The sequence below is a fragment of the Schaedlerella arabinosiphila genome (assembly GCF_003885045.1).
GTDB classification, from domain to species: domain Bacteria; phylum Bacillota; class Clostridia; order Lachnospirales; family Lachnospiraceae; genus Schaedlerella; species Schaedlerella arabinosiphila.
Map to the genome: position 1 here is coordinate 6,283,214 of NZ_RHJS01000002.1, position 57,671 is coordinate 6,340,884.

The following is a 57,671-nucleotide window of genomic DNA, read 5'->3' on the forward strand; positions in this document are numbered from 1 at the left end:
CCGGCAAATGAGTCCGATATCGCTGACCAGGTTCAGATGCTGGATAGTGCAATCCAGAAGAAACCAGACGGAATCGCTTTGGCAGCATGTGATACAAAGTCCGTAGTTGACTCACTTGCAAAAGCTCTGGAAGCAGGCATCCCGGTTGTATGTTTCGACACTGGTGTTGATGAGGCTCCGGAAGGTTCCGTATATGCAACAGTAGCAACAGATAACGCAGCAGCAGGCGCAGTAGCAGCAGAGAACATTTTCCCGGTTATCGAAGATAAGATCAAGGCTGCAACAACTGACGCTCAGGTTCGTATCGGCGAAGTAAACCAGGATGCGACAGCACTGAACATCCAGCAGCGTGGACAGGGCTTCATCGACAAGATGATCGAGCTTTGCAACGGCGCTGACAAGAAGGTTGCTGTAGTTGGAAACGAATTTTATGTAAATGGAACTGAAGGCAAAGTTGATGAAAAAGAAGCAGAAGTTATCATCGAAGTTGGCGTTCCGGCACAGACAACTGTAGACCTGGCTTCCACAGAGGCTCAGAAGATCATGTCCAAGGACGACACAATTGCAATCTTCGGCTCCAACCAGACAACAGCAGAAGGCGTTATCACAGCAAACCAGACACTGAACAAGCTGTCAACAGATCCTGAAAAGGGTATCATCGGCGCTGGATTTGACGCTGGAACACCGCAGAAGGAAGCAATCCTGAACGACCAGCTCATCGGTTCCGTAACACAGTCTCCTCTGATGATGGGTTATGAAGCTGTTATTACACTGGCTAAGATCTGTGATGGCGAAGAAGTATCCGATATCCCGATGGATGGTTACTGGTATGGAAAAGACAACATGGAAGACGACAATATCGCTCCTAACCTTTACGACTAATCAGAATGACCGAAGTGCAGCAGGCTTGATGGTTATGTAAATGGCGGCTGCATCGGGAGAATGGAATTTCAGTAAGTAAGCATGGAAAAAGGAATCGGATTTATCCGGTTCCTTTTTTTCACTATGGGGAGCGCAAATGCTTGACAGGAGCCGGCTTTTTGTGTATTTTTGATGTAATATACTTAAGCAGAGCAGCGGGAGGGTTTGTATGTTAGAAAATGCAGAGACAATGTTTGATAATTTGGATTTGATGCTGAAAAAATTAAAGAAAAAATCATATGAGGAAAATATGCGTCAGTTTCTATGGAAAAACCAACACTATTTTCAGGAGATGACGGATCATATGGACGCCGCCCAGGAGAAGGACAAGGCGGCCGGTGAGATTGCGGCGGCTCTCGGAGACTGTGTGGAGAATCAATTTGGAAAAGGGGAAAAGAAGAAAATCTCCTCCAGGATGCAGGCAGATATTAACTTTTTTATGATTTACTACATCTTTCCCTCTATTCTCAAGACAGAGCACGAGGACTGCAGACTGATCGCAGATACGATCTGTGCCGAATGGAACAGACGCTTTAAAGACAGTGCGATTGGGTATACCGATTATGATTCGCTGTATGAATCCTTCAGGGAAAAAATATTCGGGATTTTTTAGAAGAAAATCTTGAAATCGCGTTTGGAACGAGTTATAATAATTTTTGTAAAAAGAATGAATTCTTCGGGGTCGGGTGCAATTCCCAACCGGCGGTATAGTCCGCGACCCGCTTCGGCGGCTGAACTGGTGACTCTCATATACAGAGGGGATTCCAGTACCGACAGTAAAGTCTGGATGAGAGAAGAAATTTATGCCATCAGAACATGGATAGACTCAGGCCCTCGGATTCATTTCCGAGGGCTTTTTTAACTTACAGGGTTCTTTATCCAGTGCAGAATATGACAGGATTTCCGTGAAGATGTTCTTTCTTTTTAAAATTCAAATTATTTTAAAGGAGAGAAGTAACCATGAGTACACAATCAAATGTAGCAGTAAGAAAAGAATCCAGGATAGATATCCGCACCCTTGTGCAGATCGGCATGCTGTCTGCAATCGCAATTATTTTGATGCTGTTTGAGATTCCCCTTCCATTCGCACCGTCCTTTTACGAGATCGACTTCAGTGAGGTTCCGGTCATGATCGGATGCTTTGTGATGGGGCCGCTGGCGGGGGCGGCAATTGAGTTTGTGAAGATCCTGCTGAATTTTGTGATCAACGGAACCGCAACCGCGGGAGTCGGCGAAGCGGCGAATTTTGTCATCGGATGTGCGCTGTGTGTTCCGGCGGGGATCATCTATAAGAAGAACCATACAAGAAATGGCGCCCTGATCGGTATGCTCACAGGAACGGTCATCATGACGGCAGCCGGCTGCTTTATCAACGCATATATCCTGCTTCCGGCATATGGAGCGGCATTCGGAATGCCCATCGAGGCGCTGGTAGGCATGGGAACCGCCGTGAATGCCCACATCACCAGCCTGACGACCTTTGTTATATTTGCGGTAGTGCCGTTCAATCTGCTGAAGGGCTTGCTGGTATCCCTGATCGTATTCATCATTTATAAAAAAATCCGTCCCATCTTCAAGATGAGATAAAAAGGCGATTGACTGTAAACATTGTACCATGTATTTCATTAACCGGCCAGAGACCTCTTTTTACGATACAGATAATAAAGTATAAATAGTATGGACGTGGTCAGCCAGGTGATGGGATAGCTGAGTATGATCGCATCCACTGTGGGACGTATCCGGAGCACCCCGACCAGCCAGAGGATTCGGAAAAGGCATACTCCGCCCAGCGTGATCAGAGTGGGGAGCAGCACATCGCCGATCCCGCGCAGCGCGCCGGAAAGTACTTCGATAAATATGAAGAACATGTAGCACGGCGTGATCAGCGCCATCATTTCACAGCCGATGCGGATGACGTCCGCGTCATTGGTAAAGATTTTAAACAGCGGTGCCCGCAGTACCAGGAAGAAAATCACCAGCACGCCGGAGATCAGGGTATCGATCCCCAGACAGACCCGGACGCTTTTCTTCACCCGGTCATATTTGCGGGCACCGTAATTTTGTCCCACAAAGGTGGTGATGGAGATTCCGATGGCACCGCTGATCATCCAGAACACGGCGTCCAGCTTTCCGTATACGGACCATGCCGCAACCGTATCCGTCCCGAAATTATTCAGGGCGGACTGGATGATGACATTGGAAAGGCTGTACATGATGGACTGAAAGCCTGCGGGCATTCCGATCCGGAGCTGGGATCTCAGCACATTTGCATGGAATCGGAGCTTACGCAGGGAGAGTTTTAAGATGCCGCCGGATACCATCAGCTTTCTCGTCACCAGCACCGCGCTGACCGCCTGTGAGAAAAAGGTAGCCACAGCGGCCCCGGCAACCCCCATATCAAGCTGTACCACGCACAGAATATCCAGTATGATGTTTAACACACAGCAGATGATCAGGTAGTACAGGGGATGCTTGGAATCCCCGATGGCACGCAGGATGCTGGAGCCCACGTTGAAGATAAAGACAAACAGGATTCCGGCAAAATAGATCCGAAGATACAGGGCGGAATCCGGAATCAGTTCAGCCGGCGTATTCATCCATTTCAACAGATATGGCGAGAGGAGGATGCCGGGAATGGAGATGGCAGCGCTTCCCAATACAGAAAAAGCGTAGGCCGTATGCAGGCTTTCCTGCACCGACCGTTCGTCCCTGGCCCCATAAAACTGCGCGATGATGACGGAGGCGCCGGAGGAAAGCCCGGTGAAAAATCCGACCACCAGGTTGACGATCTGGGTGGAGGACCCTCCTACGCTGGCAAGGGCACTTTTTCCGATAAAGTGCCCTACAATGATCGTATCAATCGTATTATATAACTGCTGAAAGAAAGTACCAAATACAATCGGAAAGAAAAAGATTAATAGCTGTTTCCAAATAACTCCTTCCGTAATCTGATTCGCAATCTGCGCTTCTTTTTTCATAGGTGATCTCCTCTCAGCAGAAAAGGTACTGCCGACGCAGAGCTATTCGATGGGCTCGAAATCCGCTGCCCCGTGCTTGCAGAGCGGGCATACGTAATCTTCGGGCAGCTCGTCGCCTTCGTAGATATAACCGCAGACAACGCATACGAAGCCCTTCTTGCCTTCGGTCTGTGGTTTCGGCTTTACCTGATTCTGATAATAAGTATATGTCATTGTGTCTATATTAGAAATTACACGTGCTTCCGTAATAGTACAGATAAACATACCGTGTGTATCCAGGTCAACATACTGCTCTACCTTCAGGGACATGAAGGAATTGATGTATCTCGGCAGGAATGCAAGTCCGTTGTCTGAGCGAAGGGGCTTCATCTCTGCAAATTTATCCGCGGTTCGTCCGCTCTGGAATCCAAAGGTTTCAAATACTTTAAAGGGCGCGTCCGTAGACAGGCAGTTCAGGTTCATGATGCCGGTCTGCTTGATCACATGGTGGGAATAGTTGTCCTTATTGATGGTGACAGCAACCCGGTTCGGCGTATTTGTGACCTGGGAAACCGTGTTGACGATCAGGCCGTTATCCTTCTTGCCGTCGTTGGAAGTCACGACATACAGGCCGTAACCGATCTTGAACAGAGCGGTCAGGTCGTTCTTGTCGGCAGTCTCATCCTGCTGTGCCAGATAATCGCGGCAGAGCTCCTCTGCAAGGGCCTCCAACTGTGCGTTGCTGTCATCATTCAGGGCAGACTTGATCTGTACGGTGGTCTTGGTAAAGGTCAGCTTCTTACAGCCTTCCAGCATTTTCTTCATGGTTCTTGCGGCCATCGGCGCCCAGGAGCCATTTTCGATCAGGCCCACAATCCGGTTCTGGTAGCTGCGCTCGGTCAGATGGTTGATAAATTCACGCATAAACGGGAAAATGTCCGCATTGTAGGTTGTGGTGGCAAGCACCAGCTTTCCGTAACGGAATGCATCTTCTACGGCCTCCGCCATATCTTCCCGCGCAAGGTCGGTTACGACTACCTTCGGGCAGCCCTTTGCGGTCAGCTTTGCAGCCAGCGCCTCTACGGCTTTCTTTGTATTTCCGTAAACAGAGGTATAGGCGATCATGATCCCTTCGGTCTCTACGGAATAGGAGGACCAGGTCTGATACAGCCCCAGGTAATAGCCCAGATTCTCCGTCAGAACGGGGCCGTGCAGCGGGCAGATGATCCGAATATCCAGACCTGCCGCCTTTTTCAGAAGATTCTGAACCTGGCTGCCGTATTTTCCGACAATTCCAATGTAATAACGGCGCGCTTCGCATGCCCAGTCCTCTTCCACATCAAGAGCGCCGAACTTTCCGAAACCGTCCGCGGAGAACAGAACCTTGTCATAGCTGTCATAGGTCACCATAACCTCCGGCCAGTGCACCATGGGCGCAGCCACAAACGCAAGCTCATGCTTTCCGAGAGAGAGGGAATCGCCTTCCTTGATCACGATCTGCCTGTCCTCAAAATCCGTGCCGAAAAACTGCTTCATCATGACAAATGCTTTTTCGGAGGAGACAATCGCAGTGTCCTTGTATACCTGCATAAAATTGGCGATATTGGCAGAATGGTCGGGCTCCATATGCTGGATAATCAGGTAATCCGGCTTGCGGGACCCCAAAGCTGCCTGTACGTTGTCCAGCCATTCATGGGTAAAGCGGGCATCCACGGTGTCCATGACAGCCGTCTTTTCATCCAGGATGACATAGGAATTATAAGCCATGCCGTTTTCTACGACATACTGGCCTTCAAAGAGATCGACTTCATGGTCATTGACACCCACGTATTTAATATCGTTTGTAATTTCCATTTGTTATACACTCCTTTACTATTCAATTTCATCGTTTTTTCCCTTCGCGGACATTATATCATATGTTTCCGGTTTTTGCAGGAAAATTGATAATATTTTGAAATATATTTTTCTGGCTGCAGTCCATTCTAAGGGATATCTTTTCCTTGTGGAAAGTTTGGGCGCATGCTATAGTAAATCTCAGAAAGCAGCAAAGGATATTTTTAAAAGATCATGTTGCAGGAAGGACAGGGAGGAAGAGCCGATGACAAAGATTTTGCTGGTAGAGGATGACGACACGATTACGTTTGGGGTTCGTGTCTCGCTGGAAAAGAAAGGGTACGAGGTTACGGCGTGTACCTGTCTTGCGGATGCGAAGCGTTCCTTTTCGGAAACATATTCGCTGGTGCTGCTGGATCTGAACCTGCCTGACGGAAATGGATACGAGTTCTGTACATGGGTGAAAGCCCGGTGCAATACGCCGATTATATTCCTGACGGTTCGGGATGAAGTAAAGGACATCACGAAGGGGCTGGATATGGGGGCGGACGACTATGTGACCAAGCCGTTTCACATTGCGGTTCTGGAATCCAGGATCGCGGCAGTGCTCCGGAGGGCGCCGGAAGAGGCCGATGCGCTCATCTCCTGCGGCAGGATCAGCCTGGACAGGGAACGGATGCGTGTTCAGGCCGAGGGGAAGGAGGTGGTGCTGACCGCCCTGGAGTACCGCCTTCTCCTGGTATTGATGGAAAATAAGGGGCGCACTCTGCCCCGCAGCCTGATTCTGGAAAAGCTGTGGGATTCGGAAGGGAACTATGTGAACGACAATACATTGACCGTGACGGTAAAGCGGCTTCGGGAAAAGCTGAAAAATACCCGGTGCATCGCGACCGTCCGCGGAATCGGCTACCGAATGGAGGAAGCGGAGGATGAGACTAGAAGATAGGGACAACCCGTTCCGCATATTTACAGGCTGGCTGCTGCTGGGGACTGCCGCCGGTTTTCTGCTTGCCCTGGTCGTGACATTTCAGGAATACCGGCGTTTTTCAGAGTGGGTCGGCGCGGCTCTGAGACAGGAAAGCAGCGTAGAGAATGCAGACATACAGGAAAGCGGTATGGAGGAAACAAAGATACGGGAAATGCGCAGCATGGAGCAGACATTTGCAGCCGCCTTTAAAAACTGCGGCCCTTCAGACAGGGCGGCAGGGCAGGAATGGCTTTTGGAATACGGCTATCGGCCCTGGGGGCGGCTGGGGGAGCACACGGCAGTTCTGTCGGCGCTCTGCGTTCTGATGGCGGAGGGGATCGGCTGGAGCCTGTTTCTGATACAGAAGAAGCGGCAGAAAAAGCAGGAGCAGCGTATCGAAGGGCTGACCCAATACCTTCTGGCGGCGGAACGGGGAGAGGCCGCGGCGCTGTGCCGCAGAGAGGATGCATTTTCCCATCTGGAGGACGCGGTTTACAAGGCGGTGATGGAGCTGAGGAGCACGAAGGAAGAGGCGGTACACAGCCATGAGGTACTTTCTCAGCGGATTGCGGACATCGCCCACCAACTGAAAACCCCCATTACATCCATGTCGCTGATGACAGAGCTGCTGGAGGAAGGGCAGACCGAAGAAGGGAAGGAGTGCCTTCTGCGCCTCTCCGCCCAGATCCGCCGCCTGCAGAATCTGGTTCAGGCCCTGCTTTCCCTGGCAAAGCTGGAATCCCACACAATCCGGTTTGAGAGAGAAGTGGTAGATGCGGAAGGCTTGATAGAAGGAGCTTTGGAGCCATTACTGGAGCTGTTTCAGAATAAGCAGATCCGTCTGGATGCATCCGGGGAAACCGTGTACATCCAGGCTGACAGACAGTGGACGGAGGAGGCGGTTCTCAATCTGCTCAAAAACTGTGCGGAGCATACGCCTGCAGGCGGGCAGATCCGGGTACGGTGGCAGGAAAACCCGCTGTATACGGAAATCCGTTTTACGGACGGGGGAAAAGGGTTTCATAAAAAAGACCTGCCCCATCTTTTTGAACGCTTCTACCGCGGGGAAGGCGCCCAAAAAGACAGTGCAGGCATCGGCCTGGCTCTTGCAAAGCTTATAGCAGAGCAGCAGAACGGACAGCTCTATGCAGAAAATACCCTTGACGACCATGCCGGATTTATCCTGCGGTTCTACCGCTGAAAGCAGTTACAGCGTATCATCCTTGATGGCGGTCATGATATTTTCATGTTTGAGCCTGCGCCCGCCTGCCAGATAGGCTCCAAGAACCACCAAAAGGATCAGCGCCGTATACCCCAGGATCGTGCCCAGCGGCGCGAACGGCAGATACTCGGCCAATGTCACCTCGCCAAGCCGCAGGAAAACGGCCATGAATACGATTTGGAAGGGCAGGCTCCACAGCAGCGGTTTCAGCCCCAGAGTGACGCCTTCTAAGAACAGCAGGCTTTGCAGCTGTGCCGGGGACAGCCCGACAGACTTGAGCATGGCAAATTCCCGGCTGCGCTGCCGCAGGTTTCCGGTTATGGCCGCCCACACGCTGGACAGCCCGATCACCGCCAGAAACGCGGTCAGAAAGGCGACGATCAGATTCCAGGATTCCTTCATATCTTCAATCATTTTTCTCTGGTCGATCACATCCGTAAATATATAATCCCCGCTTCCATAATAGTAAGAAACAATGTCTTCAAGCTGCCCGGAGATTTTTTCGATCTGTGGGTCGGACAGGCCGCCTTCACTGCCGACCAGAAACCGTCCATTGATATTCAGCGCGCTGTTATGCCTTCGTTCGCTGCAGAAAGCGCTGATATCCAGGACATGTCTCATAGGCATAACCGCAGTCAGCGTAAAATGCTGTGCGTTGTAAAGGTCTGCACAAGGGAGGGCATCCACCAGCTCACCGGCCTTCAGTGAAAAGGTATAGTCCCCTTCATCTTCATCATAAGCATGCTCCGTAAATTCCAGCGTCTGCCCCTGGTTCAGGTTCAAAAGCCCGCAGCGCACCGGATGCCTTCTGGTGCTTGCGTCCGGATCCCTGGTATAGTTATAGATCAATGCAAGGGAGGGATCGGAAAAATAAGGCTCCGGGTCAATTCCAAGCCTGCCGCAGTAGGCTCTGAAGCAGTCCTCCTCCAGACCGATCAGCGCGGTTCGCATTCGGTAGCGTCCGTCCCGCTTGATGAGGGAATATTTATTCCGGCTGATGATTCCGTCAAAGCCTCCGAAACGCTCCTGGATATCCGGGGACGCGTCTTTTGCCGATACCCAGGCGGCGCAGGTCAGATTGTTATAAACAGCCGCCTGAGAGATCCCCGGAACCTGGTTCAGTTCTTCGAAAAACTCCGGATCCGCCTCCCGCCCGTCACTGATCGACACAGAGATATGCTCATCCTCCATGGCCTGCGTCCGTATCAGTTCGTTGGAAGCCTCCTGTATCGAAAAACTATAAAGGAAGGCTGTCAGCAGCAGGAAGGAGAGACACAGGGAGATGACGGCCGTCCGGTAGGAGTGTTTCCTCTGAGCCAGGGAATTTGCCGAGAGCTCCCCGATGATTCCACTGAACCGCACAGGATGGGATCTGCCGGCATGTGCAAAAGGAACATGCTTTAGACGGCGGGAACGCATGTTGAACCAGTGGGTTTCTGATGCGCCCGTTTCCTTACGGCGTTTTTTATGCCGCTTTCGTTCCGGCTTTTGGCCTCCTTCCTCCTGCCGGATGATTTCGATGGGCAGCGACCTTGCAAGCCTTTTCGCGGGAATCCGGGCCGAGAGGCAGGCTGTCAGCAGGGAAAGCAAAAGGGCGGGAAGGACGGCAGGAAGCCCGAATACGGGAACGATATCCGGCGCAGCCCTTCCGATGTCGTTGTGGGCATTGATATTTGCAAACAACTGGATATTGACAAACCATCCGGCGGCAAGGCCGAAGGGCAGAACCGGGATCACCAGGATCAAAGCCTCCGAGACCGCCGCAGCGAGAATCTGCCTCGGAGAAGCCCCTACGCAGGCCAGAGTGCCGAACTGGGCGGTTTTCTCGTTCAGCGACAGGGCAAAGGCATTGTGGATGATCAGGACAAATACCGCCACAATTAAAAGGGCCAATACCAGAAACATCAGCGGGACTACCAGCATTTCCAGGGAAAAGCTCTGCTTCGGCGGCATAATAAAATAATCCGCCAGCAGTCTGGCATTGTACCGCAGAAGGTACTCCCCGTATTCATCCTTTTCGTATCCGATGGATTCGGCCAGCGCGGGAAGCTCCCGGTAAGTGTCACGCATGGGGTCAAACCGGAGATAGACCGTGATGGAATCCTCCGGCGCAATGGATTCCCTGCTCATATAACTCATGCCGGTATAAGCCGGAACCGCAGAGGATGTAGTGACATCCATGATTCCCACCAGCGTATAGGTTTTGGTGCCGGTCTGGCGGAAGGTCTCCCCGTCCCGCCAGATATCCGTTTCCAGACAGACCTTCCCCTGATACATACGGTCTCCGACAGGAAGGGTCAAGGTGTCCCCCAGCTTTGCGTCGGGATGGTCTTCAAAATACTGCTTTGACAGCACCAGCTCCGAATCCGTTTTGGGCAGACGCCCCTCCAGGATGGAATGCTTTTCCGGCATGGAGTTCCAGTATTCTTTTGTGGCGGGACGCTGGATGATATACAGACGCCTTCCGCTGTCGCTGATCTTAGCGACCTCCCAGGAGCCTTTGATCATGACGGCCGAAACCGAAGCATAATTTTCAATCTTTTCCAGATCCCTCCCGTAGCTGTTGTCAAAGAGTTCCCCGTGCCAGTCCCCGTCGTACCATTTGTTCAGAAATACATCGTCCGCCCACATGGTATAGACCATGCCGCAGAAACAGGACAGCAGGGTGGTCATCAGAAATAAGGCCACCAGGATGGCAGAGCTGGTATATTTGTTTCTCCGAAGGCTGCTGAACGCATATTCACGTATCACCTGCATCAGGACATCACCTCATCTCTGACAATTTTTCCGTCCTCCAGTGTCAAGATCCGCTCCGCCATGAGCGCCGTCTTTTCATCATGGGTGATCAGGAGCACGGTCTGTCCGTATTTTCGGTTGGAGAGCTTTAAGAGTTCAATGGTCTCCTCGGAGTTGCGGCGGTCCAGATTGCCTGTGGGCTCGTCTGCCAGAAGGATGGCGGGCTGGTAGATGAGACTGCGGGCGATGGCAGCTCTCTGCTGCTGGCCGCCGGAAAGCTCCCTGGGGAGATGGGTGAGACGGTCTGAAAGCCCCAGGGTGTCTACGATCTGTTCAAACCGTGCCTCGTCCGGTTTCCGTCCGTCCAGAAGCACGGGGAGCAGAATATTTTTCCGGACATTCAGGGTGGGGATCAGGTTGTAAAACTGGTACACCAGACCCACCTTGCGTCTGCGGAAGATGGCCAGCTCTTCCATATTTAATGTAGAGATATCCGTATCCTCGATAAAAATATTTCCGCTGGTGGGCCGGTCCACGCCGCCCAGCAGATGGAGGAGCGTGGATTTTCCGGAACCTGACGCGCCGACAATGGCGGTAAAGCTTCCACTTTCCAGCGTCAGGTTCACATCGTCCAGTGCAGTCACCTGGCTGGCCCCGCTTTTGTAAGTTTTAGTCAAATGGCTGCAGCGCAGTATTTCCATATGAAAAATCTCCTTTCTGTGAGAAATGCTTCTCGAATATTGGCAATACTCTTATGCAGGTATCTTAACAAATGAAAGTGACAGGAAGGTGACAAAGCGGCAGATTCTTGGTAAAATAATTCCAGCAGGGCAGCAGGAATGATTTTAATACCATCGTATACAGAAAAGCTTTTCTGTATACGGCCGGCCGGCTTCGGGGAATTTGATCTGAAATTGAGAAGGGAAACGATACTATGAGAATACACTACAGGCTCCGGGGGGATTCTGCGGAGATCGTCCGCTGCCGGGGGACGGTTTCGAAGGTGGCGCTGCCGGAACAGATTCACGGATATCCGGTAAAAAAAGTGGCCCCGTACGCATTTTCCGCAAAAAAAGGAGAGGAAGACAGAGACACGCTTGTCTATGAAAGCCCGGAGGATGCTTTGTTCCGGGAACATGAAAGGCTTCTGGCGGGAAACGAGGTTGAGGAGGTGATCTTGCCGGATACGGTGGAGGAGATCGGAAATTATATCTTCTATAATTGTAAACGGCTCAAAAGGCTGGAATTTACGGACGCCCTGGTACGGCTGGGAAGCGGCGCTTTTACCGGCTGCGGAAATCTGGAGCTTGTGAGGGTACATCTAAAGAGAGGAAAAAAATCTTGTGTGAAGGAAATTCTGGGCGACCTGTGGCAGAGGATAGACGTGCAGTTTTTTCACGAAGGAGTGAATGCCGGGGAGGACGTGCAGACGGTGAAGCTGGTATTTCCCGAGCACTATGAGGAGGCCGTGGAAAATACGCCTGCCCGGATTTTATTTACCCAGCATCACGGCATCGGGAACAATTACAGGCAGTGTTTTTACAGCCGGGAAATGGACTACCGAAAATACGACGGATTATTTCCTCTGGCCGTGGCGCAGGATCGGCCGGAGGTGGCGGCGGATCTGGCATTTTCAAGGCTTCTGTACCCCTGCGGCCTGACGTCCGAATATCGGAAAATGTATGAGATCTATGTGGGGGAGCATCCAAAGGAGACGGCCCGGCATCTGGTGAGCCGGGATCAGCCCGAACTGCTTCAATGTATGTCCGGGAGCGGCCTGTGGAGCCGGGACATTCTGGAGGAGGCCATCTTGATGGCGGCAGAGGAGGGAAAAGCGGAAATGCTCAGTTACCTGATGAATGAGAAGCATCTCCTGTTTCCGGAAAAAAAGCGCAGGCGGTTTGAACTGTAGGCGAGGGCAGAGCAGTCAGGATATATCCGTCATAGAGACAGGGCGAAGGGAATGTGCGGAGGGATTTGAAAAAAAGCGGAAGGAGTATTTTGGACAGATGGATATAAAAAGAGCAAAGCAGGAGATCAAAGATTCGATTGAGGCGTATCTGGCGAAGGATGAGTTCGGCGGGTACCGGATTCCGGCCATCCGCCAGCGGCCGATCCTTCTGATGGGGCCGCCGGGAATCGGAAAGACACAGGTCATGGAGCAGATCGCAAAGGAGTGCCGCATCGGACTTGTGGCGTATACGATCACCCACCATACAAGGCAGAGCGCGGTGGGGCTTCCGTTTATCCGGGAAAAGAACTATGGCGGGAAACAGGTTTCCGTCACCGAATATACCATGAGTGAGATCATTGCCTCGGTGTATGACAAGATTGAGCAGACCGGCATCCGGGAGGGGATTCTGTTTATCGATGAGATCAACTGCGTCTCAGAGACGCTCGCCCCCACCATGCTGCAGTTTCTACAGGGAAAAACCTTCGGAAACCAGCGGGTGCCGGAGGGATGGATCATTGTAGCAGCGGGAAATCCCCCGGAATACAATAAGTCGGTGCGGGATTTTGACGTGGTGACTTTGGACAGGCTGAAAAAGATTGATGTGGAAGAAGATTTTGGCGTCTGGAAGGAATATGCTTACAGGCAGGGGATTCATCCGGCGGTCATTTCCTATCTGGAGCTGCGCAAGCAGAATTTCTACAGGGTCGAGACTACCGTGGACGGAAAATGCTTCGCAACGGCCCGGGGCTGGGAGGATCTGTCGCAGTTCATCCAGGTCTATGAAAGCCTTGGAAAGACGGTTGACCGGGAGGTGGTGTCTCAGTATATCCAGCATCAGAAGATCGCCCGGGACTTTGCGAATTATCTGGAGCTGTACCATAAGTACAAGGCGGATTACGGAGTGGAGGATATTCTGCATGGAACATGGAATACCGGGGCGCTGCAGAAAGTGAAGGCAGCGGCATTTGACGAGCATTTGAAGCTGGTCAGCCTGTTCAACGGAAAGCTCAGTGAACTTTTTACGGAATGCTTCCTGTTCGATTCCTATGTGACGAAGCTGTATGAATATCTGGTTCATTACCGGGAGCAGCGGGTTCCAGGAACAGGGGCCCACCAGATTCCGTTTTCAATCGGGGATGAGCTGCACCGGGCGGAGAAGGAGCTGGAAACACTGGAACGGAAAGAACTGCTGACCCGGCAGGACGAGATCATCCTGAAAAGGGTGATTGCCGCATTGGAAAGGTTTTCATTGGACGTTAAGGGAACGGTATCTGCAGAAAATTCAGAATTTGAGGAAGTGAAACGGCTGTTTGAGAAGGAGGCAGATACCCGGGAGGACTTGATTGAGCGGACTTCGGAAACGTTGACCCATGTATTTGATTTTATGGAGGACGCGTTTGGGGAAAGCCAGGAAATGGTTGCCCTGATCACGGAACTGAATGCGAATTATTACAGCGTATGGTTTATCAAGGAATACGGCTGTGATTCATATTATCGCTATAATAAGGGGCTTCTCTTCCAGGAACGCCATCAGTCAATCACCCGGGAGATGGACGAAATTGAGTCGCTTCTGAATACGGGATTAAAATAAGAGGCAGGCCGGCGGCCGGAAAACAGATATGCCGCGGTCTTTTGCGGAAAATAGAAAGAAGCTCCGTCAGGAGCTTCTTCCGTATAGTTATCTAAAAAGGAATGAGAGTAAAAGTGCGGAATCCGGGGTTGCCGCCCCGGATGTCCAAAACTTTATGAGGGGGGAGATAGTTGTTGTTCAACTATCTGACATTTAGTATAAAAGAAAAATGTGTCCAAAGTGTTTTCATTTCATTAAAGAAGTCGAAAAATTATTAAGAAATCGAAAAAGAAATCAAAACAGTTCATGGAGTTGTGTATTTTACCCCTTGCAGGCGCCAGGCGGCAGTCAGGAAACCGCCGGGTCTGCGTATACGATCCTGCCCCGGCACAGGGTGTATTTTACCTTGCCGTACAATTCCTTCCCTGTAAACGGGGAATTGGAGGACATGGAAAGGTGGCTGTCCGGTATCCACCGTTCCTTCGGGTCAAAGATCACAAGATCTGCCTGGGAGCCCTGTTCTATTTTTCCATAGGGCAGATGATAGAGCTTTGCCGGATTGACGGTCATTTTTTCCAAAAGCTCCATCAAGGTGAGATGGCCGGGCCGCACAAGGGACGTGATCCCAAGGCTTAAGGCTGTTTCCAGGCCGATGATGCCGCTGGGGGCTTCCGAGAATGGCTTCGCCTTTTCCCCGGCGCTGTGTGGGGCATGATCCGTTGCAATGAGGTCAATCGTGCCGTCGGACAGCCCCTGGATGATGGCCTGCCGGTCCTCTTCCGTGCGGAGCGGGGGATTCATTTTTGCCAGAGTTCCGTGGGAAAGCAGGGCCTCCTCCGTCAGAGAAAAATGATGGGGGGTGGCCTCAGCGTGGAGCTTTGCGCCCATGGCGCGGAAGGTACGCACAAGCTCTACGGAATACCCGGAGCTGATATGTTGTATGACCACGTGGGCGCCGGAGCGCAGCGCCAGCATACAGTCCCTTGCCACGAGAGATTCCTCAGCAACGGCCGGGGAACCGTAGAACCCCATCTGCCGGGAAACCTTCCCATGGTTGATTCCGTTATTCCGGATAAATGCGGGATCTTCTTCGTGCAGGCTGATGGGAACGTCAAGCATTTTGGCGGCTTTCATGGCTTCATAGCAGAACGCCGCATTGGTAATGGGGATTCCGTCGTCCGTAAAGCCGCAGGCTCCTGCCTCCTTAAGCGACTGCATGTCTGTCAGCACCTGACCCTTTAATCCATGGGAAACGGTTCCGGCCTGGAAGATACGGATCGTCTCCTGCGCTGCACGTTCCAGAATATCCTGCAGTACGGGAACCGAGTCCACCGCAGGAGACGTATTTGCCATGCAGATTACGGAAGTAAAGCCTCCTCCTGCCGCCGCAAGGGCCCCGGTGTGGAGCGTTTCCTTATGGGTAAAACCAGGGTCCCGGAAGTGGGTATGGGTATCAATCAGCCCGGGGGCAATGATCAAACCTTCCGCATTGATACATTCCTCTGTCGGAGCGGCCGACAGAGTCGGGCCGATCTCCTCCACGATGCCGTCCTGGATACGCAGGTCTGCTTTGTAAGATGCGTTTGTATGCGGGTTCATAATCAAACCGTTTTTAATGATCATTCGAATGGTTCCTTTCTATTAATAGAGTTTATTCTGTTTTTCTGCAACTGCTGTTCTGAATACTTACATTTTCCCATATATTCGGGCATTTGGCAACATACTTTTGTGTGCTGCTATTTTGTGCTGCTATTTAGTTGTTGTTCATACTTGATACTTGACAATTATTTTTGCGTGTGGTATATTTATAACATAGAGAGCGAAATACATAACATAAAAAGGAGGAACACTATGAAAAGAATAAACTACCTGGGATTTTTATCACTTCTTTCCCTGATCACCATACTGGGGTGGAAAAGCGGCAATACGGGATTGTACGGATTCTTTGGATTTTTTTATTTTGTCCGCTATTTCTGGATAATCCCGGATGAACTGTTTCTGCTGAACGTACAGAAATCCGCAACCGTCGCATTTATGCTGGGAATGATCTCCCTCGTTCCATCCATGTTTTCCTGTTCCGTATTCTACAATATTTCCGCGGCAATACCGATGTCCTTCGCGCTGAGCTTTGTAGTGTCAACCATTGCATTCACCTTTGTACTAACTGCATTGGAGTGGAAGGAACGGACAGGCGCAGGTGAATAGATAAGAAAATCGGGAAAAAAGAGGAGAGCCGAATGATCAAAAACAGGATAAAGGAATATCGGGCCAGATACGATATGAAGCAGGAAGACCTGGCAAAGCTGGTCGGCGTGCGCAGGGAAACGATCGGAAACCTGGAAAAAGGAAAATACAATCCTTCGCTGGCTTTGGCGTGGAATATCGCAAAGGTATTTCATGTCACAATTGAGGAGGTTTTTACGGTAGAGCCGTAGAACGGGATGTACATAGGATAAAACAAAGAAAACCGCCAACCCTTCGGCTGGCGGTTTTCTTTGTCTTATAGTTATCTAAAAAGGAATGAGAGTAAAGTGTGACACCCAGGAATCTCTCCCCGGATGTCTTAACTTTATGAGGGGGGAGATAGTTGTTTTATCAACTATCTGAGACTTAGTATAAAAGAAAAATGTGTCCAAAGTGTTTTCATTTTATAAAAGAAGTAGAAAAATTATAAAGAAAATGTTTAGAATGTAGAAAATTGTCATGATTTGCGGCAAAAGTATGATAAGATGTAACTGTTTGGTACAGGAATTCGTATTCCTGGTTACAATAAGCGGAGAATGCAGAAGACGGTCAAATTGCGGAAAGTGAGGATTCGCGGATATGGAAAATATGGAGACAGCCGGGCGGCTGGAGCTGCTTGGAGAAAAGATATGGAGTGCGTCCAGGGATGAACTGTATCTTGGGATGCGCTTTCTGGACGTTGCGCTGAACAGCTTTGTGTTTCAGATGGATGGGGAAATCAGTCCGTTCGGCACCGACGGAGCCGTGCTGTATTTTCATCCCCGGCAGTTAGGCGGCTTATACCGGCAGAATCGAATACTGGTGAACCGGGGTTACCTGCATATGGTGTACCACTGCATTTTCCGGCATCTGTGGAAACTGTATCCTGCAGGGAATGGATGCCCACTTGACGGCAAAAAGTGCAGCAGAGAGGACGCCCGGCAGGACCGTGTGGAAGACGGGAATCTGCCGGATGCAGGTACACGCTTGTGGAATTTGAGCTGTGACATTGCCGTAGAACATCTGATTGACGGAAATTACCACCGTTCGGTTCGGCTTTCCAGAAGCCTTCTTCGAAGAGAGACTTATCGAAAACTGGAAGCGGACGGTCATACGCTGCATGCGGAGCGGATTTTCAGACAGCTTTCTGCCTGGAACCTGGATGAAAAAGGGCTGGCAAAGCTGGAGCAGGAATTTTATGTAGATGATCACTGCCGCTGGGCCAATCACCGGCCGGAACAAAATCCTGATACGGATTCCAGCCTGCAGAAGAAGTGGCAGGACATAGACGAACAGATGGAGACAGATCTGGAAACCTTTTCCAAAGAAGCTTCTGAGAAAAATGGAGACCTGCTGGGCCAGTTGAAGATCGGGAACAGGGAAAAACACGATTACCGTTCTTTCTTGAAAAAATTTTCCGTGCTGAGGGAGGAAGTGGGGGTGGATACGGAGTCTTTTGACTATACATTTTACAGCTATGGCCTGTCTCTCTATGGAAATATGCCGCTGATCGAACCCCAGGAGACAAAAGAAGTGATTAAGGTGGAGGAGTTTGCGGTGGTGATTGATACGTCCATGTCCTGCTCCGGGGAACTGGTGCGCAGATTTTTGGAAGAAACCTATGATGTGTTAAGCCAGAACGAAAGTTTTTTCCGCAAAATCAATGTGCATATCATCCAATGCGATGAGGCAGTCAGATCGGATGTAAAGATCAGCAGCGAGAAAGACCTTCAGGAATATATGGACAGCCTGACGCTGTACGGGGAGGGCGGGACAGATTTCCGGCCGGCGTTTGCATATGTGGATGAAATGCTTCGGAAGGGGGAATTTACAGACCTGCGGGGGCTGATCTACTTTACGGACGGGTATGGGATCTATCCTCAGAAAGTGCCGGGATACCAGACGGCATTTGTGTTTATGCAGGAGGACTACCAGGACGCAGACGTGCCGGCCTGGGCGATCAAGTTGGTGGTGGTATAATTTCCGGGTGCATTGTGTATGGTTTGGAATTGGGATTTTGCTTCATAACGAATCATAAATGCAACTTTTTGTTGATTTATTGCGTGTTAATGTGTACAATTGGTTGTAAAAACGAGACGAACGCTTGCGAGTCGAGAAAAGAGGGAAGGGATCGTAAGGTACCGTAAGTGCAGAATCCTATGAAAGAAGGAGATCATATGCATCGGGAAGACATTGAGCAGTTTGCTTTTTTATATTTATGCGGGACCAGGGACAGAAGATTATTGCTGGGACGAGAAAAAATGAGTTTTGCAGATTTTGACAGGCTGATCTACATCACAGCCTTTTTAGGGCTGCTCCATTATAATTTGAAAATGTGGAATCAATATTCCGTACAATTTCAGAGCCAGTTGGAAACTCTGAATTTTTCCTGTGAAAGAATTACGGCGCCTCTGGATATGACAGAGTATGAGGAGGATATCAGGAAGCAGGAACAGTGGCTTACGGAATTTTGCAGCAATGCGCCGAACCAGGGGGTGCAGGAGTATCTGCGGAATGTAGTAAACAGGAATTAACAGACTGAATAACACTAACAGTTGCCGCCTTCGTCGAAAAGTGGTATCATCCTTAATAGAAACAGATCATCGACGGAGGTAGAATAAAATGAAGGTATTATTGATCAATGGAAGCCCTCATGCAAAAGGCAGTACATACACGGCGCTGCATGAGATGGAGAAGGTTTTCGAGAAAGAAGGCATAGAGACGGAGATTCTCCACATCGGCAATCGGGACATCAGAGGGTGTGTTGCCTGCGGATTTTGCGGAGGACACGGCAGATGCGCATTTGACGATGCGGTAAATGAAGCCGCTGCCAGGTTTGAAGCCTGTGACGGGCTGGTTGTAGGAAGCCCGGTCTACTATGCATCCGCCAACGCCACACTGATTGCATTTCTGGATCGGCTGTTCTACAGCACCCACTTTGACAAGACCATGAAGGTGGGAGCGGCCGTGGCGTCTGCCAGAAGGGGCGGGCTGTCGGCCACATTTGACGAACTGAACAAGTACTTTACAATCTGCGGAATGCCTGTGGCATCGGGCCAGTATTGGAACAGTATCCATGGCAACAACGCGGATGAAGCCGTGCAGGATGCGGAAGGGCTGCAGAGTATGCGGACCCTGGCGGCAAATATGGCGTTCCTGATGAAGAGCATCGCTCTCGGAAAAGAAACGTACGGCCTGCCGGAGAAGGAGCCGGTCTGCCGGACCAGTTTTATCCGTTAAGGAGAACACAGAACGAATATCATTTTTCGGCGGAACATGAGAGCAGTGACAAATACAGGCAATCTAAATGGAGGAACGATCATGAATTTGACTTTGGAAGGTTTAAAAGATCGGCAGGACTGGGAAAAGGCCGGAATCGAGCTGCCGTCCTATGATGCTGCGGCGCTGGCCCAGAGGACCAGAACCTCCCCGGTATGGGTTCATTTCGGTGTGGGAAATATTTTTCGGATTTTTATCGGCGGGATCGCGGACCGGCTGATCTCTGAAGGGCTGATGGACAGAGGAATCACCGGTGTAGAGACGTTTGACTATGATGTGGTGGACAAAATATACAGGCCATACGACAATCTTGTACTCTCGATTACACTTCACGGGGACGGTACAACGGAGCGCAGAGTGCTGGGCTCCGTAACGGAAGCAGTGAAGGCCCAGTATTCCGACCCGGAACAGTGGAAACGGTTAAAAGAGATTTTCTGCGATTCCGGACTGCAGATGGTCTCCTTTACGATCACGGAAAAGGGCTATGCGCTGACGAAGGCAGACGGAGCTTATTTTGAGTTTGTAAAGGCGGATATCGAACATGGCCCCGAGAAAGCGACCGGCGCTATGGCGGTTGTGACGGCCATGCTGCTGGAGCGTTACCGCAGCGGCAAGGCAAAGCTGGCCCTGGTTTCCATGGATAACTGCTCCCAAAACGGGCAGAAATTCCGGAGCTCTGTTCTGGAAATTGCAGAGGAGTGGAGGAAACGCGGCTTTGTGGATGATGGATTTCTTACATACATCCGTGATGAGAGCAAGGTGTCTTTCCCATGGACGATGATCGATAAGATTACGCCCCGCCCCAGCGAGAAGATCGCGAAGGAGCTGGAAGAGGCGGGGGTGGAAGGGATGCAGCCGGTCATCACATCCGGCAAGACCTACATCGCCCCCTTTGTTAATGCTGAAGGCCCCCAATATCTGGTGGTGGAAGACAGCTTCCCAAATGGCCGCCCGGCGCTGGAGAAAGCCGGCGTATACATGACAGACCGGGATACTGTCAACAAGTCCGAGAAAATGAAGGTGACGGCGTGCCTCAATCCCATCCACACTGCTTTGGGGCCTTATGGATGCGTCCTGGGTTATGAATTGTTTTCCGATGAAATGAAAGATCCCGATATGCTGGAGCTGGCACGGCGGGTCGGGTATGTGGAGGGAATGGAGGTAGTCCCGGATCCGGGCATCCTTTCTCCGAAGGCGTTTCTGGATGAGGTAATCAACGAGAGATTCCCCAATCCATATCTGGGCGATACGACCCAGAGACTTTCCGTGGATGTGTCCCAGGGAATCGGGATTCGTTTCGGTGAGACAATCAAGGCGTATGTGGAGAAATACGGAGACGCGAAACGGCTGAACGGCATTCCCATCGCGATTGCCGGATGGTTCCGCTATCTCCTTGCCATCGACGAGGAAGGCAGACCCTTTGAGCTGGCGCCTGACCCCATGGTGTCGGAGCTGCGGGAGGCGATGTCGAGCATCGTATTCGGAGAACCTTCCAGCCTGACAGATCAGTTTAAGGGTATTTTGTCCAACGAAAATATTTTTGCCGTGGATTTGTACAAGGCAGGGATTGGAGAGAAGATTGAGGAGATATTCCGGGAAGAGATCGCAGGACCGGGGGCAGTCAGGAAAACTGTGAAGAAGTATCTTGGATGCTGATAAAAAAATGTGGAATAGATAAGCAAAAGACAAAGCCGGACTGCAGAGCCAGGCTTTGTCTTTTTAAATCTTATCTTCAGTTATCAGTTATAATCTTTAGAAAAACATCCGGTGTTACAGTCGGTGTTTTTGCATGTTTAAAATCTTTTTTATTGCAGGTTACAATATATTCCGCATTTACATGGACGGCACATTCATCCTGCAGGCAGTCCTCAAAATTCAGGAAACTTAAATTCTATATTGCGTCCTCCATCGTTTTTTTATAATCGAAGTTTTTCGGATATGTGGATTGCTCTCTTAATTCTAACATATCTTGAAATGCTCTTTTTTTACGTGTCAATTGTGTACCTGCTTCTGTTTCAACATTTGTATCTGGGAAAATACCGTGCTGTCTGGCGATCTCGTCTGCCATGACAAGAATCAGCCGTATTCCGTCCTCCGGCAATCTCATGATTTTTTCACATGCCTCCTGCTGAATTGTCATATCTGAAACTCCTTTTCTGATTCTGATTATTTTTCTGCTGCTATTATTTATTTACGCGAAGCAACGAGCTAAGCAGTCATTTTGCATGGATATGTGGCGTACACATTTGTTTCTCCCTGGTTGAAAAAAGAATGTGTTTGAAATTCTGTTTTAAATTAGTTCATGATATAATCCTATCATATTTCTTCATACGATTCAATGGAATCCTGGATTATATACAAGCCATTATGCGCAAGCCTCTAAAATTAAAGTTGAATTTCAACTTGATTCAGAATATAATATTCTGCAGAGGAGCGGCAAAAGGCGGAGGAAGCCCGCCGCAGGATGGGGCAGCAGAAGGCAGAGGAAGCCTGCCGCAGGATGGGGCAGCAGCAGAAGGAGCGGGAAGAAGCCCAAAAACAAGCAGAACAGAGACGTAAGGAAGAGGAAATGCGCAGACAAAAAGAAGCAAAACGCCTGGAAGAAGAAAGACGCCGCCAGGAGGAAGAAAAGCAGAGAGCCGAAGCAGCGAAGCGAAGAGCAGAGGAAAAGCGGCGCAGGGAAGAAGCAGAAAAGAAAAAAGCCGAGGAAAAACGCCGCCGGCTTCTGGAACGGCGCAGGGAAGAATTTTCTCTTCTCGGGGATTCCTGGGAGGAGGAATCGGAAAGCACAGATTCGGAACAGGAAAACAGGAATATCGAAAGGCTGGAGAAATACAAATACTTCAAAGGAACCAGGATCAAGCATTCCATGAATATCCCGTCGGAGGTGCGTGCGAAAGGCGAAGAGCTGTACAGACAGGGGCAGATTGAGATGAAAAATATCCTGACCGGGTTTGACGGACACAACGGCATCCGGGGGCAGATTGACGCTGCGGCAAAGTCCGGCAATATGGAATTTCCGGTTCGGATCATTTTTTCACGTACCGCCGTGAGCTATGCGGAATGCAAGTGCCCTCAGTGCGCGCGGGACTATTATTACTGGGATACGGAGAAAACAAAATGCCCCTATAAGGCCGGTGTGCTCAAGATGTTGGAGGATTATCTGGAGACACACAGCTTCGGGGATGCGACGGACATGAACGGGAAAGCTCTGATGAAATTATATCAGGAAAGGCGGACAAACCTTGCGATTGCAGACGCGGAAGCTGCAAAGGAAAGTCTCCGGTTTGTGCCCCGTCTGACCCGGAAGGAAGGGAAGCTGTCCGTTTCCTTCAAGATCGGGGAGAAGAAGCTTTTTATTGTAAAGAAGCTGGATACGTTCTGTGAAAATGTAAAAAATGCGGCAACCGATACCTATGGTTCGAATACCCAGATCAATCACAATCCCGACAATTTTACGGAATCCGGAAAAGGATGGATACACTTTATCAATCAGATTGTGCGGGAGGAAGAAGAGTTTCTGCAGCGGCTCCAGGAGTCCAATCGATCCTATTACGGATATCGGAAGACGACCGTGGGAAGCTCTCTGGCTCTATTCGGATGGAGGCTGGACGCATTTTACGATCAGATGGCGGAGGAAGCGGTCGAGTTTGAGGACAAGGATGGCTGGGAAAAACGAAAGGAAACCCTGACCCGGGTGGAGTGCAATCCCGGCGTATCCATGCGGATTTCCGAGGAAAAGGTGGGAAGCGGCAGGGTATTTCACGGAATCCGGGTAGACGGCAGCCTGCCGGATCTGTATATGGGAACCGATACAGGGTACTATATCAGCGGCAGCCAGATCTGTCGGGTGGAAAAAGAGTTTCTGGAGAAGATTGAACCTCTGTCACTCATGACAAATGATCAAGGATTTTCCTTCCATGTGGGGCGAAACCACATGGCGGAGTTTTATTACAGAATACTGCCCCAGTTGGAGGATGTTGTGGAGGTTGAGGAGACAGAGCCGGAGAAGTTCCGCTCGTATCTGCCGCCGGATGTACGGTTCGTATTTTACCTGGATGCCGGGGATCAGAATGTGACCTGCGGGGTGAGCGCGAAATACGGCGACAGGGAATTTTCCTCTCTGGATGTGATCAGCAGGCAGGAGTACGGCCAGATCGAGGCGCTTCGGGACGCGGCCCGGGAGGAAGAGGTTCTCTTTCACGTCATGCAGTGGTTTCCGCGGATCGACTGGGAGCGGGAGGAGCTGCACTGCGGCGGCGATGAGGAATTGATCTACCAGGTGATGGAGAGCGGTACCGAGAAGCTCATGGAACTGGGCGAGGTGCGCTGTACAAAAAATTTCCTGAAGTACCGTGTGGTTCGGCCGATGAAGGTGTCTGTGGGAGTATCCGTATCGTCCGGCCTTTTGAATCTGGACATCTCTACGGACGATATTCCCCAGGCTGAACTGCTGGATATTCTGGCAAGCTACCGGGCGAAGAAAAAATATTACCGGCTCAAAGACGGCTCGTTTATGAACCTGGACGATTCCTCCCTGAATATGCTGACGGAGATGATGGATGCCATGCATCTTACGCCAAAGGAATTTGTACAGGGGAAAATGCATTTGCCGATGTACCGGACTCTTTACCTGGATAAGATGCTGGAGGAGAACGACAGCGTTTACAGCAAAAGGGACAGCCATTTCCGGAAGGTGGTAAAAGGCTTCAAGACGGTGAAGGACGCGGATTTTGAAGAACCGGAAAGCCTGTCAAGGATCATGCGCAAATATCAGAAAAATGGTTTCAAATGGCTTCGGACGCTGGAGGCATGGCAGTTCGGCGGTATCCTGGCGGATGATATGGGGCTTGGAAAGACCCTGCAGGTGATCGCGGTTCTGCTTGCGGCAAAGCTGGAAGGAAAGGAAGGCACCTCCCTGGTGGTGGCGCCGGCTTCCCTGATCTTCAACTGGGGGGAGGAATTTCGGAAGTATGCGCCGGAGCTGAACGTGTCATTGATCACAGGAACCCAGGAGGAACGGAAGGGCATCATTGATTCTTATCAGGAAGCGGATGTGCTTGTCACGTCTTACGACCTGCTGAAACGGGATGTCCTGTTTTACGAGGACAAGCAGTTCCAATACCAGATCATCGACGAGGCGCAGTACATCAAGAACCATACCACAGCGGCGGCAAAGGCCGTGAAGGTGATCCAAAGCCAGACCCGGTACGCCCTCACCGGTACCCCCATTGAGAACCGGCTGAGTGAGCTGTGGAGTATTTTTGACTATCTGATGCCGGGCTTTTTGTACGGCTATGACATATTTAAGCGGGAGATTGAAAGCCCTGTCGTGAAGAGCAGCGACGAGGCGGCGATGACTCGCCTGCAGAAAATGGCCGGGCCGTTTATCCTGCGCAGGCTGAAAGGGGACGTACTCAAGGATCTGCCGGAAAAGCTGGAGGAGCACCGCTATGTCAGATTCGGAGGGACACAGCAGAAGCTGTATGACGGCCAGGTACTTCATATGAAGGAAATGCTTGCGAAGCAGAGTGAGGCGGAATTCAGCAAGAATAAAATGCTGATCCTCGCGGAGCTGACAAGGCTCCGGCAGATCTGCTGCGACCCGTCCCTGTGCTTTGAGAATTACAAAGGTGAAGCAGCCAAGCTGGAAGCCTGCCTGCAGTTAATCCAGAGCGCCATCGACGGGGGCCATAGGATGCTGGTATTTTCGCAGTTTACCTCCATGCTGGATATTCTAAAGGAAAAGCTCACTGGCCTGGGAATCTCTTACTATACGATCACGGGCAGCACATCCAAGGAAAAACGGCTGCAGATGGTCAAGGAATTTAACGAGGGGGATGTTCCGGTGTTTCTGATCTCCCTGAAGGCAGGAGGGGTGGGCCTGAACCTGACCGGGGCGGATGTGGTCATCCACTATGACCCATGGTGGAATCTGGCAGTGCAGAACCAGGCGACAGACCGCGCCCACCGGATCGGGCAGACGAAAAAGGTGACAGTTTACAAGCTGATTGCGAAGGGGACGATTGAAGAAAAAATCCAGAAGCTCCAGGAGAAAAAGAAAGACCTGGCTGAGCAGGTGATCGGCAAAGAAACCGGGCAGCTTGGCAGCCTGAGCAGAGAAGAGATCATGGAACTGCTGGGAGTATAAAAAACGGAACGAACGGGAAAACAGAACCCATAGGAAAACAGAACCTATAGGAAAGCAGAACCTATAGGAAAACAAAATCGATAGGAAATCAAAAACGGCTGCCGGGAAAATTTTTCGGCAGCCGTTTTCAGGATTTTTTCAAAGTTTTTTTGTAAGCATCTCCGGATTGGAGGCATAGGCAAGCGCCGTATCCCTGCTGATCGTGCCGCTTTTATACAGTCTTAGCAGACTGCTGTCCATAGAAAGCATCTCCTCCTTTGCGGAGGAATAAATGAGTCCGTCGATCTGATGGACCTTGTTATCCCGGATCATATTGCGGATGGCGGGGGTTACGGTCATGATCTCAAATGCCGGAACCACCTTTCCGTCTATGGTGGGGACAAGCTGCTGCGAAACGACGGCATTCAGCACCGTGGAAAGCTGGATGGAGATCTGCCGCTGCTGGTTCGCCGGAAATACGTCGATGATCCGGTCAATGGTATTGGCCGCCCCGATGGTGTGCAGAGTGGACAGCAGAAGATGCCCGGTTTCGGCCGCGGTCATGGCCACATTGATGGTCTCATAGTCGCGCATTTCCCCAAGCAGGATCACGTCCGGGCTCTGCCGGAGCGCTGCCCGGAGGGCCACTACATAATTTTCCGTATCCACATTGATCTCCCGCTGGCTGACGATGCTCCGCCCATGACGGTGCAGATATTCCAGGGGATCTTCCAGGGTGATGATGTGGGCGTCCCGATTCTGGTTGATGTTGTCAATGATACAGGCCAGGGTGGTGGATTTTCCGCTGCCAGCGGGGCCTGTGACCAGCACCATGCCGCTTCCGCTGTTGCCGTATTGGATGATGTTTTCAGGGATTCCAAGCTCCCCGGGATCCGGAAGCCGGAAGGTGATCACCCGGATCACGGCGGACAGTGCGCCCCTCTGCTTGTAGGCGCAGACCCTGAACCGGGAAACGCCTGTCAGGGCAAACGCAAAATCATCATCTCCATTTTTCTCAAATACATGGATATCCCGATGATCGGCAAGCTCATAGATCTCTCTCAAAAATTGTTCCGTATCCGTCGGCAGCAGTTTTTCGTCATTGACCTGGTGGATGACTCCATTTTTTCGAACTGAAACAGGAAGCCCGGCTACGATAAACACATCGGATGCATTTTCGGATACGGCCTGTTCCAGGATTGTCTGAATGTTCATTAAAAATCCTCCCAATCGGTCACCGGGCTCTCATTCGGAGAAACACGGCGACATTCTAAAAATATGCAGCGTTTGATTCTGCGGCAGATCTATTCGGTTTCCGGCATAGGCAGAAGCTGCAGTGTTTGACCTGTTTCACGGGCAGCCGTATTGACCAACTGCCACTGTTCAATCTGATAATAGCCGTCTGTACTCTCCCAGGTCAAAGCCAGCCTGACCTCCAGGGCCTGCTTTTCATTGACAGGGACCTGAAAGGAGAGGGAGGAGTCCTCAGCGTCAAAGAGGATCTCCAGTCCAATCTCGGTAAATTCCGTTCCTTCGATCTGCGTAAAATCCAGCTCCTTCTGCCAATCCCGGGAACTGTCCGCGGCGCTTACGGCGCGCTCTTCGGCCTTGTACAGGATCGCGTCAACCTGGGCCAGTACATCCTCTGCAATGTTGCTGGCCTGGTAATATTCGGTCCGCCGGCTGGCACCGCGGCTGGAAAAAGAATAATCGCTCCGCGCGCTGGACAGGGACAACGTGGCAAATGTAACGAGACAGAGCACAAGGAAAATGACCAGAAGCAGGGACGAACCAATATTTACAAAAGGCGCCTGTCTGTTATCTTTTTGCATGGTCAGCCCTCCTCTGCAGATAGTGCTTTACGGTCAGTTCATAGATCGGGTTCTCATTTGACTCTTCACCGAAGGTCATTCCGACGGTCAGCATCTGTCCCTGCTCCCACAAAACCGCATGGAGCACATAGAATGCGTCTGTCCTGGCACATGGTATGAAGTCTTTATTATAAAAAATACGGGCGGATACGGAAGGCGCGTCCCCGCTTTCCTCAGAATCCATGACTGAGGCATCGGGATAGATTTCGGTGATAACCTCGGCGGCGTCCTCGGTTCCGTCGGAGGTATTGACGATCTCCGCGATCCCGGAGCACTCGTTGACCGCATGATTGAGCCTTTGGGCGTCCCGGCTCAGGATATGTGATTTAACAAAAAACTGCACACAAACAGCACTTGCAAGTGAGAAAAATAAGATTGCAAGTATCAGCTCCAAAAGAAACAAACTGGATGATTTTGCCCGATTTCTGTGCTTCATGTTCATACTCCCATGTCTTTTTTATAGATCAGTGTCCGCTGCGTATCCCGATGATCATGCTGTCCTGATTCCCGTCCGTATCCGTACAGGCGAACCGATACACGCCCTCCCTTACGGTCTCCATGGAAAAATCATCGACGGCCAGGATGGTTTTGCCGCTTTTGGCGGGGACGTCCACCCCGTCCTTGACAAACAGCTCCTTCAGTTCATTCTCATATACGTAGATATAAGTCTGATAGGAGTCCTCCCGATGGGTCTGCCGCAGGATCAGCGCGTCGCAGCCGTCAAAGACACCAAGCGTTACTTCGCCGTCCACATCATTTTGATGCATTTTCTCGCAGATATAGGCCAGAGAAGTGCGGGCCGTGTAGTTGAGGGACGAATGCTCGGTTGTGGAACGGTAGATCCCGGTTGCAAGCAGGATCACGGTCATTGCAGATACCGCGAACACAAAAAATAATGCTACCGGAAACAGGAAATCGATCATATGATTCTGCTGGGTTCGAAAGCGCATCAGGGTTCTCCTTTCTCAATGATCGTGACATCCGGCAGGATATTGGCGCCGATCACCTGGTAATCCACAAAGAAACGGTCCTCGTCATAAGTCAGCCCGTAATGCTCTTTCAGATAATCCAGGTTTTCAGGATAAGCGCCCTCTACCGCGTAGCAATAGGTGATATTCCGGATGAGGGCATTTTCAAGACTCTCCTTCTGCCGTTTCTGCGTGCTGGAGGACAGGGACTCCACCCCCTGATAAAACACTCCTGTGATCAGCGCAAACGCACAGACAGAAAGTACAAATTTTCGATAGGTATGGGCTGTTTTCCGGTATTGAAATCGAGCCATGGCAGTCCTCCTCTACAGACTTGACATAATGCCCATCAGGGGCAGCATTACGGATAACAGGATTACGCCTACGATCAGGGACAAAGCAATGACCAGGGTGGGCTCCAGCACGGCCAGGGCAGTGTTCATCCGGTTGTCGATGTCATCCTGATAGAGTCCCGCGATCCGGTTCATCACCTGGTCCATGGAGCCTGTCCTAGAACCGATGGAAGCCATGCGGGCATAGATCCCGGTAAACATGCCGGTCTCATGCAGGGCTTCCGACAGATCCCCGCCTTCATCGACCTTCTTCCTGCAGATCTCCAGTTTTTCCTGATACAGCGGGTCGTCATTGAGAGCGCTGACAAGCTCCATGCTCCGCTCCGGATTCAGGCCGCTGCTTAAGGTCAGGGCCATCCCGCTGGCGAAGCGGCAGGCTGCAATCTCTTCATAGACCGGACGGATAAAAGCCAGATGATATCCAAAATTCCGGCAGAAGACACGTCCGTTTTGGGTACGGGTACAGTAGAGGATCAGCAGTACAACCGCAACCAGAAGCACGGTCAAAGCAATCGAATAACGGTTGATGGCATTTCCGAGATCCATCAGCATCCTGGAGAATCCGGTCATCTCCGTACCGAGCTGGACAAAAACCTGATTGAATATGGGCATGACCTTTACAAGGAGCACAATGATCACAGCCACCATCATTCCCGCCATGATCAGAGGATATGTAACCGCGTTTTTGATGCTTTTTCCGATGGCATCTTCCCGGTCATAGTGATTGCTCAAGGCTTCCAGCACTTCGTCCAGCGTCCCGGTCTCCTCGCCGATCTCCACCATATGCAGCATATAGGAGGGGAACAGCCCGGTCTTTGACAGGGACTCGTAGAGGTTTCCGCTTTCCTGCATCCTCTCCAGAATAAATTCCAGGATATTCTTTTCTTCACCTTCAGGAGCGTCCTCCATCATAATCGTAATTCCTTCTATAGAAGAAATACCGGACTTCAGGATCAAAGCAATCTGTCCGCAGAAAGCCGAGACCTCCATATTTGAAAATGGTTTTGCCTGTATATCTTTTTTCTCCATAACCGCCCTCCGTTTTCCTTTTGAAAATCAATAAGAATATTTTACGACATAATTGCTCCCGTCGCCGATATACTTTTCCACGGACTTTTTGTTGTTTGACGCGCCCAGTGTGGGGTCAACCAGCGTCCAATCGGTGCCGTCAAACTCGATCACGTTGTCCACCCATCCGGCTTCCTTCAGATACACGCTGATCCAAGCGTGGTACGCTTCTCCGGAATATCCGATCTCCAGCTTGGTTGGGATGCCCTGGGAACGCAGCATCGCCGTCATAAGGGACGCATAATCGAAGCAGATCCCCTTGCCTGTGGCCATGGTTTCATCAATATTGGGAAGATAGTTTGACTGGACACTTTCTGCCTTCTCTTTATCGTAAGTTATATTTTCTATAATATAATGATAGACATTTTCCACATAGCTCAGATCATCCGAGGACTGGTCCGACAACTGGATGCCGTACTGCACGGCCTGGGATTCCTGCGTATACCATGCATACTGGTTGGGATACAGGAAAGGCTTAAATTCATCGCCCAGCGCGACTTCCATATCCTGAGAAAAGGCCATGGCATACATATCATCATAGGCATGCTCCAGGACTTCTATATGATAGGAGCCATTGCCGCCTGTCAGAGGAAAGGTCTCATACTGGCCGATCGCCAGGGCATAGGTGTAAACGGTGCCTGCCGGTATGGTGATCCGGAGACGCACCTGCTCGGAGGCTCCGGCATACTTAACCATCACATAGCCTTCGCCGGAGTTGGAAGCATCAATGGAAATGGTTTCGTTTCCATATACAACGGTTCCTGAAGCCTGGGGAAGGAGGGACTGTACCACACTCTCCCGCGGACTTTCCGGTGCGGACGTTTGATTGGAACCGGAAGAACTGCGGCTTTGGCCATCCGGTTCGGAAGCCTTGCCGCATCCGGTCCAAAAAAAAGCGGCCCCTGAAATGAAAAAAAGCATACACCAGAAACGTATCTTTCTATTCATTTTCAACAGCCTCCTTTTCATCATGACGTATGTATCAATAGATTTAAAATTACAGATGAATCAGCGTTCTGTAACACTTCATATATTTTGCCACAGATAATCCAATTAATCAAGTTGTTTTTCAGATGATGACAGGAGATATATTATAAATAGGAAATAACGGGGGGATAAAGAAAGGGCTCAGGAAAAAAATGTAAAAATTTGTAAAAAAAGTATTGACATATACAAATTGGCATGATAATATATGCAAGCTGACTCGTGAGAGCCAGCCAAGTAAAAAGGAGTTCGAAAAAAACTTCAAAAAACTTGAAAAAAGTTCTTGACAAGCGAAAGGCGATGTGATATTATATACGAGCTGTCGCTTGACAGAGAAAGACAACGAACCTTGATAATTAAACAATAGACAACGATCCTTGAAAATTTCTTAAAGAGAGAAATTCAAAGAACGAGCATCAAGAAAGAAATCAAAGGATGCACCTCCGCTTCATAAGGAAGCGGGAGACAGTAAAAAAGGATGGATTAGCCAGAAAGGTTGATCCTGACGGAAAGAACTTATAACGAGAGTTTGATCCTGGCTCAGGATGAACGCTGGCGGCGTGCTTAACACATGCAAGTCGAGCGAAGCACTTTTTTAGAACTCTTCGGAGGGAAGAGAGGGTGACTTAGCGGCGGACGGGTGAGTAACGCGTGGGCAACCTGCCTTACACAGGGGGATAACAATTAGAAATGATTGCTAATACCGCATAAGACCCCAGTACCGCATGGTACAGAGGTAAAAACTGAGGTGGTGTAAGATGGGCCCGCGTCTGATTAGGTAGTTGGTGGGGTAGAAGCCTACCAAGCCGACGATCAGTAGCCGACCTGAGAGGGCGACCGGCCACATTGGGACTGAGACACGGCCCAAACTCCTACGGGAGGCAGCAGTGGGGAATATTGCACAATGGGGGAAACCCTGATGCAGCGACGCCGCGTGAGTGAGGAAGTATTTCGGTATGTAAAGCTCTATCAGCAGGGAAGAAAATGACGGTACCTGACTAAGAAGCCCCGGCTAACTACGTGCCAGCAGCCGCGGTAATACGTAGGGGGCAAGCGTTATCCGGATTTACTGGGTGTAAAGGGAGCGTAGACGGATAAGCAAGTCTGATGTGAAAATCCGGGGCCCAACCCCGGAATTGCATTGGAAACTGCATATCTAGAGTGTCGGAGAGGCAAGTGGAATTCCTGGTGTAGCGGTGAAATGCGTAGATATCAGGAGGAACACCAGTGGCGAAGGCGGCTTGCTGGACGATGACTGACGTTGAGGCTCGAAAGCGTGGGGAGCAAACAGGATTAGATACCCTGGTAGTCCACGCCGTAAACGATGACTACTAGGTGTCGGGAGGCAAAGCCTTTCGGTGCCGCAGCCAACGCAATAAGTAGTCCACCTGGGGAGTACGTTCGCAAGAATGAAACTCAAAGGAATTGACGGGGACCCGCACAAGCGGTGGAGCATGTGGTTTAATTCGAAGCAACGCGAAGAACCTTACCTGGCCTTGACATCCCGGTGACAGCGAAGTAATGTTCGTTTTCCTTCGGGACACTGGAGACAGGTGGTGCATGGTTGTCGTCAGCTCGTGTCGTGAGATGTTGGGTTAAGTCCCGCAACGAGCGCAACCCTTACCTTCAGTAGCCAGCATATTAGATGGGCACTCTGGAGGGACTGCCAGGGACAACCTGGAGGAAGGTGGGGATGACGTCAAATCATCATGCCCCTTATGGCCAGGGCTACACACGTGCTACAATGGCGTAAACAAAGAGAAGCGACCACGCGAGTGTGAGCGAATCTCAAAAATAACGTCTCAGTTCGGATTGTAGTCTGCAACTCGACTACATGAAGCTGGAATCGCTAGTAATCGCAGATCAGAATGCTGCGGTGAATACGTTCCCGGGTCTTGTACACACCGCCCGTCACACCATGGGAGTCAGTAACGCCCGAAGCCGGTGACCCAACCTAACCAGGAGGGAGCCGTCGAAGGCGGGACGGATGACTGGGGTGAAGTCGTAACAAGGTAGCCGTATCGGAAGGTGCGGCTGGATCACCTCCTTTCTAAGGAAGAAAGAAGTAAAGTGCGTTGTCTATTGTTTAGTTATCAATGAGCGAGTGTTTGGTTTGAATTTATTAAGAATAAGCAAAGCGTATTCAATATAGATGAAAGCCCGGCACGAGCGGAGTACAACAGAAGATAACTAAGACATTTCTGGCGGCGATGCGCCCGGGGGCAACACCCGTACCCATCCCGAACACGATGGTTAAGGCCCGGGCGGCCGATGGTACTACACTGGCGACGGTGTGGGAGAGCAGGTGGCCGCCAGATTAAAAAAGAGAGCTGTGGAAGGGGAGAGCGGAAACAGCACTGATGCACCTTGAAAACTGCATACGAAGAAATAAAAAACTTATAGATAGAGATATCGATAAGAAAGAGCAGGATTAATATAGAGAGGAATTGATATATTGATCCACTCAAGACATCCGAGGTAATGTTAACAAACATGACCAGACCCGAAAGGGTCACTGGAAGACAACCAGGAAAAAAATGAGTCAACCACCAACGCATGCAACGCTATGCATGTGTAGCCCAGCGCCTCACCCGTAGGCGAGAGGGCGAGTTGGTTATGCTGATAAGAGCGTATGGCGGATGCCTTGGCACTAAGAGCCGATGAAAGACGTGATAAGCTGCGAAAAGCTTCGGGGAGGAGCAAATATCCATTGATCCGGAGATATCTGAATGGGGAAACCCACCTGAGCAGACCTCAGGTATCCCTGACCCAATCCATAAGTCAGGGAAGGGAACCCGGTGAACTGAAACATCTAAGTAGCCGGAGGAAGAGAAAACAACAGTGATTTCCAAAGTAGCGGCGAGCGAAATGGAAGGAGCCCAAACCGGGATGCGTGTCATCCCGGGGTTCGGACCGCGGAATTGATTCAGTGAGCTTAGCAGAATGGTTTTGGGAAAGCCAGCCAAAGAGGGTGAAAGCCCCGTAAGCGAAAGGTGAACTGACAAGGCGGTATCCAGAGTACCACGAGACACGTGGAACCTTGTGGGAACGTGCGGGGACCACCCCGTAAGGCTAAATACTACTTAGTGACCGATAGCGCATAGTACTGTGAAGGAAAGGTGAAAAGGACCCCGGGAGGGGAGTGAAAGAGAACCTGAAACCATACGTTTACAAGCTGTGGAACCACGATAGATGTGGAACCGCGTACTTTTTGTAGAACGGTCCGGCGAGTTGCGCTGGCTGGCAAGGTTAAGGACTAAAGGTCCGGAGCCGAAGGGAAACCGAGTCTTAATAGGGCCGGAGTCAGTCGGAGCAGACCCGAAACCGGGTGATCTATCCATGTCCAGGCTGAAGTTGCCGTAAAAGGCAATGGAGGGCCGAACCCACATCCGTTGAAAAGGGTGGGGATGAGGTGTGGATAGGGGAGAAATTCCAATCGAACCCGGAGATAGCTGGTTCTCCTCGAAATAGCTTTAGGGCTAGCCTCATACAAGTCTTGCGGAGGTAGAGCACTGAATTCCTAAGGGGGCGTCAAAGCTTACCAAGGGATATCAAACTCCGAATGCCGCGTAGATGGTGTATGGGAGTCAGACTGTACGAGATAAGTTGGACAGTCGAGAGGGAAAGAGCCCAGACCTGCGGCTAAGGCCCCAAAATGTGTGTTAAGTGGAAAAGGATGTGGGATTTCAAAGACAACTAGGATGTTGGCTCAGAAGCAGCCATACATTAAAAGAGTGCGTAATAGCTCACTAGTCGAGAGGTCCTGCGCCGAAAATGTCCGGGGCTGAAACACACTGCCGAAGCCTAGGAACCATCGAATGATGGCTGGTAGAGGAGCATTGGGTACGGGAAGAAGCAGTACCGAAAGGAGCTGTGGACTGTACCGAAGAGAGAATGCCGGAATGAGTAGCGAGAGGAAGGTGGGAATCCTTCCGGCCGAATATCTAAGGTTTCCAGGGTAAAGCTGATCTGCCCTGGGTAAGTCGGGGCCTAAGGCGAGGTCGGGAGACGTAGCCGATGGACAACAGGTTGAAATTCCTGTACTGCCATATGACAGAACTGTGGGGACGCAGAGAGGAGAGCACGAGCCGGGATTGGAAAGACCGGTGTAAGCGAAGTACCAGTACATCAGGCAAATCCGGTGTATAATGGGAGAGCGTGATACGGACCGAATTAAAGTAGGGAAGCGTGTGGCCGAGCTGCCGAGAAAAGCCGCTATTGTTCATATGGTACCCGTACCGTAAACCGACACAGGTGGATGAGGAGAGGATCCTAAGGCCGACGGGAGAAGCATTGTTAAGGAACTCGGCAAAATGACTCCGTAACTTCGGGAGAAGGAGTGCCATAGAGATGTGGCCGCAGAGAATTGGCCCAAGCAACTGTTTAGCAAAAACACAGGTCTATGCGAAACCGAAAGGTGAGGTATATGGGCTGACGCCTGCCCGGTGCTGGAAGGTTAAGGGGAGAGGTTAGCGCAAGCGAAGCTTTGAACTTAAGCCCCAGTAAACGGCGGCCGTAACTATAACGGTCCTAAGGTAGCGAAATTCCTTGTCGGGTAAGTTCCGACCCGCACGAAAGGCGTAATGATTTGGGCACTGTCTCAACAATGCACCCGGTGAAATTGAAATACCAGTGAAGATGCTGGTTACCCGCGCCAGGACGGAAAGACCCCATGGAGCTTTACTCCAGCTTGACACTGGGACTCGGTATTGCATGTACAGGATAGGTGGGAGGCAAAGAAGTGGCGACGCCAGTTGCCATGGAGCCGACGTTGGGATACCACCCTTGTAGTGCTGGGTTTCTAACCAGCGGCCGTGATCCGGCCGTGGGACAATGTCAGGTGGGGAGTTTGACTGGGGCGGTCGCCTCCGAAAGGGTATCGGAGGCGCTCAAAGGTTCCCTCAGAATGGTCGGAAACCATTCGAAGAGCGCAAAGGCATAAGGGAGCTTGACTGCGACACCGACGGGTGGAGCAGGTACGAAAGTAGGACTTAGTGATCCGGTGGTATAAAGTGGGATTGCCATCGCTCAACGGATAAAAGCTACCCTGGGGATAACAGGCTTATCACTCCCAAGAGTTCACATCGACGGAGTGGTTTGGCACCTCGATGTCGGCTCATCGCATCCTGGGGCTGGAGTAGGTCCCAAGGGTTGGGCTGTTCGCCCATTAAAGCGGTACGCGAGCTGGGTTCAGAACGTCGTGAGACAGTTCGGTCCCTATCCGGCGCGGGCGTAGGATATTTGAGAGGAGCTGTCCTTAGTACGAGAGGACCGGGATGGACCGGCCGCTGGTGAATCTGTTGTTCCACCAGGAGCATGGCAGAGTAGCCAAGCCGGGCGGGGATAAACGCTGAAGGCATCTAAGCGTGAAGCCCCCCTCAAGATGAGATATCCCATGAAGTTAATTCAGTAAGACCCCTTGAAGACGACGAGGTAGATAGGGCGGAGGTGGAAGTGCAGTAATGTATGCAGCTGACCGTCACTAATAGGTCGAGGGCATAACCAAGAGGTGGTTGATGCTTGAAAGAGCAGTAAGGATAGGATAAATGATTATTTCTTTCTTCGTGTGTAGTTTTGAAGGTGTATATTTAATAGAGAGTATGGCTTGATTTAATTATATATCGCTGGTTTGCAGATAAGTTCCGTGAAGACGGAACTTTTTTTGATATTAATATGCGGGACGGAACTTTTTAGGGTATCAACATGCGGGGAGGTGATCTCATCTCTGTCAGAAAAAAATTAATGCTGATCCTTGCGGGGATTGTGATTGTATTAGGGCTGTTCATAGGATACTGCTCTTATGAGTATGCCCTGAATATGGTTACGGAAAATAAAAAAAGCGAGATGGCCGATACCATCAACCGGATTGATATCAATATCAATTTCTGGGGGCTTGAAGTGACCCGGCTTGCTCAGCGGATTGTGGACGGCAATATCGCGGGGGAGGCGTTTGAAGAGCAGGAGGCAGGGCAGATAAGCCACCTGAATGAGTGGGTTTCCGATTATGCACATATAATCGAGGCGGTTTCCGATATTATTATTCTGGACACGGAAAGAAATATCCGGTATCATTATCTTGAGGGGCTGGATATGCTGCAGGACGGCAGACGTCTGCAGGAGTGCTTTGAAGCGGCGCAGTCCGGTCTGAGAGGAGAGAGGTGGCTGGGCAGGGGAAATTCCCTCTATCAGGGGGGAGAAGCGGTCACGCTGGTAAAAGCAATTCCCATGAAAGAAAAAGACAGAATGAGGGGGATTGTGGTTATAGAGATCAATCCGGAGATTTTCCGAAGCCTCCTTTTAAGCAATCAGAGCTTGCCGATCAGCCAGTATACTTTTATCGTGGATAAGAAAGGCCAAATCCTCTGTACCAACAGAACAGTACAGCCGAAGTGGCTGGAAAAGATCGAGACCACATTTCAGAATGGGGAGCGGAGTTTCATTTTGGAATGGGATCAGGAAACATATGATGTATTCGGGCAGTACAATGGGCTGACTGGCTGGAAGACATATTCCGTGGTTGCCGTACAGGATATTTTTCCCCAGGCGGCGCAGCTAAGGGGAACCATTGCGATGATCGTGATGCTTGCAGTTTTTGCGGGACTGGTCGCTGTGACGGTGCTCTCCTGTTCCATAACAGCGCCTATCCGCGAATTGTCAAATGCGATGAAGCAGGTAGAGCAGGAAAACTTCGATATAGAGATCCAAAGCAGGAGAAAAGATGAGATCGGACATCTGATCACCTCCTTCCATTATATGGTGGGGAAGATCCGGCAGTTGATATGCGAGGTATACCAGAAAAAGATTGAGCAGAAAAATGCAGAAATCCGTGCGCTGCAGGCTCAGATCAATCCGCATTTTCTCTACAATACGCTGGATTCAATCAATTGGATGCTGATTGAACGGGATGAGCAGGATATCAGCGATGTCGTAATCTCTTTGGGGGAGATCCTCCGGTATGCGGTCGGCGGGCAGAATCACCTGGTACCGCTTGGCAGTGAAGCACGCTATATCGAAAGCTATCTTTTTATTCAGAAGAACCGGCTGGAGGATCGGCTGAATTACCAATGGGAATTGGCAGAAGATACGCTGGACGTCCTTGTGCCCAGGCTGATCATGCAGCCCATCGTGGAAAATGCGGTGATCCATGGGATCGAACCTCTGAAAAAGGGCGGAGTGATCCTGATGAAAGCCTGGATAGAAAAGGAGATGCTTCTGATCCGGGTAACCGATAACGGCAGGGGGATGAACCAGGAGGAACTGGAAGCGCTGAGAGAAAAGATCAGCGGAACAGATGAGATTGAGAATATCGGTATGCGGAATATACAGAGAAGAATGGAATTGACCTATGGACAGGAGCAGGCCATGGAGATTGAGAGCGTCCAGGGAGAGGGGGCTACAATTACACTTCGGATGAAAGTCTGCCGGGCGGTGTAAAGTGTCATATGAATCAATGATACGGGAGGGGGAGAATGAGGTGGACATCGTGATTATTGACGATGAACCGAAGATCAGAAACGGGCTGCGGCATTTTCTGGATAAGCAGGAAGGCTGGAGCGTGACAGGCGCCTTTGAAAATGCGGTGGATGCGCTGGCGTTTTTATCCCACCATGATGCGGATGCGGTTATCACGGATATCAAGATGCCGGAAATGAACGGGCTGGATATGATTGCGCGGCTCAAAGAGAGGGATACGGACACGGAAATCATTATCATGAGCGGGTATCCCGATTTCCGGTTCGCGCAGCAGGCCATTGAACTGGGAGTGCTGCGTTATCTGGTAAAGCCTGCCAATCCAAGGGAGCTGCTGCAGATATTGAAGGGCGTGGAAGAGAAGCACGGCCGCGTCGTTAAAAAAATGGCTGAACCTGTCTATAATCTTCTGGTTAAAAAGGCAGCGGATTACATTGAAGAAAATTATGGTGAAAAAATCAGCGTAAAAGAGATTGCGGAGCATTTGTATGTAACGCCGAACTACTTAAGTGATCTGTTTAAGCGGCATACCGGGAAGAATATTTCCGCATATATTACAGATGTGCGCCTGGAAAAGGCGAAAGAATATCTGACGATACCGGAATGCAATGTAGCGTTCATTTCGGAGAGGGTGGGAATCGGAAATTCCCGGTATTTCAGTAATCTTTTCAAGAAAAAGTACGGAATGACGCCCAGCGAATACCGGAACACATCCATATAAGAAAAAAGGCAGCCGGCTTTGCTGAAACAAATACTGCAGGCACAGCCGGCGGCCAGTCAGTATAATTTGAAACATATTCGTAGATTTACTGCATTGCGGGCGGTGGGGTTCTCCATTACAATAATCTTATCAAAAAGTTAGACTTTGGGCCGAGGGATAACAAAGCAGCAAAACAGGAGATGAGATGTGCAAAGGAGGACAAGCAATGAGTTTGTTTCAAAAGCAGACCGGCGATATTGTGGAACTGACACAGGCCGGGGTTGACGAGATCGGAAAATATAAAAATAATTATACTGAAGTAACGAAGCCGAACAATATGGATGAAAGGCACTGGTCCGCATGGGATATGGGAAATCTGTGGATCGGTATGCTGGTTTCCATCGCGGTGTATCAGGTGGCAAGCGGCCTGATCGTTTCCGGAATGTCCTGGGCGCAGGCGCTGGTGACGATCGTGCTGGGACATTCACTGGTTATGATATTTGCGGTGATTCTGGGGCACTTCGGGGTAAAGTACGGGGTGTCTTACCCGATGCTCTGTAAAATGGTCTTTGGCTCCAAAGGAACCGTGGTGCCTTCTCTGGTGCGCGGTATCCTGGGATGTTTCTGGTTTGGCGTTCAGGCATGGATCGGAGGACAGGCGATCCAGACAATTCTGGTCACCTTTATCCCGGCGTGGAGCGGTTTTGGATTTACAGGGCAGTTTATTTCCTTCCTGGTATTCTGGGCAATGAATGTATACATTGCAGGCTCCGGCTCTTCCGCGGTACAGAAGCTGGAAAAATTTGCCGCGCCGGTGCTCATTGTATTAAGCTTTATCGTCATTGTATGGGGAATCTCCACAGCAGACTGGAGCCTGGCAAAGCTGATGTCCGAACCGTCCATCCAGGGGCAGGAAGGGGCGGACTTCTGGAAGCTGTTCTTCCCGGCGCTGTCTTCCATGATCGCCTTTGACGGAGGAATCGCCTTGTCCATGGCAGATTTTACAAAGAACTGTAAGACACAGAAGGCACAGGTAATCGGGCAGGTCGCAGGGGCGCCGATTATGACGGCATTTATCGCATTTGTCGGAATCTGCGGTACGGCAGGCGCATCCTTTGCGTTCCATGAAGCCATCTGGGAACCGGCGGTTCTGGTAGGAAAATTTGGAAATCCGTTGATCGTGGTCATTTTCTCCGTATTCATTATCATGGCCGTGCTGACGACAAATGTTGCGGCGAACCTGGTGCCGCCGACCAACGTGATCTCTACCCTTTTTGCAAAGAAGATTACCTACAGGCACGCAGCGATTATTGCGGCAGTCCTGGCGCTGTTTGCGCAGCCGTGGAATGCTCTGGCAAGCGCCTATGATCTGATCTACAACGTATGCGGAATCCTGGGAGCGCTGCTGGGACCGATCTCGGGACTGTATCTGGTGGCATATTTGTTTGAGCACAAGACCGAGGTGGATATGGTAGACCTGTACCGGGAAGACGGCGGAAAGTATTTTTATAAACAGGGATGGAATATTGCGATCATCGTGATTTTTATAGCTTCCATGGTGCTGATTCTTCTTGGAAAATATGTTCCGGCCATGCATGTACTGTTTGACAACGCATATGTAATCGGAAGTATCGGAGCCGGATTGGCATACTATATTTATCTGAAAGTGAAAAAAATTGCCTGAAGAACCTGCCCTGCCTGAGGGAAAAGCCCGGGGCTGCGGGAGCGAATGGTTTTAGAGGAAAGGAAGTATAGTAAAATGAAAAAAATAGTGAAAAACGGCAGGATTTTTACAGAAGCGGAGGATTATCAGGCGGATATCCTGATTGAGGAGGAGAAGATCGTGTACATTGGAAAAGATCTTCCGGACGGGGACGCAGAGGTCATTGACGCGGCAGGCTGTTATGTGCTTCCGGGGGCAGTGGACGTACATACCCACATGGATCTGGACGTGGGCATTTCCAGAGCGGTCGATGATTTTTATGACGGAACCGTGGCGGCAGCCTGCGGCGGGACCACATCCATCGTAGACCATATGGCTTTCGGGCCTGCAGGGATTCCTCTGCACTACCAGTTCGATGTGTACCGGAAGCTGGCGGAGGGAAAGGCTGTCATAGACTATGGTTTCCACGGAACGGCCCAGCATGTGGACGGGGAGATCCTTTCGGAGCTTGAAACGATGGCTAAAGACGGGATTCCCAGCGTAAAAGCGTATCTGACCTACGGTTTTAAGCTGAATGACGCGGATGTACTGCAGATCCTTCAAAAAATGAAAGAGATCAACGGGATCACTGCATTCCACTGCGAGAACCATGATGTGGTCGAATACTTAAAGCAAAAGCATAAAAGCGAAGGAAAGACCACTCCCATCTGGCATGCCAAGAGCAGGCCGAACCTGGCGGAAGCTGAAGCGGTAGAACGTGTATTGAAGCTTGCAAGAATGGCAGACGACGCTCCGGTCTATATTGTACATTTATCCTGCAGGGAAAGTCTGGAGGCTGTCCGGGAGGCCAGGAGACAGGGACAGAAAAATATCTTTGTGGAAACCTGCCCCCAGTATCTGCTTCTCACAGAGGAATGCTATACAAGAGAGGACGGCTTAAAGTACATCATGTCTCCTCCGCTCCGCACACAGGAAGACTGCGATGCGCTGTGGGAAGGGCTTGCAGACGGAAGTATCCAGGTCGTGGCTACAGATCACTGTCCGTTTAACTACGGAAAAGAAAAGCAGATGGGCAAGGACGACTTTACCGCGTGCCCCAACGGGGCTCCGGGCGTGGAGGAACGTCTGATGCTCCTGTATTCCGAGGGCGTGGCGAAAGGGAGGATTACCATGCACCGTCTGGTGGAGACGCTCTGTACAAAGCCATGCAGGATCTATGGCCTGTACCCGGAAAAAGGAGCGATCCAGCCGGGGGCGGATGCAGATCTTGTGATCCTGGACCCGGAGACCAGCAGCGTACTGACGCACAGCCGGATGCATGGGGCGGTGGACTATACATCCTATGAAGGCATGGAGATACAGGGTGAGATCCGCCTGGTTATGCAGAGAGGAAATGTACTCGTAAAAGAAAACCAGTTTATCGGAGAAAAGGGCGCCGGACGTTTTATCCGCCGGAAACCCTGCGCGGAGATTGCAGACTAAAGAATTGATATACAAAAGCGAAAAGGCGACAGAGATTAACCCGGCGGCAGCGGCTGCCGGGTTTTTTGGAGACAGAAGTCTTGGGAGGTGAAGGCAGATTTGATGAAAAGGTATGGCAGGGGCCTTCTGACGGGGGCTTTTATGCTGCTGCTTTTGGGCTGCGCGGTGTCAAACGACAGGCCGAAAGCATTGGAAGCATGCAAAATCGCAGTCTTACTTCCGGGAGCGGCCGGCGACCTGAGCTGGAATGATACGAATATGGAAGGAATCGCTTACTGCGAAGAGAAATTTCAGATTCAGATAGAACAGATGAATAATGTGGAAGAAACGGAGTTTGAACAGGTATTGGTGGAATGCGGGGAACAGGGATACGACCTGGTGCTGGCTTCGGGAGAACAGTTTACGGATTCTGTGAATACGATGGCCGGGCAGTATCCCGACACATTTTTCTGCATTGTCAACGGCATCCGGGCAGACCACGAAAACGTAGCCGCGGTCAGGCCCAGGGAATACGAGGCCAGCTATATGGCCGCTGTGATCGCCGGAAATATCATGGAGACAGGAACCGCCGGCATGATCGCGGGCTACCCAAATGAGGGGATGGAACATCTGCTGGACGTGTATGAAGAAACAGTGCGGGAAATCCTGGAAGAACGCGGGATAGAAGACGCCGAATTTCTGAGGGCATACACCAATAGCTGGACGGATCGGAGCCTGGGCAGAAAAATGGCGGAGCAGATGATAGAGAGCGGGGCAGAAGTCTTGTTTGTATATTCCAATGAAGCAGGCTTGGGATGCATTGAGGCCGCAAGGGATCAGGGGGCGAAGGTGATCGGATTTTCCAGCAATCCGACACGGGAGCATCCCGACACGGTGGTGGCCTCCATCAAATTTGACTTTGGAAAACTGTACGAATGGATTCTTACCCGCTACGAGAGCGGACGGCTGCGGGGAAAGCGGACTGAAGAGGTGGGACGAAAGGAAGGAATCTTTGTTCCGGTCTATTCGTCCGGGATCAGCCGGGAGATACGGGATCAGGCAGAACAGAAATAGAGGCAGAACAAAGACGGCAGGATAGCAGCGGGCTTTTTGGATGTCGAAATCGCCTGACAGTTTTCTTTCTTTTTCACGGATAAAATGTGCTAGAGTGAGTCACACATGATCCATTATGAAAAAGGAGGATAAGCTTATGAGCAGGCTGAAAAAAAACTGGACGCAGGCGGCTGCCCTGATGATTTTTATGGTGCTTCTGCTGGCCGGCTGTACAACATTTGACGCATGCGCCTATATGCAGGCGATTCTGGATGTCTCTTACCGGAATGAAACAGAGGACTATATGGAGCTGACAGGCGCGACGCAGGAGGATGCGGACAAAATCTTTCAGAACAACCTGGATGCAACGATGCATGAATTTCACACGGCGGAGCTCTCTGAGGAGCTGGAGGAAAGCTACCGTTCCCTGTTTGAAAAAACGGTAAAGCAGGTAAAATATACGGTAGGCGAAGCGGCGGAAGGGGAGGGAGACGGATACACCATAGACGTTTCCGTGGAACCCATCCTGCTGTTTGACAATACATATGAAGAGTTTCAGAAAAAAGCCGAGGAATACGCGGCGGAAATTTCAAACAATGTGATGAAGGGCGAAGAAATGCCCTCTGACGAAGAGATTCAGAACCAGATCTACCAGACATACTATGAAGTGCTGACAGAAGAATTGGATGCCGGACTGACCTATGGAGAGGCGGAGAATATCACGGTACATATCAATAAGACGGAGGAAGGGATTTATGAGATCCCGGAGAAAGACCTCCGCACCCTGGATCAGGCCATGATCTCGCAGAAAAAACTGGAGAAGGAAAGCCAGGAGGAGGCAAAAGAGGAATCAGGCAAAACACCGGAGAAAATAGAATAATTCGTTGACAATACCGTGTATCAGTGTTATTCTAAATAAAATAGAAATGGAAACGAGATAGAGGTCGCATTTTTTATCAGTACGCTGCCGGATGTGCAGGGCAGGGGAAGACAGCGGAAAGGAAAAGATGCCGAAAGGATATGATGCCTGAAGTCATATTGCTTGGGCATGGCGTGAAGAACGTCATGACTGTCATCGCAGGATGGAGTGCTATCTGATATACATGGATGTATATTTTGGGGGACGGCGCATCTTGCCGTTTCTTTTTTCGTCAAAAAGATCAAGGAGGAAAAAGCAGTGGCAATTTTTAAGGGCGCAGGTGTTGCGATCATTACACCGATGAAGGAAAATCTGGAAGTGAACTATGATGAGCTGGATGAGATCCTGGAGGAGCAGATTGCCGGGGAGACGGATTCAATCATTATCTGCGGAACAACAGGAGAGTCCGCAACCTTAAGCGAGCAGGAACATATGGATGTGATCAAGTTTACGATCGAGCGTGTGAACCATCGGATTCCGGTCATTGCGGGTACAGGTTCCAACAGTACCGCGACGGCAGTGCAGCTCTCCAAAGAGGCGGCAGCGGCAGGGGCGGAAGGACTGCTTCTTGTGACGCCGTACTACAACAAGGCAACTCAGAATGGGCTGATCGCACACTATACAAAGATCGCGAATGAGGCGAAGATTCCGGCCATCCTTTACAACGTGCCCAGCCGTACCGGGTGCGCGATCCAGCCGGAGACCGTGGCGCATCTGGTGAAAAATGTGGAATATATCGTCGGGATCAAGGAAGCGTCCGGCAATATCGGCAATGTGGCGAAGATCATGCATCTGTGCGGCGGCAATATCGACCTCTATTCCGGCAACGACGACCAGATCGTTCCATTGCTGTCTCTGGGAGGTCTTGGGGTTATCTCCGTGCTGTCGAATGTGGCGCCCAAGTATGTACATGATATGGTCTATAAGTTCTTCGACGGCGATGTCCAGGGAAGCTGCAGGATGCAGTTAGACGCCCTGCCGCTCTGCGACGCCCTGTTCTGCGAGGTCAATCCGATCCCGGTCAAGGCGGCGATGAACCTGATGGGCAAGGAATGCGGACCGCTGAGGGGACCGCTTACCGAGATTGAGCCGCAGCATCGGGAAGTACTGAAAAAGGCGATGCAGGAGTTTGGAATCTTATAAGGAAGTTTATAAGGAAGTTTTGCGGGATTGAAACGGATTGCTGCCGCGTGTGTCAGAAAAGCACATGCGGCAGCTTTTTTTCTATTCAATCGGCGGCAGCTTCGAAGGAGACTCTCTTTCCGTTCCTTTGTAAAATATGCAGTAAAGCAGGCTATTTTTTCTTGACATTTTCAGGAAAATGTAGTACGATTAATTCAATGAAAAACCGAAACGTTTCGGTTTAATACAAGGAGGAGATCAAAATGCCATTAGTAACATCAGAGAAAATGCTGGCGGATGCGCAGAAGGGCGGTTATGCGGTGGGCGCGTTCAATGTGGAGAACATGGAGATGGTAAAGGCGGTCATCGCTGCCGCGGAGGAGCTTCATGCTCCGGTCATGCTTCAGACTACCCCTTCGACCATCAAGTACGGGACATTGGAGACTTATTATGCCATCGTTGCTGCGGAGGCGAAAAAAGCGGCAGTCCCGGTGTGCCTTCACCTGGATCACGGCAGCAGCTTTGAACTGGCGGTTCAGGCGCTTAAGGCGGGGTATACCTCGGTCATGATCGACGGTTCCCATGAAGATTTTGAGGGGAACATCGCCGTCAGCAAGCAGGTGGCGGATGCGGCAAAGGCATGCGGGATTCCGGTAGAAGCCGAGCTTGGAAAGGTGGGCGGTAAAGAGGACGACCTGGAAGCGGAAGCGGATACAAATACAGACCCCATGGAGGCGAAGGAGTTTGTAGAGAGAACCGGAGTGACCTCCCTGGCGGTTGCCATCGGGACAGCTCATGGATTTTACAAGGGTACGCCGGTGCTGGACAAGGAGCGGGTATCGGAGATTCGGAAAGTTGTTTCCATACCGCTGGTGCTCCACGGCGCATCCGGCCTGAGCGACGAGGAGGTGCGGGAGTGTGTGCGCCGGGGGATCTGCAAGGTGAACTTTGCCACCGAGCTGCGGGCAGCCTATACCGATGCCGGCAAGAAGCTGATCGAAGAAAAACCGGATACCTTTGATCCGAAGAAGCTGGGCGTTGTCGGGATGGAAGCTGTGAAGAACCTTGTGATGGAACGCATGAAGGTATGCGGATGCGACGGGAAGGCAGACTGACCAGCAGATATGGCGGCGACGATTAAAGACATAGCAAAAGAAACCGGCCTCGGACTGGCCACGATTTCCTCCTATCTGAACGGGGGAAACGTGCGGGAGAAGAACCGGATCAAGATTGAAGAGGCCATTGAAAAACTGGATTTTGAAGTGAATGAGGTGGCCCGGGGACTGAAAACCAACCGGACGAAGATGATCGGCATCATCCTTCCGGAGCTGAACAACATCTTCTTCGCGGAGATCATCACCGAACTGGAGGACGTGCTCCGGGGGCAGGGCTATGCGGCCATGATCTGTGACTGCCGTACGGATGAAAAACGGGAAGAGGAAGCCATAGATTTCTTGAAACGGCGCAGGGTGGACGGAATGATCATCATTCCCACGGGAAAAAGCGGCCGCGGCCTGCAGGAGGTCATGGATGCAGGAAAACCCATTGTCATGATCGACCGGCGGATACGGAATGTCCGCTGTGATACCGTACTGGTGGACAACCGGGGGGCGGCAGAGGACGCCATCCGGAGGCTGCTTGACAGGGGGCACCGGAAGATCGGCATGATCGCCGGGGCAGAAGACGTATACACGGCGGAGGAACGTTTCCAGGGATATTGCCGTGCACTTGAAGCGGCCGGGATTCCGGCGGAGGATTCCCTGATCGTCCGGGGAGACTATACCATCCGCGGCGGAAGCCGTGGGATCAAGGAGCTTGCAAAGCGCAATCCCGATATGACAGCCGTATTTATTTCCAACTATGAAATGACGCTGGGGGCGATGATCGAGCTGAATGAACTGGGAGTCCGGATTCCGGAGGAAATGTCAGTGATCGGTTTTGACAATATCGAATTTGCCAAGGCATGTATTCCCAGGCTGAGTATCGTGACCCAGCCCACCAAGGAGCTGGGAAGGCGTGCGGCGGAGCTGATGCTCAAAAGGCTGGAGGAAAAAGAACGGACGGAATTTGAGACGGTCAGGCTGGCGACCCGTTTTGTGGAAGGCAGATCGGTGTGCTGCTGTCCTGACGGAGAGAGGGGGCTGTGATGAAACCATATTTGTTAGGAATTGATATTGGAACAAGCGCCTGCAAAGCGGCGGTATTTGACCAGAACGGAGAGGTAGTCGCTTCGGCAAGCGAGGAATATCCGGTTGATTACCCCCGTCCGGGCTGGGCGGAACAAAATCCCGAGGACTGGTGGCGCGCCGTATGTACTGCCGTCAGAAGGATGGCGGCAGGCGGCGCGGATCTGAATGAGATCGGGGGAATCGGAATCGACGGGCAGAGCTGGTCGGCAATCCCGGTGGACGAGTCGGGAACGGTGCTGGCTAAGACGCCCATCTGGATGGATACCCGGGCCCAGGACATCTGTGACGCATACAATGAAAAAATCGGCGCAGACCGGATTTTCCAGACGGCAGGCAATTCACTGCAGCCGTCCTATACTACGGCAAAGATTCTCTGGTACCGCAGAGAGATGCCGGAGGTCTACCGGCGTACCTATAAAATTCTGCAGTCCAACAGTTATATTGCCATGAAGCTGACCGGCAATATGACCCAGGACATTTCTCAGGGGTATGGTCTGCACTGCTTCGATATGCGCGCAGGGACATGGGATGAAGGGCTCTGCGAAGCGCTGGAGATTCCCGCGTCCCTGCTGCCGGATATTTATCCAAGCCATGCCATTATCGGGACCGTGACCGGCAGGGCGTCGGAAGAAAGCGGCCTGCCAGCAGGTATCCCGGTGGCGGCGGGAGGGCTGGATGCTGCCTGCGGCACTCTGGGAGCCGGAGTGGTCCGCCCGGGAGAGACCCAGGAGCAGGGCGGCCAGGCTGGCGGAATGAGTATCTGTATTGACACATATCAGGCAGATCCAAGACTGATATTGGGGTACCATGTGGTGCCGGGAAGATGGCTTCTCCAGGGCGGCACCACCGGCGGGGGCGGAGTGATGCGCTGGCTGGAACGGGAATTTGGTGCTTATGAGCGGGAGGAAGGCAGACGCTGTAAAAAAAGTTCGCTGGAGCTTTTCAACGAGGCGGCGGAAGCGGTAGGCCCCGGTTCTGACGGGCTGGTATTTCTTCCGTATATGTCCGGTGAACGTTCCCCCATCTGGGATCCGGATGCAAAAGGGGTTTTTTACGGGATGGATTTCGGAAAGACCAAAGGCCATCTGATCCGGGCGGCTATGGAGGGAGTGGCCTATTCCCTGCATCACAATCTGGAGATTGCCAGGGAAGCCGGGGCAGAGGCGGCAGTGCTGCGTGCCATGGGCGGATCTGCAAATTCGCTGCTGTGGACCCAGATCAAGTCAGATATCACCGGAAAGCCGATTGTCGTACCTTCTTCAGATACGGCTACAACGCTGGGCGCGGCTATACTGGCCGGCGTGGGCGTAGGAATGTACAAAAGCTTCGAGGAGGCTGTGGGACAGACTGTAAAGGTGAAGCGGCGTCACGAACCCAACCCGGCGCACCGGGAGGCATATGAGAGGAATTACCGGATCTATCTGGAACTGTATGAGCAGCTAAAGGGTACGATGAAAAAATACAGCAAACGGTAAGGAAAGGTTTGCGGGCAGGCGGGAAACAGAGCTGTCCGTGAACGGGAGCAAAGACAGTACATAAAAAAGGAGTCAGAAAAACATGAAAGCAGCAGTTGTATGTGCAAATGAAGATGTACAGTATCTGGACTACGAGGAGCCGGTTCCGGGATCGGGTGAAGTGAAGGTGAAAGTCAAAGCGTCCGGGATCTGCGGTTCCGATGTCCCCAGGGTTCTGCACAACGGAGTTCATTTTTATCCGATCGTGCTTGGACATGAATTTTCAGGAGACGTGGTGGAAGTCGGAGAGGGTGTGACGAAGGTGAAGGTGGGGGACCGGGTTTCCGGCGCGCCCCTGCTTCCCTGTATGAAATGCGATGACTGTCAGAACGGAAATTTTTCACTCTGCAGGCATTACAGCTTCATCGGTTCCCGGCAGCAGGGGAGCAATGCGGACTATGTGGTGCTCCCGGAACAGAACGCCGTCGTATTTGACCCGTCCATTTCCTACGAGCAGGGGGCCATGTTCGAGCCTTCCACGGTAGCGCTTCACGGGCTGCTCCAGAACGACTACCAGGGCGGGCAGTATGTGGCGGTCCTGGGCGGCGGCACCATCGGGCTGTTTACCATGCAGTGGGCCAAAATCTTCGGCTCCAGGAAGGTGGTTGTCTTCGACATCAGCGAAGAACGGCTGGAGCTGGCGAAACGTCTTGGCGCAGACGAGGTGATCAATACCACGAAAGAAGGATTTCTGGAGCAGGCAAAGGAACTTACAAAAGGCAAAGGGTTTGCCTATGTTTATGAGACAGCGGGACAGGCGCCGACCATGTACATGGCGTTTGAGCTTGCCGCAAATAAGGCCCACGTGTGCTTTATCGGAACCCCCCATGTGGATCTGACCTTTACCCCGAAGATGTGGGAAAATATGAACCGCAAGGAATTTAAGCTGACCGGCTCCTGGATGTCCTACAGTTCTCCGTTCCCGGGAAAAGAATGGGAACTGACCGCCCACTATTTTGCCACAGGGCAGTTGAAATTCGATGAGGGCCTCATCTACAAAAAAATGCCCATGAGCCAGGCGCAGGAAGCATTTCAGATGTACAAAACACCCGGCCTCGTAAAAGGAAAGGTACTGCTGACCAACGAGGAGGAGAGGGCATGATATTGACAGTGACATTGAATGCGGCCATTGATAAGCGTTATGTGGTGGAAGAGGTCCGCACAGGAGAGGTGAACCGGGTCAGGGAGTGCGTCTACACTCCGGGCGGCAAGGGACTCAACGTGTCCAAGCCGGCTGCCATCTATGGGGCAGAAGTGACGGCCACCGGGTTTGTAGGGGGCCACGCGGGACATTATATCGAGGACGCCCTGCGTCCCTTTGGCATCAAAAGCGCGTTTTACCATATGGAAGAGGAAAGCCGTTCCTGCATCAATATCTGGGATGAAAAGAACCGGTGCCAGACGGAATTTCTGGAGCCGGGCTTCTCCGTGACGGAAGCCGATTTTGAAGGGTTTCTGGAGCACTTTCAGGGGCTGGTAACGGACGCGGAGGTGGTGACCATATCCGGCAGCGTGCCCAAAGGACTGGACGGCACAGCCTACCAGCGCATGGTGAAGCTGGTGAAGGATGCGAAAAAGCCGGTGATCCTGGATACAAGCGGGAAGCTGCTGGAGGCAGGGATTGAGGCGTGTCCCACCATGATCAAGCCCAATCTGGATGAGATCCGGATGCTGACAGGAAAGGACTGTACCGACCCGGATGAGATCCTGGATGCGGCAAAGGTACTCCATGGGCGCGGAATTGAGATTGTTACCGTATCCCTGGGGGGCGAAGGGGCACTGGTGGTGTCCGGGGAGGGAGCTTACCGGGCCAGAGTGCCCAGGATCCATGCGGTCAACACGGTGGGCTGCGGAGACTCCATGACGGCCGGGTTTGCCCTGGGCCTGAGCGAAGGCTTAAGCATCCGGGAGACATTGCAAAAGGCAAGCGCGGTGTCCGCGGCGGCGGCTATGCGGGAAGAGACCGGATTTTTCGTAAAAGAAGACATGGAACGTCTGCTTCCGCAGATAGAGATTACTGCGCTGCGGTAAAAAATGTCCAGGCCGCCGGTCTGTCCGAACCGATACACATAAAATGCAATTGATTTACAACAAAAAAGGAGATAAGACAATGGGAGAATTTATCAATCCGGCAAGTGTGCCGAAGGTAACATTTTATAATGGAGTGGAAGTGCCCTGCGTAGGCATGGGGACGTTTGGTTCCGACCGTTTTACACCGGAGCAGGTATCCGGTGCGGTGGCAGGCGCGATCCGCTGCGGCTATCGGATGTTTGACTGCGCAGCATGCTATGGAAATGAGGATCAGATCGGCCAGGTATTCCAGGACGCGTTTGACGAGGGCGTGGTGGAGAGAAGCGAGCTTTTCATTATGACCAAGGTATGGAATGACATGCATGAACGGGTAGAGGAGTCCTGCAGGAAGAGTATTGCAGACCTGAAATGTGACTATATCGACCTGTTTTTCATCCACTGGCCCTTCCCGAACTACCATGCGCCGGGATGCGACGTGGATTCCAGAAATCCGGATTCCAAACCTTTCAGCGCGGAGGAATTTATCCGCACCTACAGACAGTGTGAGGAATTGGTGGAAAAAGGGCTGATCCGCAACATCGGCATTTCCAATATGACCATTCCGAAATTGGAGGCCGTGCTGCCGCTGATGAAGATCCAGCCTGCAGCGTGTGAGATGGAGCTGCATCCCTGTTTCCAGCAGCAGGAGCTGTTCGACTATCTGAATGACCACAAGATCCAGCCCATCGGATTCATGCCGCTTGGCTCTCCTCAGAGACCGGAACGTGACATCTGTCCGGAGGACGTTGCGGACATGCAGACGCCGGAAATGCAGGAGATCGCGAAAGCGCACGGCGTGCATCCGGCACTGATCGCTTTGAAATGGGCGCGCCAGAGAGGACAGATTCCGATTCCGTTTTCCGTACATGAGGTGGAATATGTAAGCAACTTAAAGAGCATGACCGAAGACCCGTTGACAGACGAAGAAATGGCAAAGATCGCTACACTCGAAAAGAATAACCGGCTCGTAAAGGGGCAGGTGTTCCTGTGGGAAGGCGCGAAAGACTGGCATGACCTGTGGGACGAGGACGGCGTGATCGTGACACTGTAAATACATCGGCTGTATGAAGCAATTGAAAAAACGCCGGCCCTATTTTGAATGGAGGCCAGGCGTTTTTTTCAGTTGTTACTATTCACAGTCATTTAAGATTTCAGATACCGTTTCGGCGTAGTTCCTTTGTATCTTTTAAAGGTCTTAATAAAGTAGCTTAGATCATTGAAGCCGGAATTATAGGCTACCTCCGTGATGGACTGCTCGGAGGTCAGAAGCTGGTAGCAGGCCCTTTCGATCCGGTAATAATTGAGATAATCAATGGGGGTTCTGTGGGTCATTTCCTGAAAAAATTTACAAAAATATTTGGGCGACATGTTGACGCTGTGGGAGATCTCCTCCAGCGTCAGCGGCATTTTGTAGGAGTTTTCGATAAACTCCAGAACCTGCTTGAGCTGCAGGATACGCCGGTGGTTGCGGGGATACAGCTCCGGAGCAGGGTGATAATGGCTTTCCGCGAAGATCGTGCCGATCATCTGATACAGGGAACCGAGGACGATCATCTGATATCCGTCCCTTTTGGAAGCTACCGTGTCAAACATCCCCCAGATGATCCGGTGGAGCTCCCGGTCGGATTCGGGATAAATATACTGCGGTTCCACTTCATGCTCCGTGATTCTGCGGATCATCCGGCAGCAGGCGTCATTTTTATTCATCAGGATATTCATGTCAAAGACCAGGCAGTCATATTCACAGTCGTCAGGAATCCCCTCATGCAGGACGCCGGCGGGGACAAAGATGAACATGCCGGCCGAGGCATCAAACGCCTCTTCATCAATGGTCAGATGCAGGGTTCCTTTTAAAATGCGGATCAGTTCAAATTCTACATGCCAGTGGAGGGACATGATATACTGCGGATGCGTCGGGGATAAGTGGTGGTATTCCAGAGGGAAGTCGGCGGTTCCGCGCTGCCAGCTCTCCTGGTAATTAATATACTGCATAATACTCCTTTTTTATTGAAAATATGAACTTATATGTGAATATTGTTATACTTTTTTTCATTATAACACAAGTATAATTCGCTGTACAATGGTAAAATAAAATCACCATTCATATTCGGATTCGGCAGGAAAATGGGAAAATGACTGTGCAAGTTGACTTGACGAAACGCTTTTTTCTTTTCTGAGATTGGGCGGAACGCCAATAAATTTTAAAAGCAGCCGTATCGGCGGCGAAGAAAGAGTATGGCAGAAAAATCTGCGGCTGCAGATTCCGAATAGTTACGAATATACCAAAATGACAGAAGGGAGGAGGTATGTCAGTGAGCGAAAACAAAAAGCAGGTTCTGGCATTTGACTTCGGCGGCGGAAGCGGCCGGGCCATCCTGGGAAGGCTGGAGGACGGAAAGATCCGAATGGAAGAGGTTCACCGTTTTTCCAACGACCCGGTCATGCTCAATGGGACTATGTACTGGGATACATTGAGGCATCTTTTCGAGATCAAGCAGGGAATCGTGAAAGCCAAACAGAAGGGCGGCTTTGAGAGCATCGGCATCGATACGTGGGGGGTGGATTTCGGCCTGATCGACGAACACGGCGATCTGCTGGAAAGCGCGGTACACTACCGGGATGACAGAACGGTGGGAATGCAGGAGGAGGTCTTTAAGGCAATCCCGAGGGAGGAAGTATACAATCTGACGGGTCTGCAGTTTGAAAACTTCAATACCATATTCCAGTTGTACGCCCTGGTGCAGAAACGGCCGTGGATTTTGGAAAAGGCGGACAAGCTTCTGCTTTTGCCGGATCTGTTCAACTATTTCCTGACCGGAGAGAAGAGGGCGGAATACACCATGGCGGCTACCACGCAGCTTTTGGACGCGGGAAAGAAGGAATGGTCCGACCGGATTCTGGAAGCGCTCCGGATTCCGAAGCGGATTTTCCCGGAGATCATTCCCAGCGGAACGGTGGTGGGAAATCTCAAGCCGGATGTCTGCGAAGAGCTGGGAGTGGAACCGGCCAAGGTGATTGCCATTACAGGGCACGACACCCAGAGCGCGGTGGTATCCGTACCCACTCAGGAGAAAGAGTTTATTTTCATTAGCTGCGGTACATGGAGTCTTTTCGGAACAGAGCTTTCGGGCCCTGTGATCGGGGAAAAATCCATGGCATGCGATGTAAGTAATGAAGGCGGTTACGGCAATACGACTACATTGCTGAAAAATATCATCGGTCTCTGGCTGGCACAGGAGAGCCGCCGCCAGTGGATCAGGGAGGGCAGGGAGTATTCCTTCGGAGAGCTGGAGGAGATGGCCCTGGGTGCAGAACCGTTCCAGAGTTTTATCGACCCGGACGCACCGGAATTTGTTCCGGCCGGCAACATACCGGAGAGGATTCGGGAATTTTGCCGCAGGACCGGACAGAAGGTGCCGGAGACAGTGGGTGAGATCATGTGCTGCATCAACCAGAGCCTGGCCCTCAAATACCGTTATGCACTGGAGCAGATCGAATCCTGCACCGGCAGGCATTACCCGGTCATTCATATGATCGGCGGCGGTATCCAGAGCAAGCTGCTCTGCCGGATGGCCGCAGGAGCAAACGGCCGAAAGGTGATCGCAGGCCCGGTAGAGGCCACCGCACTGGGCAATATCGCGGTGCAGATGATGGCAATGGGCGAGATCAAGGATGTAAAAGAAGCAAGGCGCATCATCGCGGAATCAGAAACTACATATGAGTATCTGCCTCAGGATGTTGAGAAATGGGATGCTGCATATGAAAAATTTAAAACATATATTCATTAAAGGAGGAATGCTACTATGGCAAAATCAAGACTCATTGGAGACTATCCGGTAATTGGAATCCGTCCTACCATCGATGGAAGAAGAGGGGCGCTCAAGGTTCGTGAATCTCTGGAAGACCAGACCATGAACATGGCAAAATCCGCTGCAAAGCTGTTGGAAGACAATCTGAAATATTCCAACGGAGAGCCTGTAAAGGTGATCATCGCGGATACAACCATCGGGCGTGTGGCGGAAGCGGCTGCCTGTGCGGATAAATTTAAAAAAGCAGGGGTAGATATCACCCTGACCGTGACTCCCTGCTGGTGCTACGGGGCAGAGACTATGGATATGGACCCAATGACGATCAAAGCGGTATGGGGCTTCAACGGAACAGAGAGACCGGGCGCGGTTTACCTGGCATCCGTACTGGCTACCCATGCACAGAAGGGCCTGCCGGCATTCGGTATCTACGGACATGATGTATGCGAAGCAAGCGACACGGAGATTCCGGAAGATGTAAAAGAAAAACTGCTGAGATTCGGACGTGCGGCAGTGGCTGCGGCTACCATGAGAGGAAAATCCTATCTGCAGATCGGTTCCATCTGTATGGGAATCGGCGGCTCCATCATTGATCCTGCATTTATCGAGGAATACCTTGGCATGCGTGTGGAATCTGTAGACGAGGTAGAGATCATCCGCCGTATGACAGAAGGCATCTACGATGAGGCAGAATATCAGAAGGCACTTGCGTGGACAAAAGAAAAATGTATCGAAGGCTTTGACAAGAATCCTGAAGCGCTGCAGAAGGGCCGCGACGCAAAAGATTCTGACTGGGAATTTGTTGTAAAGATGATGTGTATCATCAAAGACCTGATGAACGGAAACGAAAATCTGCCGGAAGGCTGCGAAGAGGAAAAGGTTGGACACAATGCCATCGCAGCAGGATTCCAGGGACAGAGACAGTGGACAGACTTCTATCCCAACTGTGACTATCCGGAAGCAATGCTCAACACCTCCTTTGACTGGAACGGAGCAAGAGAGCCTTATATCCTGGCAACCGAGAACGACGTGCTCAACGGCCTGGGAATGATGTTCAACAAGCTGCTCACCAATTCCGCACAGATCTTTGCGGACGTGCGTACATACTGGAGCCCGGAAGCAGTGAAGAAAGCGGCAGGCGGCTATGAGCTGGAAGGAAAGGCGAAGGAAGCAGGCGGATTTATCCATCTGATCAACTCCGGCGCGGCTTGTCTGGACGCCAACGGACAGGCAAAGGATGCCGATGGAAACGGCGTGATGAAGCCGTGGTATGATGTGACAGAGGCTGACCAGGAAGCCATCATGAAGGCGACCACCTGGAACTATGCGGATCTCGGATATTTCCGGGGCGGCGGCTATTCCTCCAGATTCGTAACAGAAGCGGAGATGCCGGTTACCATGATCCGTCTGAACCTGGTGAAGAACTTAGGACCCATGCTGCAGATCGCAGAAGGCTGGACCGTACATCTTCCGGACGAAGTAACAGACGTACTCTGGAAGAGAACCGACTATACATGGCCGTGTACCTGGTTCGCACCGAGGACGACAGGAGAAGGCGCATTTGCCACGGCATACGATGTAATGAATAACTGGGGCGCTAACCACGGCGCGATCAGCTACGGACATATCGGAGCAGACCTGATTACCATGTGCTCCATCCTGAGGATTCCGGTTGCTATGCACAACGTACCGGAAGAGAAGATCTTCCGTCCGGCATCCTGGAACGCATTCGGTATGGACAAGGAAGGCGCTGACTACAGAGCATGCCAGGCTTACGGACCTTTGTATAAGACGATCAAATAAATGGAGGATATAAAATATGTTAAAAGGAATCCCGAAAATTTTATCTCCGGAATTGCTGATGGTGCTCTGTGAGATGGGACACAGCGACCGACTGGTGATCTCTGACGGGAATTTTCCGGCAGAATCCATGGGAAAGGACGCTATCGTGATCCGCTGCGACGGCCACGGCGTGCCGGAGCTTTTAGACGCCATCCTGCAGGTGTTCCCGCTGGATACCTATGTGGAGAAGCCGGTGAACCTGATGGAAGTGATGCCCGGAGACGATGTGGAGACTCCGATCTGGGATACCTACAAGGAGATCATTGCAAAACACGATTCCCGCGGCGCGGACTGTGTAGGCAACATCGAGCGGTTTGCATTCTATGACGAGGCGAAAACGGCCTACGCCATTATTGCGACCGGAGAGTCCGCACTGTATGCAAATGTGATGCTGCAAAAGGGAGTTGTGACGGATTAAGGGACGCGGCCCTGAAGGAATTGTTACAATTCACAGCCGCTTCACACACATGCGCTGGGACGGCATTTACTGGACGGATGCCGTGCCGGCGTTTTCTTGTCTTATAAGAAACTGGGTTTCCTGCAAGATAAAAAATTCCTGAGGATGCGCATACCTTTTTATTAAGGGGAACCATTTCAGCGATTGGTGAATACAATAGGTGTAAGAGGAAATGTGTTGCCAGGAGACGGATATGCGGCTGTGTGAACTTCGGGAAAAAGAAGTAATTAATAGTTGTGACTGTAAAAGGCTGGGCTGCGTAGTGGATATTGAGTTTGACTGCAGCAGCGGGCAGATTGAGGCGCTGATCGTGCCGGGGCCTGGGAAGATCTGCGGGTTTTTGGGAACAGACAGCGAATATGTGATCCC

The 57,671-nt window shown here is 51.2% G+C and carries 45 protein-coding genes, 3 rRNA genes and 2 riboswitches (2 of these 50 running past the window's edge); of the genes, 34 read left to right on the forward strand and 14 right to left on the reverse strand.

The genetic code is table 11. From position 1 onward, the window contains the following. The 3 genes from EBB54_RS29530 to EBB54_RS29540 all read left to right on the forward strand — a co-directional run. Nucleotides 1-882: the 3' portion of a substrate-binding domain-containing protein gene (locus EBB54_RS29530; RefSeq protein WP_125130457.1), read on the forward strand. The gene continues 294 nt to the left of window position 1, outside the view; the window shows 882 of its 1,176 coding nt (coding positions 295-1,176); the start codon falls outside the window, past its left edge; it ends in the stop codon at nucleotides 880-882. A 208-nt stretch (nucleotides 883-1,090) separates the two neighbouring features. Next, the gene (locus EBB54_RS29535) at nucleotides 1,091-1,534 is read left to right on the forward strand and encodes a hypothetical protein (protein ID WP_125130459.1); all 444 of its coding nucleotides are present in this window, start codon (nucleotides 1,091-1,093) and stop codon (nucleotides 1,532-1,534) included. A gap of 55 nt (nucleotides 1,535-1,589) precedes the next feature. Beyond that, nucleotides 1,590-1,724: riboswitch (FMN riboswitch) on the forward strand. A gap of 157 nt (nucleotides 1,725-1,881) precedes the next feature. After that, nucleotides 1,882-2,508 carry an ECF transporter S component gene (locus tag EBB54_RS29540; RefSeq protein ID WP_004083035.1) on the forward strand — a complete coding sequence of 209 codons (627 nt, stop codon included), beginning with the start codon at nucleotides 1,882-1,884 and terminating at the stop codon, nucleotides 2,506-2,508. A gap of 38 nt (nucleotides 2,509-2,546) precedes the next feature. Here EBB54_RS29540 and EBB54_RS29545 read toward each other — a convergent pair whose 3' ends face one another. Further along, nucleotides 2,547-3,899: an MATE family efflux transporter gene (locus EBB54_RS29545; RefSeq protein ID WP_004083034.1), complete on the reverse strand. Its 1,353-nt coding sequence runs from the start codon at nucleotides 3,897-3,899 to the stop codon at nucleotides 2,547-2,549. Nucleotides 3,900-3,941: 42 nt separating this feature from the next. Then, nucleotides 3,942-5,732: a flavin reductase gene (locus EBB54_RS29550; protein WP_125130461.1), complete on the reverse strand. Its 1,791-nt coding sequence runs from the start codon at nucleotides 5,730-5,732 to the stop codon at nucleotides 3,942-3,944. 244 nt (nucleotides 5,733-5,976) lie between these two features. On the opposite strand from EBB54_RS29550, the gene EBB54_RS29555 reads away from it, so the two are divergent. Further along, complete coding sequence (locus EBB54_RS29555) at nucleotides 5,977-6,657, forward strand: response regulator transcription factor (RefSeq protein ID WP_125130463.1); 681 nt, start codon at nucleotides 5,977-5,979, stop codon at nucleotides 6,655-6,657. Then, nucleotides 6,641-7,879 (forward strand): sensor histidine kinase, encoded by a 1,239-nt coding sequence (locus tag EBB54_RS29560; RefSeq protein WP_125130465.1) that lies wholly within the window; start codon nucleotides 6,641-6,643, stop codon nucleotides 7,877-7,879. The genes EBB54_RS29555 and EBB54_RS29560 overlap by 17 nt, the downstream gene beginning before the upstream one ends. Nucleotides 7,880-7,885: 6 nt before the next feature. Here EBB54_RS29560 and EBB54_RS29565 read toward each other — a convergent pair whose 3' ends face one another. Continuing rightward, nucleotides 7,886-10,657 carry an ABC transporter permease gene (locus tag EBB54_RS29565; RefSeq protein WP_125130467.1) on the reverse strand — a complete coding sequence of 924 codons (2,772 nt, stop codon included), beginning with the start codon at nucleotides 10,655-10,657 and terminating at the stop codon, nucleotides 7,886-7,888. Next, nucleotides 10,657-11,337: an ABC transporter ATP-binding protein gene (locus EBB54_RS29570; protein ID WP_125130469.1), complete on the reverse strand. Its 681-nt coding sequence runs from the start codon at nucleotides 11,335-11,337 to the stop codon at nucleotides 10,657-10,659. Before EBB54_RS29570 ends, EBB54_RS29565 begins: the two co-directional genes overlap by 1 nt. A gap of 233 nt (nucleotides 11,338-11,570) precedes the next feature. Between EBB54_RS29570 and EBB54_RS29575 the strand changes: the two genes are divergently transcribed. Together EBB54_RS29575 and EBB54_RS29580 are read left to right on the forward strand one after the other, a co-directional pair. Next, a complete protein-coding gene (locus tag EBB54_RS29575) occupies nucleotides 11,571-12,548 on the forward strand; it encodes a leucine-rich repeat protein (protein WP_125130471.1) in 978 nt (325 codons plus the stop codon). Between the two features lie 97 nt (nucleotides 12,549-12,645). Further along, nucleotides 12,646-14,181 (forward strand): ATP-binding protein, encoded by a 1,536-nt coding sequence (locus EBB54_RS29580; RefSeq protein WP_125130473.1) that lies wholly within the window; start codon nucleotides 12,646-12,648, stop codon nucleotides 14,179-14,181. A 327-nt stretch (nucleotides 14,182-14,508) separates the two neighbouring features. Here EBB54_RS29580 and EBB54_RS29585 read toward each other — a convergent pair whose 3' ends face one another. Then, nucleotides 14,509-15,783, reverse strand: coding sequence for a dihydroorotase (locus EBB54_RS29585; RefSeq protein ID WP_125130476.1), 1,275 nt, complete (start codon nucleotides 15,781-15,783; stop codon nucleotides 14,509-14,511). Between the two features lie 228 nt (nucleotides 15,784-16,011). Here EBB54_RS29585 and EBB54_RS29590 point away from each other — a divergent pair, with 228 nt between their 5' ends. From EBB54_RS29590 to EBB54_RS29615, 6 genes are all read left to right on the forward strand, one after another. Then, entirely contained in the window at nucleotides 16,012-16,365 is a 354-nt protein-coding gene (locus EBB54_RS29590) for a DUF3796 domain-containing protein (protein ID WP_125130478.1), read from the forward strand. Nucleotides 16,366-16,397: 32 nt separating this feature from the next. Next, nucleotides 16,398-16,595 carry a helix-turn-helix transcriptional regulator gene (locus EBB54_RS29595; protein ID WP_004083009.1) on the forward strand — a complete coding sequence of 66 codons (198 nt, stop codon included), beginning with the start codon at nucleotides 16,398-16,400 and terminating at the stop codon, nucleotides 16,593-16,595. Between the two features lie 388 nt (nucleotides 16,596-16,983). Continuing rightward, on the forward strand, nucleotides 16,984-18,363 hold the full coding sequence (locus EBB54_RS29600; RefSeq protein ID WP_125130480.1) for a vWA domain-containing protein: 1,380 nt from the start codon (nucleotides 16,984-16,986) through the stop codon (nucleotides 18,361-18,363). Between the two features lie 179 nt (nucleotides 18,364-18,542). After that, nucleotides 18,543-18,917, forward strand: a complete 375-nt coding sequence (locus tag EBB54_RS29605) for a hypothetical protein (RefSeq protein ID WP_243127857.1) — start codon at nucleotides 18,543-18,545, stop codon at nucleotides 18,915-18,917. Between the two features lie 88 nt (nucleotides 18,918-19,005). Then, nucleotides 19,006-19,623: a flavodoxin family protein gene (locus EBB54_RS29610; RefSeq protein WP_004083001.1), complete on the forward strand. Its 618-nt coding sequence runs from the start codon at nucleotides 19,006-19,008 to the stop codon at nucleotides 19,621-19,623. A gap of 81 nt (nucleotides 19,624-19,704) precedes the next feature. Next, nucleotides 19,705-21,318: a mannitol dehydrogenase family protein gene (locus EBB54_RS29615; RefSeq protein WP_125130484.1), complete on the forward strand. Its 1,614-nt coding sequence runs from the start codon at nucleotides 19,705-19,707 to the stop codon at nucleotides 21,316-21,318. 235 nt (nucleotides 21,319-21,553) lie between these two features. On the opposite strand, the gene EBB54_RS29620 is transcribed toward EBB54_RS29615, so the two are convergent. After that, entirely contained in the window at nucleotides 21,554-21,802 is a 249-nt protein-coding gene (locus EBB54_RS29620) for a hypothetical protein (RefSeq protein ID WP_125130486.1), read from the reverse strand. 324 nt (nucleotides 21,803-22,126) lie between these two features. On the opposite strand from EBB54_RS29620, the gene EBB54_RS29625 reads away from it, so the two are divergent. Continuing rightward, nucleotides 22,127-25,813, forward strand: a complete 3,687-nt coding sequence (locus tag EBB54_RS29625) for an SNF2 helicase associated domain-containing protein (RefSeq protein ID WP_243127858.1) — start codon at nucleotides 22,127-22,129, stop codon at nucleotides 25,811-25,813. Between the two features lie 138 nt (nucleotides 25,814-25,951). Here EBB54_RS29625 and EBB54_RS29630 read toward each other — a convergent pair whose 3' ends face one another. The 7 genes from EBB54_RS29630 to EBB54_RS29660 form a co-directional block, all read right to left on the reverse strand. After that, a complete protein-coding gene (locus EBB54_RS29630; RefSeq protein ID WP_125130488.1) occupies nucleotides 25,952-27,007 on the reverse strand; it encodes a type IV pilus twitching motility protein PilT in 1,056 nt (351 codons plus the stop codon). 89 nt (nucleotides 27,008-27,096) lie between these two features. Beyond that, nucleotides 27,097-27,624 (reverse strand): hypothetical protein, encoded by a 528-nt coding sequence (locus tag EBB54_RS29635; protein WP_125130490.1) that lies wholly within the window; start codon nucleotides 27,622-27,624, stop codon nucleotides 27,097-27,099. Continuing rightward, a complete protein-coding gene (locus EBB54_RS29640) occupies nucleotides 27,611-28,099 on the reverse strand; it encodes a hypothetical protein (RefSeq protein ID WP_125130492.1) in 489 nt (162 codons plus the stop codon). The genes EBB54_RS29635 and EBB54_RS29640 overlap by 14 nt, the downstream gene beginning before the upstream one ends. A 28-nt stretch (nucleotides 28,100-28,127) precedes the next feature. Continuing rightward, nucleotides 28,128-28,613 (reverse strand): DUF4860 domain-containing protein, encoded by a 486-nt coding sequence (locus EBB54_RS29645; RefSeq protein WP_125130494.1) that lies wholly within the window; start codon nucleotides 28,611-28,613, stop codon nucleotides 28,128-28,130. Next, nucleotides 28,613-28,945, reverse strand: a complete 333-nt coding sequence (locus EBB54_RS29650) for a hypothetical protein (protein WP_125130496.1) — start codon at nucleotides 28,943-28,945, stop codon at nucleotides 28,613-28,615. The genes EBB54_RS29645 and EBB54_RS29650 overlap by 1 nt, the downstream gene beginning before the upstream one ends. 12 nt (nucleotides 28,946-28,957) lie before the next feature. Then, the gene (locus EBB54_RS29655) at nucleotides 28,958-30,013 is read right to left on the reverse strand and encodes a type II secretion system F family protein (RefSeq protein ID WP_125130498.1); all 1,056 of its coding nucleotides are present in this window, start codon (nucleotides 30,011-30,013) and stop codon (nucleotides 28,958-28,960) included. A 27-nt stretch (nucleotides 30,014-30,040) separates the two neighbouring features. Continuing rightward, on the reverse strand, nucleotides 30,041-31,000 hold the full coding sequence (locus EBB54_RS29660; protein ID WP_125130500.1) for a transglutaminase-like domain-containing protein: 960 nt from the start codon (nucleotides 30,998-31,000) through the stop codon (nucleotides 30,041-30,043). A 553-nt stretch (nucleotides 31,001-31,553) separates the two neighbouring features. Between EBB54_RS29660 and EBB54_RS29665 the strand changes: the two genes are divergently transcribed. The 16 genes from EBB54_RS29665 (at nucleotide 31,554) to EBB54_RS29740 (ending at nucleotide 52,248) form a co-directional block, all read left to right on the forward strand. After that, nucleotides 31,554-33,086: ribosomal RNA gene (locus EBB54_RS29665) — 16S ribosomal RNA — on the forward strand. A 150-nt stretch (nucleotides 33,087-33,236) separates the two neighbouring features. Continuing rightward, nucleotides 33,237-33,354: ribosomal RNA gene (rrf, locus tag EBB54_RS29670) — 5S ribosomal RNA — on the forward strand. A 294-nt stretch (nucleotides 33,355-33,648) separates the two neighbouring features. After that, nucleotides 33,649-36,542, forward strand: a 23S ribosomal RNA gene (locus tag EBB54_RS29675). Together the 16S, 23S and 5S rRNA genes form the textbook arrangement of a ribosomal RNA operon. 197 nt (nucleotides 36,543-36,739) lie before the next feature. Next, entirely contained in the window at nucleotides 36,740-38,470 is a 1,731-nt protein-coding gene (locus EBB54_RS29680; protein WP_125130502.1) for a sensor histidine kinase, read from the forward strand. 40 nt (nucleotides 38,471-38,510) lie between these two features. After that, nucleotides 38,511-39,227 (forward strand): response regulator transcription factor, encoded by a 717-nt coding sequence (locus EBB54_RS29685; protein ID WP_125131122.1) that lies wholly within the window; start codon nucleotides 38,511-38,513, stop codon nucleotides 39,225-39,227. A 205-nt stretch (nucleotides 39,228-39,432) separates the two neighbouring features. Next, the gene (locus EBB54_RS29690) at nucleotides 39,433-40,890 is read left to right on the forward strand and encodes an NCS1 family nucleobase:cation symporter-1 (protein WP_004077588.1); all 1,458 of its coding nucleotides are present in this window, start codon (nucleotides 39,433-39,435) and stop codon (nucleotides 40,888-40,890) included. Nucleotides 40,891-40,965: 75 nt separating this feature from the next. Next, nucleotides 40,966-42,351, forward strand: coding sequence for a dihydropyrimidinase (hydA, locus tag EBB54_RS29695; protein WP_125130504.1), 1,386 nt, complete (start codon nucleotides 40,966-40,968; stop codon nucleotides 42,349-42,351). 102 nt (nucleotides 42,352-42,453) lie between these two features. Beyond that, nucleotides 42,454-43,404 carry a BMP family protein gene (locus tag EBB54_RS29700; protein WP_125131124.1) on the forward strand — a complete coding sequence of 317 codons (951 nt, stop codon included), beginning with the start codon at nucleotides 42,454-42,456 and terminating at the stop codon, nucleotides 43,402-43,404. A gap of 136 nt (nucleotides 43,405-43,540) precedes the next feature. Then, nucleotides 43,541-44,263, forward strand: coding sequence for a hypothetical protein (locus EBB54_RS29705; protein WP_125130506.1), 723 nt, complete (start codon nucleotides 43,541-43,543; stop codon nucleotides 44,261-44,263). A gap of 50 nt (nucleotides 44,264-44,313) precedes the next feature. Further along, nucleotides 44,314-44,484: riboswitch (Lysine riboswitch) on the forward strand. Between the two features lie 76 nt (nucleotides 44,485-44,560). Next, nucleotides 44,561-45,445 (forward strand): 4-hydroxy-tetrahydrodipicolinate synthase, encoded by an 885-nt coding sequence (dapA, locus tag EBB54_RS29710; protein ID WP_125130508.1) that lies wholly within the window; start codon nucleotides 44,561-44,563, stop codon nucleotides 45,443-45,445. 242 nt (nucleotides 45,446-45,687) lie between these two features. After that, nucleotides 45,688-46,539, forward strand: a complete 852-nt coding sequence (locus EBB54_RS29715; RefSeq protein WP_004077576.1) for a class II fructose-bisphosphate aldolase — start codon at nucleotides 45,688-45,690, stop codon at nucleotides 46,537-46,539. Between the two features lie 9 nt (nucleotides 46,540-46,548). Then, a complete protein-coding gene (locus EBB54_RS29720) occupies nucleotides 46,549-47,571 on the forward strand; it encodes a LacI family DNA-binding transcriptional regulator (protein WP_125130510.1) in 1,023 nt (340 codons plus the stop codon). After that, complete coding sequence (gene xylB, locus EBB54_RS29725) at nucleotides 47,571-49,088, forward strand: xylulokinase (RefSeq protein WP_125130512.1); 1,518 nt, start codon at nucleotides 47,571-47,573, stop codon at nucleotides 49,086-49,088. Before EBB54_RS29720 ends, xylB begins: the two co-directional genes overlap by 1 nt. 82 nt (nucleotides 49,089-49,170) lie before the next feature. Beyond that, nucleotides 49,171-50,229 carry a galactitol-1-phosphate 5-dehydrogenase gene (locus tag EBB54_RS29730; protein WP_125130514.1) on the forward strand — a complete coding sequence of 353 codons (1,059 nt, stop codon included), beginning with the start codon at nucleotides 49,171-49,173 and terminating at the stop codon, nucleotides 50,227-50,229. Further along, nucleotides 50,226-51,158 (forward strand): 1-phosphofructokinase, encoded by a 933-nt coding sequence (pfkB, locus tag EBB54_RS29735; protein WP_004077568.1) that lies wholly within the window; start codon nucleotides 50,226-50,228, stop codon nucleotides 51,156-51,158. The genes EBB54_RS29730 and pfkB overlap by 4 nt, the downstream gene beginning before the upstream one ends. Nucleotides 51,159-51,237: 79 nt before the next feature. Beyond that, entirely contained in the window at nucleotides 51,238-52,248 is a 1,011-nt protein-coding gene (locus tag EBB54_RS29740; RefSeq protein ID WP_004077566.1) for an aldo/keto reductase, read from the forward strand. Nucleotides 52,249-52,340: 92 nt separating this feature from the next. Here EBB54_RS29740 and EBB54_RS29745 read toward each other — a convergent pair whose 3' ends face one another. Beyond that, the gene (locus EBB54_RS29745; RefSeq protein ID WP_125130516.1) at nucleotides 52,341-53,189 is read right to left on the reverse strand and encodes an AraC family transcriptional regulator; all 849 of its coding nucleotides are present in this window, start codon (nucleotides 53,187-53,189) and stop codon (nucleotides 52,341-52,343) included. A 314-nt stretch (nucleotides 53,190-53,503) separates the two neighbouring features. Between EBB54_RS29745 and EBB54_RS29750 the strand changes: the two genes are divergently transcribed. The 4 genes from EBB54_RS29750 to EBB54_RS29765 all read left to right on the forward strand — a co-directional run. Next, entirely contained in the window at nucleotides 53,504-54,985 is a 1,482-nt protein-coding gene (locus EBB54_RS29750) for a rhamnulokinase (protein WP_193554400.1), read from the forward strand. A 15-nt stretch (nucleotides 54,986-55,000) separates the two neighbouring features. Then, nucleotides 55,001-56,806, forward strand: coding sequence for an L-fucose isomerase (locus EBB54_RS29755; protein WP_004077561.1), 1,806 nt, complete (start codon nucleotides 55,001-55,003; stop codon nucleotides 56,804-56,806). A 16-nt stretch (nucleotides 56,807-56,822) separates the two neighbouring features. Then, on the forward strand, nucleotides 56,823-57,263 hold the full coding sequence (locus EBB54_RS29760; RefSeq protein WP_004077560.1) for an RbsD/FucU family protein: 441 nt from the start codon (nucleotides 56,823-56,825) through the stop codon (nucleotides 57,261-57,263). 232 nt (nucleotides 57,264-57,495) lie between these two features. After that, nucleotides 57,496-57,671, forward strand: partial view of a PRC-barrel domain-containing protein gene (locus EBB54_RS29765; protein ID WP_004077559.1) — the 5' portion only. 79 nt of this gene lie beyond the right edge of the window; the window shows 176 of its 255 coding nt (coding positions 1-176); its start codon is at nucleotides 57,496-57,498; its stop codon lies beyond the right edge, outside the window.

Coding starts and splice junctions, on each gene's coding strand:
- EBB54_RS29740 (WP_004077566.1), top strand. CDS start 51,238: ATGGGAGAATTTATCAATCCGGCAAGTGTGCCGAAGGTAACATTTTAT.
- EBB54_RS29745 (WP_125130516.1), bottom strand. CDS start 53,189: ATGCAGTATATTAATTACCAGGAGAGCTGGCAGCGCGGAACCGCCGAC.
- EBB54_RS29570 (WP_125130469.1), bottom strand. CDS start 11,337: ATGGAAATACTGCGCTGCAGCCATTTGACTAAAACTTACAAAAGCGGG.
- EBB54_RS29650 (WP_125130496.1), bottom strand. CDS start 28,945: ATGGCTCGATTTCAATACCGGAAAACAGCCCATACCTATCGAAAATTT.
- EBB54_RS29680 (WP_125130502.1), top strand. CDS start 36,740: ATGCGGGGAGGTGATCTCATCTCTGTCAGAAAAAAATTAATGCTGATC.
- EBB54_RS29760 (WP_004077560.1), top strand. CDS start 56,823: ATGTTAAAAGGAATCCCGAAAATTTTATCTCCGGAATTGCTGATGGTG.
- EBB54_RS29610 (WP_004083001.1), top strand. CDS start 19,006: ATGAAGGTATTATTGATCAATGGAAGCCCTCATGCAAAAGGCAGTACA.
- EBB54_RS29625 (WP_243127858.1), top strand. CDS start 22,127: ATGGGGCAGCAGAAGGCAGAGGAAGCCTGCCGCAGGATGGGGCAGCAG.
- EBB54_RS29640 (WP_125130492.1), bottom strand. CDS start 28,099: ATGAAGCACAGAAATCGGGCAAAATCATCCAGTTTGTTTCTTTTGGAG.
- EBB54_RS29575 (WP_125130471.1), top strand. CDS start 11,571: ATGAGAATACACTACAGGCTCCGGGGGGATTCTGCGGAGATCGTCCGC.
- EBB54_RS29645 (WP_125130494.1), bottom strand. CDS start 28,613: ATGCGCTTTCGAACCCAGCAGAATCATATGATCGATTTCCTGTTTCCG.
- EBB54_RS29690 (WP_004077588.1), top strand. CDS start 39,433: ATGAGTTTGTTTCAAAAGCAGACCGGCGATATTGTGGAACTGACACAG.
- EBB54_RS29535 (WP_125130459.1), top strand. CDS start 1,091: ATGTTAGAAAATGCAGAGACAATGTTTGATAATTTGGATTTGATGCTG.
- EBB54_RS29630 (WP_125130488.1), bottom strand. CDS start 27,007: ATGAACATTCAGACAATCCTGGAACAGGCCGTATCCGAAAATGCATCC.
- hydA (WP_125130504.1), top strand. CDS start 40,966: ATGAAAAAAATAGTGAAAAACGGCAGGATTTTTACAGAAGCGGAGGAT.
- EBB54_RS29560 (WP_125130465.1), top strand. CDS start 6,641: ATGAGACTAGAAGATAGGGACAACCCGTTCCGCATATTTACAGGCTGG.
- EBB54_RS29555 (WP_125130463.1), top strand. CDS start 5,977: ATGACAAAGATTTTGCTGGTAGAGGATGACGACACGATTACGTTTGGG.
- EBB54_RS29550 (WP_125130461.1), bottom strand. CDS start 5,732: ATGGAAATTACAAACGATATTAAATACGTGGGTGTCAATGACCATGAA.
- EBB54_RS29540 (WP_004083035.1), top strand. CDS start 1,882: ATGAGTACACAATCAAATGTAGCAGTAAGAAAAGAATCCAGGATAGAT.
- EBB54_RS29595 (WP_004083009.1), top strand. CDS start 16,398: ATGATCAAAAACAGGATAAAGGAATATCGGGCCAGATACGATATGAAG.
- EBB54_RS29600 (WP_125130480.1), top strand. CDS start 16,984: ATGGAAAATATGGAGACAGCCGGGCGGCTGGAGCTGCTTGGAGAAAAG.
- EBB54_RS29730 (WP_125130514.1), top strand. CDS start 49,171: ATGAAAGCAGCAGTTGTATGTGCAAATGAAGATGTACAGTATCTGGAC.
- EBB54_RS29565 (WP_125130467.1), bottom strand. CDS start 10,657: ATGCAGGTGATACGTGAATATGCGTTCAGCAGCCTTCGGAGAAACAAA.
- EBB54_RS29660 (WP_125130500.1), bottom strand. CDS start 31,000: ATGAATAGAAAGATACGTTTCTGGTGTATGCTTTTTTTCATTTCAGGG.
- EBB54_RS29545 (WP_004083034.1), bottom strand. CDS start 3,899: ATGAAAAAAGAAGCGCAGATTGCGAATCAGATTACGGAAGGAGTTATT.
- EBB54_RS29655 (WP_125130498.1), bottom strand. CDS start 30,013: ATGGAGAAAAAAGATATACAGGCAAAACCATTTTCAAATATGGAGGTC.
- EBB54_RS29720 (WP_125130510.1), top strand. CDS start 46,549: ATGGCGGCGACGATTAAAGACATAGCAAAAGAAACCGGCCTCGGACTG.
- EBB54_RS29585 (WP_125130476.1), bottom strand. CDS start 15,783: ATGATCATTAAAAACGGTTTGATTATGAACCCGCATACAAACGCATCT.
- EBB54_RS29705 (WP_125130506.1), top strand. CDS start 43,541: ATGAGCAGGCTGAAAAAAAACTGGACGCAGGCGGCTGCCCTGATGATT.
- EBB54_RS29620 (WP_125130486.1), bottom strand. CDS start 21,802: ATGACAATTCAGCAGGAGGCATGTGAAAAAATCATGAGATTGCCGGAG.
- EBB54_RS29750 (WP_193554400.1), top strand. CDS start 53,504: ATGTCAGTGAGCGAAAACAAAAAGCAGGTTCTGGCATTTGACTTCGGC.
- EBB54_RS29615 (WP_125130484.1), top strand. CDS start 19,705: ATGAATTTGACTTTGGAAGGTTTAAAAGATCGGCAGGACTGGGAAAAG.
- EBB54_RS29755 (WP_004077561.1), top strand. CDS start 55,001: ATGGCAAAATCAAGACTCATTGGAGACTATCCGGTAATTGGAATCCGT.
- pfkB (WP_004077568.1), top strand. CDS start 50,226: ATGATATTGACAGTGACATTGAATGCGGCCATTGATAAGCGTTATGTG.
- EBB54_RS29580 (WP_125130473.1), top strand. CDS start 12,646: ATGGATATAAAAAGAGCAAAGCAGGAGATCAAAGATTCGATTGAGGCG.
- EBB54_RS29605 (WP_243127857.1), top strand. CDS start 18,543: ATGAAAGAAGGAGATCATATGCATCGGGAAGACATTGAGCAGTTTGCT.
- EBB54_RS29715 (WP_004077576.1), top strand. CDS start 45,688: ATGCCATTAGTAACATCAGAGAAAATGCTGGCGGATGCGCAGAAGGGC.
- EBB54_RS29700 (WP_125131124.1), top strand. CDS start 42,454: ATGAAAAGGTATGGCAGGGGCCTTCTGACGGGGGCTTTTATGCTGCTG.
- EBB54_RS29590 (WP_125130478.1), top strand. CDS start 16,012: ATGAAAAGAATAAACTACCTGGGATTTTTATCACTTCTTTCCCTGATC.
- EBB54_RS29635 (WP_125130490.1), bottom strand. CDS start 27,624: ATGCAAAAAGATAACAGACAGGCGCCTTTTGTAAATATTGGTTCGTCC.
- xylB (WP_125130512.1), top strand. CDS start 47,571: ATGAAACCATATTTGTTAGGAATTGATATTGGAACAAGCGCCTGCAAA.